The following is a 57671-nucleotide window of genomic DNA, read 5'->3' as shown; positions in this document are numbered from 1 at the left end:
TGCGCACGGGTGAGAAAACCATTCTCGATTACCTGCTGAAGCCGGTCCTGAAAGCTAAAGAAGCATTCCGCGAGCGTTAATAATCATGAAAAATAATAACAAGATGCGCCATGCACAGGCGCGTCATCTCTCTCTGCTTGCCGTTTGTATTGCCGTTGTGATGGCGCCCGCGGTTAACGTGATGGCGGATTCCACCAGTGAGTTGATGATGTTTGCGGAAATGAGCGGCCAGCGTCCTGTCGCTCCTGCGGCAGCGCCGGTGCGAACGCAACGTTTGCAAGGTTCTACGGCGCCTGCATCTGCTCCAACGACACCTGCGGCAAAGGTTGCGCAACCAACGTTCACTGCGCCAGCGCCGCTGTTTGTTGAAAGACAGATACCGGAGGTCGCGATTACTCCGCGGGTTCAGCCGCCAGTTGCGCCAATCGTACCGGCCCCAATAGCAGAAGCGCCGCACCAGCGCGAAGCCGCCGAACGTCCTGCACAGATCAGCGCGAAAACCAGCCAGCATGCTGAAATTCAGGGCGGAGGTTTCCTGACGGAGGATCAGCGTCGCCCTGAACCACAGCCGTTTAACCCGATGCAATCGTCGCGAAATGTGGGTCAGCAGCAGGCTGCAGCAACGAAAACCTATGCTCCAGCTGAAAGCGCTAAGGCAGATTTTAGTTATGTTAGCCCTCCAGCAGCGACTACAGCGGCAGAAACGACTTCACCCGTTACGTTAAGCGGCGGAGTTAATGAAACAGTTGCCGAGAGTGAAATACGGCAAAAGTTTCTCTCAGCTGCGCGTATCACCTGGCGAATCAGCCCGGCGCTGAAGTCCTATATCGCTCAGGGTGATGCGGCTGAAGCCAGCGTAGATGAAGCGAAAGGCCAGCGCTGGCCACAAGTTGATGTAAGCGCCGCTTCGGCAACCAAAGAGTTTGGTGGTGGAACTAAAAATTATGAATACCAGGGGAATATGCCGTCTTTAGGTGTTTCAGTAGCGACTAATCTAATCGACTTTGGCCAAACCAGTCGCACCATTGAAAGTCGCGAAGAGCGCGTTAAGTCAGCCTTACAGTCGGTGCAGGCACAGCGAGAAGATTTGGCGATGCAGGTAAGTAACGCCTTGATTGAGTGGAATAAACAGCAGCACGTCATCGCCATCAGTAAGCAGTATTTGGCGCGTATGGCAGAGCTGACCAAAATGCTCAGCGGTATTGTTCAGTCAGATACTGGACGTCGCAGTGAACTGACGCAGGCAAAAGGGCGCTTACTGCAAGCGCAAAGCTACCTGGAAAATGCCGAGTCTCGCGCGCGGGATGTTGAAATCACTCTGAATCGCCTGATGGGCAACAACCGCGTGACGTTACCAGCCAGCGATAAGTGGGCGCTTTCCTTTGGTGATTTAAACCGCCAACTGACGAGTTTGGATGTCCATCCTCTGATCTTGCGCGCCAGCGCTGAGGAGCGAGCAGCCTTTAAAGAGGCGGAGGCAATCAAAGCTTCTGGCCTGCCAAAGCTCAACTGGACGGTAAGCAAAAACACCCGTGAAGATCAGCTCGGACGCCAACAGGCATGGCAAACCGGCCTGAACGTTAGCTGGGGCTTATTCCGCGGCGGTTCAACCAACGCCCAGGAAATTGCGGCGATTAAACGTGCCGAAGCGAGTCGTCAGCAGGTGCAGGAGCAACGCCGCGATCTGGAAAATCGTGTGCGTGCTGCCAACCAGAATGCACACTCAACAGCGGAACGCGCCGTGCTGTATAAAAACCTGATTGTGGAATCCGATCGGATTCGTAAGGACTTCTTTGATCAGTGGTATCACTTAGGCCGCCGTTCATTGCTGGATGTATTGAGCGCAGAAAGCGATCTGTACAACAACCAGGTCAGTGAAGTCAGCAACCGTTTCGATAGCTATGCCGCCATTATCAGCGGATATGCTAACTCGGGCACGCTAAGTCGTTGGCTAACGACGGGGCGATAACAATTCCATACACCCGCTTCGGCGGGTTTTTTGTTTTAACCCAACGTAAACGAACGGGCTATTTGAGTTGGCAATGCTGCGTAAGTCACTTTAGAATCGCGGCGAATTTTTACCCAAGAGGAGAACGGCATTGGACACAAGTCCCAAACGATTACAGCAGGACCTCGCGGTAAGATAGCCTTCACGCTGTCTTAACTGCGCGTTAAGACGGTGAATTTCCTTCCAGAATCACCCCTTTTCATAAGCACAATGCGGCTGGTTCCCAGCGGTATTCGCACTGTCTGTAATCCATTTATTAATCTTTTGTTCCGCAAACAGAAAGCTGCGGATTGAGGTCTATCATGGATTGGAAAATCTTTTTACTGCGCGTCACCGTCGCGCTGGTTTTGGGTGCGCTGATCGGCAGTGAGCGCCAACTACGTCAACGTATGACCGGATTACGCACCAATGCGCTGGTGAGCACCGGCGCTTGTCTCTTCGTTCTGATGACACAAAGCGTGCCCGGCATCGCTACGGATGCGTCACGCGTTGCGGCTTATGTGGTTTCCGGTATCGGTTTCCTCGGCGGCGGAGTGATCATGCGCGATGGCTTGAACATCCGCGGATTGAATACCGCCGCCACCTTGTGGTGCACCGCCGCCATTGGCGTGCTGTGCAGCATGGGATTGCTGCTGGAGGCGGCCCTCGGCTGCATGGTGATCCTGTGCGCGAATATACTGCTGCGTGAACTGGCTTTGGGTATCAACCGCCAAACCATCGTCTCAGCAGCCGAAGCGATGCAACACTACAAAGTACAAATCATCTGCCTCGCGCAGGATGAGGTTCAGGTTCGCAGCCTAATGCTGCACACGCTGGGCGGCAGCGGATTGCGCCTGCAATCACTGCACAGTGAGGATTTGGATCCGCCGCATCGCATGGAGGTGAATGCTGAAGTGATTGGCAATCCCACTTTAACCGATCAGCTGGAAAGCCTGGTGAGTCGCATCAGTCTGGAAAAGGGCGTAAGTTCGGTGCGGTGGCAGGTGAATGAGTTGGAGCGTGATTGATATTTAGAATCGCTTAGAAAACGTATCGCCATTTGATCGCCACTGTGAATGACAAACAAAAAAGCCACCTTGAAAAAGGTGGCTTAAATGCACGAAATAACTAGGAAAATTTGGTGGCCCCTGCTGGGTTTGAACCAGCGACCAAGCGATTATGAGTCATATGAATAGCTTGTTTCATCATTTTCCATCTTTAATAATATCTACATTTTAAATAATATAAATCAGTAATTTATGTTTGTGTCTTCGTTTCATGTTGTTCCAGGTATTTGCTTTCAGTATCATCCTTACGTCACCTGCTACATCACCCAGAAAACGGTAATAAATTTCTCGTAAGGACTTCCTCTTGGCAGACAATCTAACGGATTCAATGGTGCGCGGTCTTAAAGCTCGCGACTCGGCTTATCAGGTATGGGACAAAAGTGGTGAGCGAGGAGCAGGGCGTCTGGGCGTTAAAGTTGAGCCATCCGGGCAGCGGGTTTTCTACTACCGATACTACTGGGATGCTAAGCGCCACTTCATTCAGCTGGGTCGTTGTCCTGAGATGTCTTTAGCCCAGGCTCGTCAGCTTGCTAAAGGTTATGCCGGTACGCTGAAGGCAGGGAAGAACCCTAAGGTCGAAAAGGCTGAACAGGAAATCGCGCTGGAAAAGCAAAAGCGTGCCGAACAGTTAAAGGGCAGCATCAAGCAGCTTATTCAGGGCTACACCAACAAAATGCGGGAAGATGGAAAGCGGACATGGCAGCAGGTGCTGTACCGCCTTGAGAAGGAAACATATTCCTTTATCGCCAAAGACACCAAAGCTAACGAAGTCACGCCGCTTCATATCAAACAGATTTTGTCTGCCATTATTCAGCGCGGTGCGAGCGTTGAAGCGAACCGAGTGCGCTCTTATCTGATGGCAGCGTTCAACTACGGGCTTAAAGCAGACAACGACCCTGCCAACCACCAGCAGAATGTGATGTTTGGACTTGAGATGAACCCGGTGAGCGTCATCCCTAAGCAGTCGGCTGCAGAGAAAGCGGGAACCAACTGGCTGAAGTTGAATGAGCTGCAACAGTTGATGGGTGACTTTCCCAAAACGCCAAGCGTTGGCAGCACGGTGAACTTGCTGCTTAATTTATGTGTTTACGCTGGTGGTCAGCGCCCGCATGAACTGGCTTCCAGTCGATGGGATGCCGTGAACTGGGAAGAGAAAACACTGTTGATAGTTGCTGACGTCTCAAAGAACAAGCGCGGCCATCTGGTGCCGTTAACTGATTCAGCGGTCTATATTCTGGAAAGGCTGAAGGTGGAAAACGTTAACGATAGTCCGTTTATCTTCCCGCAGCGGCTGGACGCGAGTAAGCATCTACGAACTGACAGCTTTGCTCAAGCCATCATCTATTATCGCGAGCATTTTCCTGACAATCCGGTGTTTGTTGCGAGAGATTTACGGCGGACCTGCAAAACGTTGATGGGCGAAATCGGTGTCTCGAAAGAGCTGCGCGACCGTATTCAAAACCATGCATTACAGGATGTCAGCTCGAAGCATTATGACCGTTATGATTATCTTAGCGAGAAGCGTAAGGCGCTGAAGTTATGGGAAAGGCGGGTGAGCAAGGTTGAGAAAGCCACCAGCAACGTTGTGAGTTTATTTGGCTAACTGGGGCCATTTATTTAAAATTAAGAGTAAGGAAGGATGAGTAATTATAAGGATATCCTGAAAGATATCATAAAATCAATATGTTACATTAGGGTTTGATGTTATTCTAAATGCTTTTTTAGTGGCTATCGCACCTTGATTATAAGAGGTGTGATTGTCATGGCTTTTATATGAGTTAATGGTAGGTAAAGATGTAACTTATCAGGAAATAAAATTTTCAGCAGCTTAATAAATTTTAGCTCGGCCATTATTAATGGCCGAGGTGTGTGCAATTTATTGTAAGATATTAATCTGGATAGCCGTTCATCAAATAATCAATAATTATCTTTAAATCTATAGAATACCTCTATATTAATTATATTAATGTTAAACAATACGGCTATATTTTTTTGCGAAGTGAAAGAATAGCCTGTGCAATTGATCCGCGGGAGGAGAGTAATATGCTGCGAATCGCTTGATCAACTTCTTCACCGCTCCGTTTGTCCAATTTTGCTAGCATTTCAATTGGCAGTAGCGTACCAAGTGTTTCATGTTTAAAATTATACCAATTGACCTTTGCGATGGCCCTCTCTGTCCTCTTAATTATTAAGTTCTCAAGAAGTTGTAAACGTTCTGGATCAATAGTCATATAACCAATCGGCCATGTTAAGGCACTATCATTGTTCGGTTGACCGTGATATTGCACTAATCCAATTACACCCGGAATAAGAAGCATCTCCATTCGATCAAAATTGGCTGCTGAAGATAGTGCAATACCATTGGCGAAGCGACCAGAATGATGTTTACGATTTAAACGACATTCAGCTTCACTATCACCCGAATGCAACATGGAAATTCGAGCAGTTTTATCATCAGCATAATTTTCGAGAATATGACTAAGATCACGATTAAATCGCGAAAGATGACTTCCATTAGCCCCCCAAAATGGCACTTTACTGCTATACCAAAGAGCCTTTGGTGCTAACTTACCATCATAATTCCTTAAAGCATCATGTAGAGTGCTAAAAAAACGTTTAGAGTTATCGGGTAAATAAATAGCCCCTAGCATCCCAATAGTTTGTTGATTACCGTAACCAGTTTTTCTCTGAGCGCGTGCATCTATCCAGCCGGAAAAGTTAAACTTATACCCCTCAGAAAATTGTGCCATCACATGATCGTCAACTAAGCTGCAATATTCTTCGCAGTTAATACCAACATTATCAAGCTGATGTTTACCCAGGAAATCAGCGATATGTGCCTCTAGCTCATTTACAAGAGGTAAGCGAGTGTTCCCTATAACCTCGTAAGAACGAGTATATTTATGAGGTTCACTTCCAGGAACCGAATCGTAACTTACCTCAATTTCTATTGGTAACTGTACCATTTCGTGAGAATTACAACCCATGACTTTGTAAAGCTTAGTCCTTTGACGCTCGTATTCATTATTACGGCTTAGCATAAGATGATGACGATATTGTGAACTAAATGCCTCGGTTACTGCGGTTGTATCACTTCCCACTTTATACTTCGGTAACAGCTCTGGGAGTCCCGAAGTAATGCGGCGAGGTGGCTGCGGCTTACATATAGATAAAGTTAATAAGTCGAATGCTACTTCTTCAGTGCGATCTTGATATTTAATCAAGCTAGGCTTACCGCCATTGCCCGCTGCATGTTTTCTCAGAAACGAACTAGCCTCGATATGGCCATCTGGATTAATTGTAATAAGTCGGTTTTCCAACAAGCTATCTAACAATACCTCACGTTCTCTGTCATTTAAGCCAAAGTAATTTTGCAGTTCGCTCGGATAAAGACGCTCAAAAATCAATAGTAGTCGACAAGCAAATTGCTCTATACCCGGCATTAACTTTTCAGTAGTCCAAGCACAATTAATCTTATAAATGCGAGCAGGTAGTAGTACGGTAATAATATTACCCAATCGTGGTTCTTGCATCATTTTTTATCTCCTGCCAGACTATGGCCGCAAAGAATTTGATAGTCAGGCTTAGAGGTTGCGACCTGCTTACTTATAAATTCATGTACGCTTCCTAAAGCTGAGTCATTATTGTTTTTTGACCACATACGGACAGCACCTAAAATCAATAATCGTTCTTGGGCCCGAGAAATAGCTACGTTGATGCGAGGCGCATCCCTGAGGAAACCTTGTAGCTTATCTGAATTATCGCGTACAAGGCTAAGGATTATGATCTTATTTTCTTGTCCTTGGTATGAATCAACAGTATTTATTTTAATCAAATCACGTAGCTCCGTGGCCCATTCCGCTCGGCTGATAGCGTTTTCGATCTCATCTTTCTGCTGACGATACATTGTAATAATTCCGATCGGATATGGTTGTTCAGTAGTAATGGTCTGCTTGAGGTTGTTAATGCTATTATCATTTGCTAGTTTTTGCAGTGAATCAAGTAATAGTCTAACTTCTCGCTGATTGTAATAACGACCATTACCCATACGCTCTTCGCCCCCTTCAATACTTGAGCTAGAGCTATCAATCCAACTAACAGATTTATTCCAAGGACTGGGTAACTCTGAATACCAATCTGGTGAATTCTTCCTGACTGAATGCAATTTACCAATATCTTTGGCATAAAAGCACTCAGATACCAACTCACCTATTGGTTCGACCATTCTATATTGTGTATCCAACGTAACACCATTAGTCGCTTTGAAAGCTCGTTCAAAGTCAGATTCATAGAAAATCCCGTGTCCAAGTTCCAATTTCTTAGCAGCCAATTTAAGATGCTGCTGATGATAGAAAGGTGGTAATTGCTTATGATCCCCCACTAGCAGTATTCTTTTACCTGATTGAAGAGCTACCATTAATTCGGCCGCCTGTGCTCGGCCAGCCTCATCAACGATGACCCAGTCAAAGGTTGATTCTGCTAATTCCAGCCTGCGGCTACCTACGCCAACTAAGGTGCCACATACCAATTGCTTACTTTTGAGCATAAAGCGATCAAAACCTGCTTCGCCACCATGTAACACATCCATCCATTCTTGACTCATCTCCAACAGCTGAAGAAAACGATCTAAATTTTCTGGATTGTTGTAGCCAGATTGAATAGCTATTCGCTCTGATAATTGTTTTATTAAAGTTTCATCATATTGCAACTTTTCCAACACGTCACAGTCAAATATCGAACTGATTATCGCTTGAGTTCTTTTTTTAAACAGACTGTTTTGTTCTAATAACTCATTAATATGAAACGGGTAATCATTATTGCCGCCTTTAGTCTGCTCGAACTTAGCTTGTTCGCGACGGGATTGGCCTAATGAGACTATCAATGGGTTCAGGGTGCGGTGTAGCTGGCAAATTTGCTTAACTAATGAAGGCGGCATACCTAAACGTTTACCTAAAGAACTCACCCTTAGGTCATACTCTCTATGAAATTTATGTTGGATCTGTCGCTGTAATGCCTTGGTTTCAACGTTTAGCATGCCCTCATCAATCATTAATTCATTACCGATTCGTACTGTGTCAAGCAGCATGCCTTTGCTGTAGCAAAGTTCTCGAGCTTTTATCGCGACATTGTCAACTGCGGCATGAGACTGTCCAACCAGCAAAATATTACTGACCCCACAATGTTTATAGAGATAATGAATAAATTTAGATATAAAGGTGGTTTTGCCTGTTCCAGGAGGGCCCTGTAGAACACCTACAGGTCCTAACTCTACTAGCTGCTGGAAAGCCATAAGCTGTTGTTCATTAAAGGCTTGACCGGGTTGGTCATATAGTTCGCGTAATGCCTCAGCCGTAGGGCGCGGTTGCATTTGTTGCATGTCCGGCTTTTGATGGTAATCAAAATAATGTGGCAGATTGAGTATTTCGGCTTTGTTCTCAATTACTCGCTGTAATGCACGTTGACGCAGTTCTCGGGATGATTTATCGCGAATCGACTCCAGCTGTAATTGACTACCATCAACAATACGTTTGCGGGCCGCGTCGAAGTCAAAACGTATAGCCAACAGGTTTGGTGTAGTCTCATTCAATCGAAGTTCACCTAGCTGTATAGAGTCGCGTTTATCTTTCAAATAAACGATGATTTTGTCATCAAATTCGAAGTTAAGATCCGAGCCAGACTCAGTGGTATATGGATATAGTAAACAGCCACTAAATGATTCCTGATAGTTAGCTGAATCAATATTTACCAGATCTCGCAACTCAACTTCGGTATCAGACAGAGCCTGCCATAGCTCGACAGGACTCGACTCACTGCTATCAAAGTCATTTTCAGCCATCTCTTGGTTAGGATTATCTTTCTCAATTATGGCATCAAACACTGCCTCCAGATTCATCAGTAACTCAATAAAGTCGTTACGCTCTTTAGGTAAGCCGCGTTGTAGCGATAGCGGGGTCTTAATCTTGGCTTGAGAATATTTTCCGGCCTTGATAGTTTGCTCAATTGAAAGATCTGTATGATATTTTATTATGCTAATAGTACGGTCTTTAGGAATAAGACCGACCAGCAACTGTTCACCCAAGCCAGTAATATAGCAACGTAATTCATTAACAAAACGTGGATCCGTCGACCATTTACAATGAAAGTAATATTCTCCATCGTTTTGCTCCAGTAATTTCATTTCCTTTGGCCAGAAGTCACCTCCCCAGTAAACAGGGACAGCTTGCTCGATCAAAGAGTCAGACTCAATAGGTAAGTTCGTCTCAGGTAGTACAGGCGTTTGTAGCGCTTGTAACAATGGATCTAGCGCGATGGGAATACTATCAGCAGATTGCTTAGCGCGTTCAAGTTCAGCCAGCACTGAGGCAGGCATACCTTCGCTAAATAGTTCCTCTACCATACGATAGACAGCAAAGCAGTCTCGGCCAAATGCATCAGTGCTTTCAGGATTAGCTGGCTGGTAATGTTTATCTCCAGTTAGCTCGTCACTGTATTCAAGTAACCCAACCAAAATAAGTGCTGTTTCGTCGCCTGCTTGCACTAATAATTTTTTTGGACAAAGGTCACCATGGGGTAACTGCTTTTCGTGGAAGGAATGGACAGTATTAATTAATTTCTCAGCAATCGCGAAGCGCTGGGCTTGGTCCACTATATTTTCGGTCGTAAACTGTGTCCATGATAAGCCTTCAATATGCTCGCTAACAACATACAAGCCGCCTTGACTTAACAATCCACTAGTATGAACTGCGGGAGTTGGAAGGTTTACATGTTTGAGCTTATCAATACGTTGCTTGAAGGCATGTATCCGGCGATTTATTCCCGGCTGTTGTGGATTTAAGTTAACACCATCCCACAGTTTAACCATAAGCGGTAGCCCGTTTTGGCTACTGCGATAACTAATAGAACCAGTTGCGGCAATAGCTGCCAAAGCCGGATAAATTTCAGCTTGCAGCTCGGGAAGCGGCTGAAATTCCAATAGCATACCAAAGCTGTTCATACCTTCACGGAAGAACTCGCTCTCTCTTAGTTCTTCGTAAATTTGGTTAGCTTCGTCGTGATCATGACTCTGTTCTTTAGTTGCGGAATTGAATTCGTTGAGCATGATGTCGGCCCGAGGAAAGCGTTTCCCAGGCTCAAGATGAAGTGCTTGTTCAAACCAACTATTAAGGATTCCACCAAATGGATCCTGTTGTGGAATTTTCCACTCGGGAACCTGATTGGCGATCAGCAATGACTCACCAGCAAAGCAAATACGATAAGCTACGACGGCTAACATGAATACATCTAAGCGATAGGGTTCAATCGCCTCTTCGTAAGCATCTTCAGGTAATACATAAGGAGCGCTTTGTAGTTTTGAACGCAGTGATTCCAGACTTTCACGCCCTTCCAGCGAAGCAGCACCAAAACCTGTTACGACTATACTTCGCTGATCTCCGGCGTACCATAGATTATGGAGATCAATATCGCAGTGTCCTACGCCAAGACTATGCAATTCTGAAAATGGAGCAAGGAGCGCCCGTACATGATCGATTCGCTGAGATTTGCTCCAGTCGGTAGCTTCACTATCTAATACTTCATCAAGACGTTTAAGACTACGCCGCAACTCATACAATTCACGTGCATCGTCAGTTACTTCTTCTTCGGATAATTCACTGACTGAGCGCAGCATATAATCCTGCATAGTAGAGCTAGCATTACGTACCTGACGGCCTACTCGTGTTTCACGTAGAGCAACTTCTGCCCAGAGTGGCTGCAATGCATTGGTTATGCCTAAAGCATCAAAGTCCCATTGTCGTAGTAAGCCTTGATGTTGAGTATTATCTTTATGAGTCGCGCGAAATTCGCTGTAAATATTATGGGGATGGCTATAGAAAGGTTTTTTGTTAGCAATATATCCATTTTCTTTGAGGGGTAGGGCTTTTACCTTAGGTCCCTCAAAAAATGATTGAATAATTGGTAAGATTTCAGGCGAGTTAGGTCGAGGCTTATCTCCCTCAAATAAATGAGAAAAATTTGTCTCTTGTACAAGCTTTTCGTATTTCTTAGGATTACCAATAACCAAAAACTCATCGCGAGTATGAACATAGCGGCGTTCGCTTAGTGGCAGGTTATCAGGACCTGCATTGCCACATAGCACAACGTGAGCTTCAACATGCAGGAAGTAACCCAATTTTCGGGATAGCTCTTCCTGTAGCAAGTTTCTTAACCGTATTGCATGATCTCTTTTAATTTGATAGGGGCTTTTACCTCGTGGTTTGCCATTCTGCAGCCATTTGCCGCCCTCATATGTAATGACGCCATTCCATTCTTTAAGTTCGATCAATAAAAGCCGATCTGCAGTAATGATCAGAGAATCAATTTCCATTGAACCTTGAGCATCGGTTACTACAAGTCCCGCATAGCCAAACCAGCTATCCGGTAGCTGCTTAACCATCATATCAAACATTCTGGTTTCGCTGCGGTGCAGGCCTGCGCCGCCAACTATCTGATATTTCAAATTTTATCCTTTATCACTAAAAGTGATTTTAGTTGTTAAGCCAAATATACATATTGGTTTTACTTATTATTTATCGTTTATATCTTTTTCGATGAGCTATCTACACAGCGATATAGACTCAGCCTCTGAGATAAAATCAACTAGTTAAGTGCAGAAATCACGCCGAGGAAGGCTAGAGACAGGCCTACAGTTACAAGGAGTTCCGGAACGATGCGCCAGAAGCCTTGCGTAAAGTGAAAGTCATCCAGATTAAAAAACTGGCTCGGACGGACTGCATTACGCACCACAAAAGTGCCATCCTGATCGTCGATTACATGGGTTTCACGATATTCTTTCCAGGCTTCGGCCACCCTTTTTTGTTCTTCCGTCTTATTGGCTTCTGCAATTCTGGCGTCAATGTCAATGTCAGTGACATGCTGGCTGAACTTGATCGTCAGGCGTGTTTGCAATAACGCCATGGATACTACTAAAGGCAGTGCGGCGGCTTTTTACCAACTCCCGCCAGCTGATAACGGCAAAACAAAGCGCGGCGACTAACAGGATAGTCACGTAACCTGGAGCGGCATCATTTTTCAAAACCGAAGCGATAGATAAAATGTCATTACGCACCAGCACACCAGGAAGCAGCAACGAATCCATTTTTTACACCATAAGTAACAAGGAGTAGGGGGGGGTTTCTTTTAAGATTACTCTAATGGATTTCACTTATATTATCTATAGTTACGAATTTACGATGTAACCAAAACTGCGTATGTATTTTAATTCATAAAAATCAAGATTTTGATTAATGGTGTGCTCGATTGAGAGTCTTGGGTTCAGAATAAAACATTAGTTTTTCTGCGTTTTGGCAGTGTTTAATGGATGATTTTCTTAAGGCATTCGTTGCTTACAGCCACGCACACGCGCTGTATGATTTTGCCCATCTCATTCTGTATCTTACGTTTGCCGTTTTGACATGCTGTCGACCATTCGCCTGCTCCCCGTTGATTAACATACCGCGATTTTAGTAATGTCTTCATAAGTCACATGACGACATCCACATGAAGAAGCGATTTTCCGACGAACAGATCATCAGTATTCTCCGCGAGGCAGAAGCCGGGGTTTCGGCCCGGGAACTCTGCCGCATGCATGCCATTTCAGACGCTACCTTCTACACCTGGCGCAAGAAGTTTGGCGGCATGGAAGTCCCTGAAGTGAAGCGGCTCAAGTCACTTGAAGAGGAGAACACCCGCCTCAGGAAGCTGCTCGATGAAGCTATGCTGGATAAGGAGGCGCTTCTGGTGGCTCTGGGTCGAAAGCTCTGACGACAGACCAGAAGCGGGAAGCCGTGGAAGTCATGTGTGAGACAACGGGTCTGTCGTAACGCCGTGCCTGCAGGCTGGCTGCCTTGTCCCTTTCAACCTGCCGTTATGCGGCTCAGCGTCCGGCTGCTGACGCGCAACTGTCTCTGCGTATCACAGAGCTGGCACTTGAACGCCGCCGCTTTGGCAGGCCAGCATTCCGTCATGTAGTGCTTTTATTTTCTGAAAGGGTCAGCGAGACAGCATAGAAACGACAATGTCTGTTTTATCAGGTATTCATTGGTGCGTTTACGTTTTCACTGACATGAGCCTTTTTCTGGCAAGGCGGCGTTCAGATCAAGTACATACCCCATCATAATTAGGCAGATTACACTGCCAGGCTAACTGAATAAGGATATGTTCAAAATGGCTCTACCCGACATAAATCTGTATGAAATTCGCCCGCACCGAAGCAGCCAGGCTGATGCATTCGAAGAGCTCTGCTGCCAGCTGGCAAATGACGAACCGATTGAGGACCGCATTCGCTTCGATCGAAAGGGGCGTGGGGGTGACGCGGGCGTGGAGTGTTTTGCCACGCTGAAAGATGGATCGGAAATAGGGTGGCAGGTCAAATTCTACTCCGATTTTAAGAGCATGATGACCTCACTAAGTAATTCGCTGAAGACCGCTCTAATTAAACATCCGGCGATGACCCGTTTTATCGCCTGCTTCCCATTCGATCTTTCAGACTCACGTAGAGACAACGTCCAGACAGCACTGGCTGAATGGAACAAATGGACGACTAAGCAAACAGAACTTTGCGGTGCGTCAGGTCGAAAGATTTCAATTGAGCGCTGGGACGCTCACGAAATTAAAATCAGGCTCACCGTCAATAATCCCCGAGCAGCAGGTCGTGTGGCATTCTGGTTCGATAATGAAACGCTGACGCCAGAGTGGCTCTCAAACGCTTTTGAGCGCGTTAAATTTAGTCTGGGTGATCGATACAGTCCTGAAAACCATATCAACCAACCCGTCAGGCAATCGATACTTGCCGCGCTCAGAGATCCTTCCGTATTTGAAGAAATACAGAATAATGCCGAAAAGATCGAAGACAAACTGCGTTCAATGCCCGGGTGCGGTGATGGGGACGAAAAAAGTATTATTCACGGCGCCGTCTGTGCGTTACGTCAGGCTGCTTTAAGCAGACCAGAACCTTTTCCTGCCTTGGACCTGAAAAACACGGTCGAAGCAGCCACGGGGGCGGCATTGACGTGGCGAAACCAACTGGAAATCAAGCATTCTGAACAGGACAAGTCTCACCCTGCGTTATCCAAAGCGTCCAATCTTGTCAGTGCACTCTATGCAGCCGCACGGATGATTGGGTCTGAGCGCTGCCAGCACATTAATTCGCGGGCGCTGCTTATTCTGGGAGATGCAGGATCGGGTAAATCACATCTTCTTGCTGACGCATGCGCTCACCAACTCCAATACAACAGACCTGCGCTGATGATCCTTGGGGGTAAGTTAACTGATGCAGAACCATGGGGTGAAATTTTAAAAGAGTTAGATCTGCCAAAGCACCTGCAGGTGAAGCATTTCCTGGGAGCACTCAACGCTGCGGGTGAAACGGCAGGTGTTCGCACCCTCATCGCCGTTGATGCGTTGAACGAAAAAAATGGGCAGTCAATATGGCCAGAACGACTGCCCGGGCTGCTTAAAGATTTGAGTGACTTTCCCTGGATAACTGTTGTGCTTTCCTGCCGCTCCACATATGAGGATGTGGTGATTCCTGCCACGCTTGACGGTAATAAACTACCTCGTGTTTACCTCAAAGGTTTCAGTGATGCAGAGGTCGTGCATTATCTTTCGAAACGGGGGATCAGTGTTCCGGAAACGCCGCGCCAGCTTGAAGAGCTGCAAAATCCACTTTTCCTTCGGCTTGCCAGTGATGCAGTTAATAATGGCGAAAGTGAAACGATCTTACCTGAAACCCTGTCTGGCATATCCGGTACTTTCGCGCTGTACACCGCTGCAGTCACAAAGCGTGTGGAGACGACTCTGAGAGTGGTACCGGCTCGTAAGATCGTGCAAAAAGCCATTGCGCTTCTTGTAAAGGAAATGGCTGATACGGGGCGGGGGCAACTGGGTTATTGTCGTGCGGATGCTTTGATTAGAACCATTCACAATGGCAGTGAAATGGCCAATGATCTCCTGTTCCAGCTGGCAAATGAGGGCATGCTGGCTATTGAGCCAGACACGCACTCGGTCAGCGATGAGGATGAGATTGTTCGCTTCGAGTTCGAGCGTGTTGGTGATCACACGATCACAGCGAACCTGCTGGAAAGAAGTGCTCTTCACGGTATTGGCGAGCTTTGTCAGCACGGTACGCCACTTCATGCTGCCTTGTCAGATGAAGGTTCCTTCATACGAGCAGGTTTACTTGAAGCGCTGGCAGTCCAACTGCCGGAGAAATACAACCTTGAACTGCTGGATCTGCACGGCATTCCCTGCGCAGACATGCTGGCAGTTCCTTTTGAAAAGAGCCTGCTAACACGGCAGCTCTCAGTTTTCAGCGCGCGCACCTGGCAGCTGGTTGAGGAAACAGATGACGATGACCTGCGATATGACACGTTAATCGCGCTTGCGTCTGAGCCAGGCCATGCCTTTAATGTGACTTTTCTTGATGCCGAACTCCGACCGCTCAGCATGCCCGAGCGCGACGCCTGCTGGACTGCGCATCTTGCCTATTTTGAGCGGGCCGATCACCTTGTGAACTGGGCCTGGCGCGCTAATCAATCGCGCATTACACCGGAACGTGCGGAACTGGCCGCTGTTCAGCTTGCATGGTTTCTGACAGCTACGCGGCGTCCACTACGGGATCGCGCAACCAAAGCACTGGTTGCGCTTCTGGCAGACCGGCCTGCACTGGCAAGCGCCGTTTGGGAGCGTTTCAGGGGGCTTGATGACGGCTACGTGACCGAGCGTGTACTTGCCTCTCTCTATGGTGCTGCAATGCAGGGACGCTGGCGACAAGATCAGCTATCAAACACAGCTCTCACCATCCATCGCGACCTTTTCTCTGATCAGCGACTCACACAGAATGCGCTATTGCGGGATCATGCTCTTGGACTGATTGAATACGCGAAACTAAATTCAGCGGCTGATGACCCCGTTCTCATGATTACTCCACAGGTATCGTTTAAAAGCGCCTGGCCCATTGAGTACGTTTCTGAAGACACAATTGACGCTTACACGCGTGAATATGGGGCTGGAAGACGAGGGCATGATGAGATTGTCAATTCCTGTATCGACGGTGACTTTGGCCGATACGTTCTTGATCCTGCGGTGAGAGACTGGAGCCAGGCACCTCTGGGGACTGCCGTTTTGCCTACAGCTCTCGACTTGCAAGAGGAGTGGTTTGAGCAGTTCAAATTGTCAGCTTCACCGGAAATGCTTGAGGCATACGAGGCGTTAGTTAAGGCGCTCAGTCACAAGGGATCCAAAAGCAGTGCTTTTTCTACTGAAGAGCGTGCGCGCATCAATGAGGCAAAATTGCATTTCCGTACTTTCGTGGGTGATTTGGCCTATGAAGAATGGCGTGCCAAAGCAGAGAACTGGCGTGCTGACGGTATGTATCAACGTATCGCAGGAAGCAGTGCCGCTGAATTCAATCTTGGATGGGCGCGGCGCTGGGTCGTTATGCGCGCACACGAACTGGGCTGGAGTAGCGAACTTCACGGCCGCTTCGACGCTAGGATAAGAGGAAGCCGCAATGAGCATATGCTTGAACGCATCGGCAAAAAATATCAGTGGCTTGCGCTCTACGAACTGGTAGCACGCATGAGTGACAATCTGGCACGGTTGCCCTCATGGGATGACGATGATGCGACCCTGCGTAACCTGGACCCTTCATTACTGGTTGAACACACGTCTGAAGTGGTATTGCGAAACTACCAGGGAGAGGCATTCTGGACGGGTCATCCGCCATCCCTGCCAGCCTCGACGCCTGCCGAGGCGATTGCCTGGTTACATTCGGATGAAGATTTTCTCGATGGGATTGATGTCCTCGCGGTCACTTCCCCCGAGGACGAGCGTGCCTGGCTTGTTCTCAGTGGTTTTGAAAGCTGGAGCGAATCCGTTCAGGAAATAAGAACCGAAAGCTGGAGGCGGGTAGGGTGCATCGTTATTCCTGCTGAGGATCTCGTCACGGCGCTCAATATCATGTCCGCAAATCACTTTACTTCTGATTCAGATCTCCCTGCAGCAGAAGGGGGAGGCTATCGCGTACACTTAGGGGAATACCCCAGACACAGACTTACTGCCGGTTATACCGACTGGATTGACGAATGGCAGCCACACGGATTTCACCGACGATCTGAAAAGGCGATATCAGTATTGCCCACCACAGCGGAATATTCCGCAGAGGCAGGAGGCTATGATGGTTCTGTCACCGATAACATCAATATCTCTATGCCCGCATCCTGGATAATGGATGAGATGAAAATCCGGCTTAAGGATGGCAGATCTATCCTTTTCCAGGACAGCAGTCATAACGTGATGTTCTGGGATCCTGCAGTCACTCATGCAGGGCGCAGCGCAGGTCTTATTGACAGAGAAGCCTTTCTTGAATTGCTTCATGAGCAAGAACTGGTTGTCGTATGGGCGGTGGCTGGGGAGAAAAATGCTTACAGTGAAGGCTATGGCAATGGCTTCGGTGGCCGGGTGACCTATACCCGCCTTTATCACTCCTGCGGAGAAGAGATACGAGAGATGCCGCGTTTTCAGAGCTTTGATGAACCCAGCGAGGAGCAACTAAAAGAATTCATGGGTGACGATCGGGGTATTGAAGATTAAAACGGGATGGCTGGGAGGCAGCATCCGAGGAACACCCCGTTTCCTCAGACGCTGGCCGGGAACTCAGTCCGCCTTCCTCTCAATAGAACCTTATCAATAGATAAGCCTGATGGTGACCGAAAAAAGTTGGCAGCCTGGCCGTCAGCGCTGCCGCTTCAACTTACCCTAGGCCCGCCACGTTAAGTATTGCTGGTATCAAACATGCCTGGCAGCATAACAGCGAATACTGATTCAGGATTTTGCCTCCCCATTCGTTCTCTTCATCCGGGATACACCGTCCGACTCAATATGATGAAGTGGAAAATTACAAGGTCAACATACCGACAATATTAACTGAGCGTTGTATCTAATACTGAGGGCAGGTCAGCACAGACACGTGCAAAGCCGGGCATTTCATCATCAAGCGCCTGTAGTGCTAACTGCCGCTGATTTCCAGTGCTGTTCACTAAGTTAAAACACAAGATGTGTCTCTTCCTCACACCAGTCAACACTTGCTTGTTTTATATACAAAAGCTGATGGTAGGGTTTTCAAATCCTGATCATTGCGTTGTTTACCGTTTGACGGTTTTGATCATTATCCAGTGATCAGGATTCATGATCATATTATTGAGCTACTGGCTTGCCATAATCACATCCAGGGTTTAATCAACATTGGGTCAAAAAGTCTTTTGGGAAAGTTGAACAGATACTGTCGGGCGGTAGTAACATTTAAACCATAAAAATCTGCATATTCTCTGACGTTACAATCCCTCAGCCACGCATCACTGTAATAGTTATCAAAATGCTGAGCCCAGATTTCACTCATTGGCTGTCGCGACAACTGACGATACGCTGTGCGTTGGTGGAGCTGATGCTCAGAAACGTATTCCTGAACCGTGAGTCGCTGTTGCTGGTGGAACTGCCGACGATGATAAACCCAGAACAGCACACGAATTGCCGCGCCACCGCATTTATGCAAATTGTCATACATCACACGTTGAGGGAGCTTACGTGCTTGTGCATATTGCTGCTGCGTTATGCCATTCATAATCGCTTCACGACGATAATTTTGTTTGTGGTAAGCCCACTGGATGCGCCACGTATCGCTCCAGAAGTTGTAGTCCTTGTAATGCACGTCGCACTCTATGGCAGGCAGCAGGAAACGCTCAAACAACTCATCCAGCGTTGCAGGCAGAGCATGCAGATGCCGCTTTCTTTGCAGCCGCTGTTCATCAGTCAGCGGCACAATTTCATAACCGGTTAGCCAGTCAATTCCGCCTGCATAAGTCTTCATCTTACGATTAAGAGAGTAGGGCATCGCAATTTTTGCATTGTACTCCTCTTTTATCTTTTCCATTTTTACCAGTCTTAATAGGCGCTTATAGCCAGCGTGCTAAAAGCCACGGATTAATTAAATTAGCCGGGTAGTTACACAAATAGCGGCTGCAGTAGACGGATTTAGGTAATACCAGCGGCAATACTGTGAAACGCTGATATTGCATGGCCAGTAATAGCGGTAGTAGCGCTCTAAGTGACGTTGCCAGTGAGGTTTCAGTTTAGTGCCAGCCACGACGCTATTATCGTCAGGCAGGCGACCTTTAAGCATGCTAAAACGCTGCAGCGCTCGTCTGAGCGCCTTCATTGGCAGTGAGGCAGCCTTATCCAATTGTTGGCTATCTGACAAAGTTAGTGCCGTAGGCTTACCAGCAGAGTGCTCTACGGGAGTGAAAAGCGAATCCAGCTTTCCGGGAATAGGGCAATGCGCTTGTGCCCGATCAAAATCAGCAATTTGCGTACGTAATTGCGCAGTTTTAGTATGTTTGTCTTTTTTCAAATACGGATAATGCCGAGCTCCGGAACGCGCAATGTCTTTAGCAATTCCTTCCTTAGAGTGCCGCTTAGCAAAGTAACTCACCCGCAGTAACAATGCGGTCATAGCCTCAGTGTCGTTCTTTCGAATTAAGTAGTAACCATGCTTTGGAAACCAGACCGTTCCGCCCGTTGCTATTTTCCAGCAGCTCTCCACCAGCTTGTTAATTTTAAGAGGATGACGCACGCAGTTACCATCCACCATCAGTAAGTAATGATAATGCTGAGCTGGAGCCTTATTCTGTTCTCTGACCCAAAACACTCGGGCAAAGCTTTTGGAATATAACTTTCTGAATGCAGGAATCATCAACTGATGAAAGCGGGTAATAACGCGGTTATCAGCCGTGTATTGAGGCAGATGAAAATCATAACGGATTGCCAGAAAGCGAGAGCAACTGGCATAAGTTCTATCAACTGCCTTGAACAAAGAATTCATGATCTTCACATCCTGCTGACTCTCTTCAGGCATGACTGGCCAGAGAACATCGTCATACAGAAACTCGCCTTTAGCCCGGATATCCGGATAAACCGTACCGCGCGTAATATTATTAATTACCGGTTCCTGATTGGTTGAATCCAGACTGCCAGTTTTACTGTTTATCATAGGGTTACAGCTGTATCAGAATCACAGATTGATAACGATTTGATACGCTCATTGTTTCAAATGGTTGCATCAGCACATAAAAAGAAAGGCTGGAAATTCCAGCCCTGCTTAGAGGTTTAGCAGCAGTTATCGAGCCACTGTTCATATTGCGTGACTGTCCAGCCCATAGTTCTGCCTGCACGCTTTTTTGGCGCAGGAAAACCCACCGATAAAGGGTGGTTCGGCTGCAATTCAGGAGGTCAAGCATCTCACAAATACGGATCAGACGTTGAGGGCCCGGAAGGTGGCTGACAGTCGTTGATAAAGAATTGATGTGTTTCATGTTTAATCTCTCGGTAGCGAATCAATATGAAACGTATCTTAAAAACCGAGAGGGTTTATGTCGTGGATACCTTAGAAAGATACCTTGCTGACCTTTGCTATCCTACTGACTAAGAAGATTTATTTTTTCTTGTTTTTTGCATCTGTCTCTTTTCAGTCCGCAACTGATGAAGATCAGTCACGTCGCGTTCAAGCAGGCTAATGGCTTCCCGAAGATTTTTCAGGCATTGCTCTTCACTCATTGGAAAACATTTTTCCGCTGGCCAGAATAGCGAGATCTTTCTTTCGACCAATCTCAAAAGTTCCGGTGCTTTTGGCAGTAGATCCTTTGAAGAGGTGAGCCTGTTTTTATCGTACAAACTGGCTATGACAGCAATGAGAAACTCTTCCCGTTTAGCTGCATAGGTTTCGGCTTTCTCTATAGGGGCAGCCAGACGTTTTTCCAGCGCCTCAATTTTTTCTTTTAGTGCCACGTTTTCAGCTTTCAAATCCAGTGTATCTTGTTCAAACATCGGTGCTTCTGGCCTTGCAGTATCAAGCGGAACTCCAAGCGCGTCAGCAATTTCTGTCCGCAGAAAACCACAATCAGCCAGCTTATCAGTATTCATGACCTCATCACTTAACGCCCGCAGTGCCGCCTCGGCATTAGGATAATAGTCAGGAGCACCAATGTTTGGCGCGCCATGTTTATCCAGGAGCTGGTATGGGGCAACGGGTGGAGTGTCATACCAGCTTTCATATCTAAACCAATAAAGCGAAGGTTGATGCTCTGAACGTCGATACTTTTTCAGCGCTAAAAGGCACAGGGCGTTGTAGCTCTGATCTGGATAACGCTGTTTGAGCTGTTCAAATAGAGTCTTAACACTGATGAAGCGTTCTGTATCGGACCGGCGCGCGAGTTGCTCATTACGCAATTGCTGAATGGAATCGTCGAAACTCATAACTTGTTTTTGACCTGCAATCCTGGGATGGTTCAGATAAGACTGTATTGATGATTGAATCAAAGGGCTGTAAGGCTTTTCGAAAACAGGAAATCAGGTTTCTGGCAACCTGCCAGCCAGACATTTAAACCCACACTACTTACGTCACCCAGCCATTCTCTTACGTCACCCACTACATCACCTGAATCGCATCCAAAGAAAAAGGAGTCAGACGATTTCTCATCTAACTCCTTGTTTTATTTGGTGGCCCCTGCTGGGTTTGAACCAGCGACCAAGCGATTATGAGTCGCCTGCTCTAACCACTGAGCTAAGGGGCCAGCGGAGCGGGGATTATAGAGTATCTTGTTAGGGTGATCCAGAGTTCGCCATTTGGATGGTGAAAATTACAGCAATAGCTGACTCATTGATCTCAAAAGAAAATTCTATCGTCCCACGCTCTATCGCTTATTAAGCGCCCAATCATCATTGGTTTTTGAGACCAGGCTCATTCGAAAGTTTGCTGATACTACAAATAGCGTGATGCAGGCTTGTTAAGCGAGATAAAGGGCAATATGGCGATGCGTGCCTCTTCATAACTCTGCCAAAGTTGCACATCTTCAACGGATGGGATGGTCACCAACTCGCCGGCATCAAGTCCACGTAGCGCAGCCGAGACTAAATCATCCACTTCCATCAGCATCTCAGCGGGAAGTTCGTTAATGGATTTTCCTGCGCGCTCGAAAATCTCAGTGCGCGTTAAGCCTGGCAACACCGCCTGCATACGCACACCGCTTTCGGCTAATTCACGATGCAAATTACGGGTCAGGGAAAGCACATACGCTTTGCTGGCGTTGTACGCGCCATTCGCCGATTCGCTCACTAGCGCTAGCACTGAAGCAATATTCACTATCGTACCATTGCGACGTGCACGAAACGCCTGCGCAGCAGTGTGGGCCAGCTGTGTCAGCGCCACGATATTTAACGTCAGCATTGTTTGAATTTTCGCGATGTCACCGTCGATGAATTCACCTTCAACCGTCATGCCCGCATTGTTTACCAACAGAGTAATCGCTTTATTTTGCTGGATTTCGTGATCGACTCTTTGCAAATCATCATGGTTGGTGAGATCGGCCGCTAACACGCTGACTTCAACGCCATGTGATTCACGCAAAGATTGCGCCAACAGATGGAGCCTGGCTGCATCGCGCGCCACCAGAATCAAGTTTGTGCCGCGTGCTGCCAGCTGTTTTGCATAGGTCGCGCCAATTCCGCTTGATGCGCCGGTGATCAAAGCCAAGTGTTGTGACATGGTGTATTCCTCTAAATGATGGTTATCATATTTACGCGGTTTAATATGACGACCATAATATTTGTCGTCAAGCTAGAATATGATGGTTGTAATAATTACACTGATTGCTATCAACGATATCGGAGTCAATGAAGATGGAAAAGCTGAGCCATAAAGCGCGTACGCGACAGCGCATTCTGGATGAAGCCTCTGTGGTAATGCGCGAGAACGGCACTGAAAGCATCGGTGTCGCGGCGCTGATGAAGCGCGTGGGCTTAACGCACGGCGGCTTTTATGCCCACTTCGCCTCGCGCGAAGATTTAGTGCAAGCGGTGATCGCTGAGATGTTTGCCGATTCGGCGCGCCGCTTTGCGGATATCACCTCAATTAACGATCCCGCTGAACGACTAAGTCAGTTAATCGATAGCTATTTATCCGAGCATCATTGCAACACGCCGGGTGAAGGCTGTCCGCTGCCTGCGCTGGTGAGTGAAATGGCACATTTACCGGTTGAGGCGCGCGCACTATTTTCCCAGCGGCGAGAAGCCATGCGGCAGCGCCTGGCGTTGACGCTACATGAACTTAACCATCCGCATGCGGATGACGCCGCGACCACCATGTTGGCTGAAATGGTTGGCGCGGTGGCAATGGCACGTGCTTGTCCGGACGACGAGGAAGCACGTACGATGCTGGCGAGCAGTCGTCGGTCGGTAAAACAACGCGCCGGACTGGAGATGGCATGAGCGAGCACGATATCCGCGACATTATTGCGCCTGATTTACAGGTGCTGTTTTGTGGCATCAATCCGGGCAAATCGTCGGCGCACACCGGATTTCACTTTGCGCATCCCGGTAATCGCTTTTGGAAGGTGATTTATCAGGCCGGCTTTACGCGCGAGTTACTTAAGCCCGAGCAGGAGCAGCGGCTGCTGGAAACTGGCTGTGGCATCACCATGCTGGTGGAGCGTCCAACGGTGCAGGCTAACGAGTTGGACGGCGATGAATTACGCGACGGTGGTTCACGCCTGCAGCAAAAAATTCTGCACTATCAGCCGCGTGCGTTGGCGGTGTTGGGCAAGGATGCTTTTCAGAAAGCGTTTCGTCAGCGCAAAGTTGAGTGGGGCGAGCAGCCGCAAACGCTGGGTGAAACGCGTTTGTGGGTGCTGCCTAATCCAAGCGGGTTAAATCGTGCGACGCTGGAAGAGATGGCCGCATCCTATCGCCAACTGCATGATTGGCTGCAGAACAACGCGTGAAAGAGCTATTCTTCAGGCAATAAAAAACCCCGGCAAGCCAGGGTTTTTTCGTCTCGACAACGATTAATCGTCGAGGAAGCTACGCAGTACTTCTGAGCGGCTTGGGTGACGCAGTTTACGCAGCGCCTTGGCTTCGATCTGACGAATACGCTCACGCGTTACATCAAACTGTTTGCCAACCTCTTCCAGCGTGTGGTCGGTGTTCATATCGATACCGAAACGCATACGCAGCACTTTCGCTTCGCGCGCGGTCAGGCCAGCCAACACGTCGTGAGTCGCTGAGCGCAGGCTTTCTGAGGTTGCGGAATCCAGCGGCAGCTCCAGCGTGGTGTCTTCGATAAAATCGCCCAGATGCGAATCTTCATCATCACCAATCGGCGTCTCCATAGAGATCGGCTCTTTAGCGATTTTCAGCACTTTGCGGATCTTATCTTCAGGCATCAGCATACGTTCTGCGAGCTCTTCCGGCGTCGGTTCGCGACCCATTTCCTGCAGCATCTGACGCGAAATACGGTTGAGTTTGTTGATGGTCTCAATCATATGCACCGGAATACGGATGGTGCGCGCCTGGTCAGCGATAGAGCGGGTGATAGCCTGACGGATCCACCATGTAGCGTAAGTTGAGAACTTATAACCACGACGATATTCAAACTTATCAACGGCTTTCATCAGACCGATGTTGCCTTCCTGAATCAAATCGAGGAACTGCAGACCACGGTTGGTGTATTTCTTGGCGATAGAGATAACCAGACGTAAGTTTGCTTCAACCATCTCTTTCTTCGCACGGCGCGCTTTCGCTTCGCCGATAGACATGCGACGGTTAATGTCCTTCACCTGCTCGATGGTCAAGCCGGTTTCTTCTTCGATCTGCTGCAGTTTGTACAGCGAACGATTCACATCATCTTCAACTTCCAGCAGCTTCTCAGACCATGGCTTGTTCATTGCCAGCGCGGCTTTGAACCAGCTTGGGTTGGTTTCGTTGCCGGTGAACAGCGTGATGAAGTTTTTCTTCGGCATCTTGCACAGTTCAATACACAGCTTCATGATCAGGCGCTCTTGCGTACGCACGCGCTCCATCATTTCACGCATATTGTTTACCAGGTAGTCGAACTGCTTCGGTACCAGGCGGAACTGCTTGAACACTTCAGAGAGATTCTGGATTTCGGCTACGGCGTCAGCATGGCTGCGACCTTTCGCTTTGATGACGGTACGCGTGGTTTCATACTGCGTACGCAGGTCGCCAAACTTCTCGCGAGCCAGTTCTGGATCGATAGAATTATCGTCGTCAGAGCTGTCGTCATCCTCTTCATCTTCTTCTTCATCGTCGTTACGATCTTCCTGAGATAACTCAGAACCCACGTGCGTGGCGGTCGGCGCGATATCTTCTTCCGCGTTAGGATCGATGAAGCCGATGATCAAGTCAGACAGGCGATAGTCGCCCGCTTCAACGCGATCATACTGATCGAGTAGATAGGTGATCGCTTCCGGATATTCGGCTACAGAGCATTGGACCTGGTTGATACCGTCTTCGATGCGCTTAGCGATGTCAATTTCGCCTTCGCGCGTCAGCAGTTCAACGGTACCCATTTCGCGCATGTACATGCGCACCGGGTCGGTGGTGCGGCCAATTTCAGATTCAACACTGGATAAAACCTGAGCGGCGGCTTCTGCGGCATCTTCGTCAGTATCGGAGCTGTTTTCATTCAGTATCAGATCATCAGCATCAGGCGCTTCTTCAACAACCTGAATACCCATGTCATTAATCATCTGGATGATGTCTTCGATCTGATCGGAGTCGACGATATCTTCCGGCAGATGGTCATTGACCTCAGCATAGGTCAAATAGCCTTGCTCCTTACCACGGGTGACAAGTAGCTTAAGCTGTGACTGCGGGTTTTGCTCCATAAGACGGTATCCACACTTCTGTTAATTAGATTGGTGTCGGTCGGCGCGAGCCAACTATAACAGTGAAGGCGTTGTGTTTTTGCCGCTGCCTACATCGCGGCCAGGGCTGAAGCCCATCTATAATCGGCACTTAAGCCGCTTGTGTTCTTTCCGAGGCTAACTTACTTGCCATTTTCAGTGCTGGCAGTGCTCGCAATCCTCACGTACTTCAGTACGCTCCGGTTGCTGTGCGCTGGCAGCACTGAAACTGGCTGCGACGTTGACGCCTCTAAATTTGTGCTGTGTGTTTCCGGCTTCGCTTATCGCGTCTATCATTCCGGAAATCACTGAACCAGAATGCTGTTTTTAACGTACTTGCAGTTCTGATCCCGTTAAAATCTTATTTTTTCGCTAATGCCTGGCTTAAAGCCCAGAATTCACGGCGTTCGACGGCGCTTAGGCCTTCAGTTCGCTCGCGTGCGATCAGCGCTTCAAGGCGCTGTTCGAGTGCGGAATCGTAAATGCTCGCCAGTGAATCCTGGAACACTTCTTCCGCCTCTTCATCCACTATCATGTGGTTCCAGGTGGCCAGTGTTTCAAGGGGCTGGCTAAAATTTGTTCCGCGATATAACTCTAGTAGCTGTCCGGTGGTCAGGCCAGGATTCTCTGTACAACGGCTGACTAACTCCACAAATAGCGGTAAACCCGCCATTTTTGACTGCTCTAGTCCATCCAGTGTAGGCACGATGGAGGCAAATTGCGGATTCTGCACTAATAACGCGATCAATACGCGCATGGTGGTGCGCTTCAACGGTGGGGCAGTTGGCAGCACTCCGCTTTCTGCCAGCTTCGGCATCAGCTTGTCTAACTGGTTATCGTCAAGAATCCCGAGTTTATTACCCAAGGTTTGACGCATATAAATGCGCAGCGTTTCACCGGGAATTTGACTAATCAGCGGTAACGCCAAGGTCGCCAGCTTGGTCTTGCCATCGCGTGTACTCAAATCCACTTGCGGCATCAGGCTGTCGAACAAAAATGTGGAGAGCGGTGTCGCCTGCTCCATCCGCGCTTCAAAGGCTGCTTTGCCCTCTTTGCGTACCAGCGTGTCCGGATCCTCGCCATCGGGCAAAAACATAAAGCGTAGCTGACGACCATCATTCATGTAAGGCAATGCGGTTTCGAGCGTACGCCATGCTGCTTCACGTCCGGCGCGGTCACCGTCGTAACAGCAAATCACGGTATCCGTTGAGCGATAAAGCAGCTGAACGTGTTCAGCGGTGGTCGAAGTGCCCAACGAAGCTACGGCATAATCGATGCCAAACTGCGCCAGCGCCACCACGTCCATATAACCTTCGACAACCAGCAAACGCGTGGGTTGCGGATGATTTTTCTGCGCTTCATAAAGTCCGTATAACTGGCGGCCTTTATGGAAAATCGGTGTTTCCGGTGAGTTCAGATACTTCGGCGTATCGTTGCCCAGCACGCGGCCACCAAAACCAATCACGCGGCCACGCTTATCGCGAATAGGGAACATCACACGATCGCGGAAGCGATCGTAGGTGCGGCCTGAGTCATTACTGACCAACATGCCCGCTTCCATCAGTGATTCGCGATCGTCTTTCTGCTGCCCAAAGCGCTTCAGAGCATTATCCCAACCCGCAGGCGCATAGCCGATAGCGAAGTGATCGATCACTTCCTGACTAAGACCGCGCGTGGCGAGATAGTTCTGTGCAGATTGCGCTTGTGGATTACGCAGGCTCTGTTGATAGAAGCCGTTCAGGCCATCCAGCAACTGATAAAGACTTTGACGTTGATGGCGCTCCATCTGGCTAGGACCGTTGCCCGCTTCATACGGCACTTCTAAGCCATGAAGCGTGGCGAGCTCTTCAACGCTCTCAACAAATTCCAGACGATCGTGATTCATCAGGAAGTCGATGGCGTTGCCTTTGGCGCCACAGCCGAAGCAGTAATAGAACTGCTTCTCACCGCTTACGGTGAAAGAGGGGGTTTTCTCGTTATGAAAAGGACAGCACGCGTGATAGTTCTTACCCTGCTTTTTCAGCTTAACGCGGGCATCGATAATATCCACGATGTCCGTGCGGGCAAGTAAGTCGTTGATAAATATGCGTGGAATTCGTCCAGCCATAAGCCCCGATTTTTCAGCTCATAAACGACAACAAGCCGCGCTTCCTTTCGGAAAGCACGGCCTTTTACTTGACTCTGTCTGCGTTTATCACGCGGCGGAAGCAAGCTTCCGCAAGAAATTAGTACAGACGAGTGCGGCGTGCGTTTTCGCGAGCCAGTTTCTTGGCATGACGCTTAACTGCAGATGCTTTAGCGCGCTTACGCTCAGTGGTAGGCTTCTCGTAGAACTCACGGCTACGAACTTCTGCCAAAACACCTGCTTTCTCGCATGAACGCTTAAAGCGACGCAGTGCTACGTCGAACGGCTCGTTTTCACGTACTTTAATTACCGGCATGTAACTCTTACCTCGATAAAATTCGGTTTTTGCTGCTGACTGCGGCGCCAGCACATTTCAAAATGGTGCAGCATTTTACTCCAGCCGCGGCCGACTTGTAAAGCACCATGTATAATTTAGAACCAACAGGGGCATATGCCATCGCGGCTGCCGGTTTTTTCAGGCCGTGGAGTATAGCGCACTCTTTGTGCGACAGAAAAACACTTTTTCAGGGGCAAAGTCTCTGGCGTGAGAATTGCCTGTGTTACACTGCGCGCCGCACGAAGAGGGTGATAAAAGCTATGCGAGTTCTGGGTATTGAAACGTCCTGCGATGAAACCGGCATCGCGATTTACGACGATGCGTCCGGTCTGCTGGCAAATCAACTATATAGCCAGGTGAAACTGCATGCCGATTACGGCGGCGTGGTGCCGGAACTGGCATCGCGTGACCACGTCCGTAAAACCGTGCCGCTGATTCAGGCGGCACTGAAAGAAGCGGGCCTTGAGCCACAACAGATTGACGGCGTCGCCTACACCGCCGGGCCCGGATTGGTGGGCGCGCTGCTGGTTGGCGCCACCATTGGCCGAGCGTTGGCATTCGCCTGGAATGTGCCGGCGGTGCCGGTGCATCATATGGAAGGGCATCTTCTGGCGCCGATGCTGGAAGAGAATCCGCCGGAATTCCCGTTTGTCGCGCTGCTGGTTTCCGGCGGGCATACGCAATTGATCAGCGTGACCGGCATTGGTGAATACACCTTATTGGGCGAATCGATTGACGATGCGGCTGGCGAAGCGTTCGATAAAACCGCCAAGCTGCTGGGGCTGGATTATCCCGGCGGACCGATGCTGTCGCGTATGGCGCAGCAAGGCACGCCAAACCGTTTCCGCTTCCCGCGGCCAATGACAGATCGTCCGGGGCTGGATTTCAGCTTCTCCGGCCTGAAAACCTTTGCGGCGAATACCATTCGCGAGCATCAGGGCGACGAGCAAGCTCGCGCGGATATTGCTCGCGCATTTGAAGATGCGGTGGTTGATACCTTAATGATTAAGTGCAAACGCGCGCTTGAGCAAACTGGCTTTAAACGTTTGGTGATTGCGGGTGGCGTCAGCGCCAACCGAACGTTGCGTGAGCGCATGGCCGAGATGATGCAAAAGCGTGGCGGCGAGGTGTTTTACGCACGCCCTGAGTTTTGCACCGATAACGGCGCGATGATTGCTTACGCGGGCATGGTGCGCCTCAAAGGCGGCACCAGCGGTGGACTCAGCGTCAGCGTGCGGCCGCGCTGGCCGCTGGCAGAATTGCCCGCCATATAAAAAAACCGGCCTTGCGCCGGTTTTTTTATTTCTTCTTATTCCGTTTCCAGATCTTATTTTCCTGGCCGCGCCACAGGCGCTGGATGTTGTCGTGGTGCCGCAACAGAATCAAACACGAGAGCATCGAAACGGGGAAAGTGAATTGCGGTTTGAACCACCACACGTAAAAGGGTGCGATCAGCGCGCTGACAATCGCGCCAAGTGATGAATAGCCGCTTAGCAGCACCGTCAGCAGCCAGGTGCCGGTCATCAATCCCGTCAAATCCCAGCCAATCGGTGCAATCGCACCAAAGGCCGTCGCCACGCCTTTACCGCCGCGAAAACGAAAGAACACCGGATAGATGTGGCCCAGACAGGCGGCAATCGCCGTGAGGCCAAGATAGAGAGGGGCAACGTGCAGCAGATAAGCGATCCACACCGGCAGCATGCCTTTTGCCACGTCGAAAATCAGCACCGCCGCAGCGGCGGTTTTACCACCAATGCGCAAAACGTTGGTCGCGCCAGGATTGCCTGAGCCTTGCGAGCGCGGATCGGGTAAACCAGCCAGTTTACAGACCAATATCGCACTGGAAATCGAGCCGCAAAGATACGCGAAAATAATCATACCAAGCGCGATAGCACTCATAGCGTCGTACCGTTCCTTTTGGGTCGTTTTGTTCTCGATAAGCGTGGATAATACGCATAATCCGCCGGAAGTGGTATCCGGCTTAGCCAAAAACAGAGACTGACATCATGGATATCGTATTTATCGAGCAGCTTACCGTGTTCACAACTATTGGCGTTTACGACTGGGAACAGGGCATGCAGCAGAAGCTGGTGCTCGATGTCGAAATGGCGTGGGACAACCGTCACGCCGCCGCCAGCGACGATGTGAATGATTGTCTGAGCTACGCCGATGTCACGGAAGTGATCCTCAATCATCTGCAAGGCCAGCGTTTTGCCCTGGTCGAAAGGGTAGCAGAAGAAATCGCCGATCTGTTGATGAATCGTTTCAAAACCCCTGGAGTACGCATAAAGGTAGGCAAACCGGGCGCTGTAGCCCAGGCGGCCAGCGTTGGCGTGCGTATTGAGCGCGGGACTATTCCGAAATAAATCTTCCGTGATTGCCATCACAATGAAACCAAACCAAATTATGGTGTGTCTCACTTGAGACCGTTGCGCTAACCAGCAGGAAGTGACCGAATTTCTTAAGGTTTCCTTCAGCGTGACGCAGGCATAATTTCAGGCGGTAGCCCTTTGCGACCGCCTTTTTACTGTTTAAAACGGATAGAGGAAATATTTTGATGGCAGACATTCACCAGCTTTGGGTAGCTGCAATCCTGGGGGTTGTAGAAGGCCTCACGGAATTCCTGCCGGTCTCTTCCACGGGCCACATGATTATTGTTGGCCATCTGTTGGGTTTTGAAGGCCAGACCGCTGAAACCTTCGAAGTGGTGATTCAGCTCGGTTCGATTCTGGCTGTGGTCGTGATGTTCTGGCGCCGCCTGTTTGGTTTGATCGGCATTCACTTCGGTGAGGTCAAACATGAAGGCGTGGGTACGGGCAAATTAACCCTGATTCATATTCTGTTGGGTATGGTGCCAGCGGTGGTGATTGGTTTGCTGCTGCACGACCAAATCAAAACGCTGTTTAACCCGATCAACGTGATGTATGCGCTGGTGGTCGGCGGTGTGCTGCTGCTGGTGGCGGAATACTTCAAGCCGAAGCAGCCGAAAGCGGTTGGCGTTGACGATATCACCTACCGTCAGGCATTTATGATTGGCTGCTTCCAGTGTCTGGCGCTGTGGCCGGGCTTCTCGCGCTCAGGTGCGACGATTTCTGGCGGTATGCTGATGGGCGTGAGCCGTTATGCGGCGTCAGAGTTCTCGTTCATTCTGGCGGTACCGATGATGATTGGCGCCACCGGACTGGATCTCTACAAGAGCCTCGGCTTCCTGACGATGCAGGATTTCCCAATGTTTGCCGTCGGTTTTGTAACGGCTTTCGTCGTGGCGCTGCTGGCGATCAAGGTGTTCCTTGAGCTGATCAAGCGTATCTCGTTCGTCTCTTTCGCTATCTACCGCTTCATTGTTGCGGCCGTGGTTTACGCCATCTTTATGTAAGTTGCCCCGCGCGGCTGGTTACACTGGCCGCGCGTTAATCAATTGCGCCTGCAGCACCGCCACACGCCGACGCGTCAACTCTTCCCGCACTTCCGCCCCTTTAAAACCTGCTGCCACCACATCTTTGGTTGGCACCGCTTGCGCCAGCGCAAACGCCTGACGCAAATAGTCGCCTTGTGGATAAGTCATGCTTTCCAGACCCGCACGCCCGCGCGCATCCGCTTCGCTGGTCAGCGCCATCTTCTCCACGCGATCGGGCTTGCGCCAGGCATCAATTCGATCAAAAAGCGCGATTAACGCGTCAGCTGGCTGGCGCTCAATGGTGTGCACCACGTCATGGAATTCGGTCACCACTAACGCCAAATCACGCACCTGATTCGGCACGCGCAGGCGCTGGCACAGCGCTTCAACAATCGGCACGCCCGCGAGGCCATGACCATGATGGCTCGGCCATTTTTCTGCTGGCGTCAGCGCCTTACCGACATCGTGGAACAGCGTAGCGAAACGCACATCAAGCTGATCCGAGAGCGCAGCGGACATCGCCAGCGTCATCAGCGCATGGATGCCGGTATCAATCTCGGGATGCCATTTGATCGGGGCCGGAATGCCATAAAGATTATCGATTTCCGAGAACAGCACCTGCAGCGCGCCGCAATCACGTAATACCTGGAAATAGACCTGTGGATTACGCGTCAACAACGCTTTTTCCGTCTCTTTCCACACCCGTTCTGCGGTGAGATGCGCCAGTTCGCCGCTGACCGCCATTTCGCGCATCAGCGCCTGGGTTTCATCAGCAATCCGGAAATTCAGATGGGCAAAGCGGGCGGCGAAACGCGCCACGCGCAGTACACGCAGCGGATCTTCGTTAAAGGCGCTGGAAACATGGCGCAGCTGGCGTTTCGCCAGGTCGCGCTGACCGCCATATGGATCAATCAGCTCGCCGCTGTCGCTTTGAGCGATGGCATTGATGGTGAGATCGCGGCGCTGCAAATCTTGCTCAAGCGTGACATCCGGCGCGAACTGCGTCACAAAGCCGGTGTAACCGTTGCCGCTTTTGCGTTCCGTACGCGCCAGCGCATACTCTTCACGGCTTCGCGGATGCAAAAAAACCGGAAAATCCCGGCCAACCTGCTGATAACCTTCCGCCAGCATCGCATCTGGCGTCGCGCCTACAACAACCCAATCTCTATCTTTTACCGGCAAACGCAGTAAGGCATCGCGCACTGCGCCACCGACCAGAAACGTCTTCACTCAACCACTCCAGAGGCAGATCAAAAATTGCGTGCTGAACACGCTTGTTACTTTATTGTTGCATACTTTGGCTAAATATCGGGCACGCCAAAAAGGGCATCTTACGATCCCCTTAAATAAAAGAACAAATCTGCGTGGCGCGTTAGTTCATCCAGCGATCGTTTTTCTTACGACGCGGCACCATATGCGGCAGCAACAGACCCAACAGCAGACCAACGCCCAGCACGCCGCCGCCATACATAAACCACTGCATGATGATGGTGCGCTGCTTGTCATCCAGCTGCACATTGGCGGCGCTGACTTTCTTCTGCGCGACAATCAGCTCATTTTTCAGCTTCTGATTTTCCGCTTTCAGGCCATCAATGGTGCCGTCGCTGTTGGCGACTTTGTTCTGCATCTCAGAAGTGCGCTGATTCCAGCTGTTGTCAATATTCGCTAGCTTGGCCGTCAGATCTTTAACCTGCTGCTCCAGTTGCGGTACGCGGGTACGCAGGCTAGGACTGGCGCTCAGTTGCGACAGTGGAATCCAGTTAGTTTTGCCTTCTGCATCACGAATCTGACCATATTGAGAGTCGTTATTGGTCTGCAGCAAGGTCACTTCCTCTCCGGCGTTCAGCTTACCGATCAGGCGATATTGATCGCCCGGACCGCTGCGCACCCAAGTGGATAATTCATCGGAGATGTAGCGTTTTTCGTCAGCAGCATGAGCAGGTGTGATGGCGCTGAAAGCCAGCAAAGAAAGGGCAGCAAGTGTGATTTTTTTCATTCGATGTCGTTTTTTCTTAATGGCGTAAAATTACCGGCACAGTCTGGAGACGCTTCTCAAAAATCTGAATGAGAACTATCCTGGTCTCAATCCGGTGCGAAAAGGGTCGTAAAAGCACAAGAAAGCGGAGACAGCGGGCTTCCGGTGCATTACTCTTCGCCAGATTAAACTCGTAAGTGCCAGCAGCGTATTGAATAAAAAATTATGACCATCGAAATCGAATTAAAGTTCATTGCTACACCGCAAGCCGCCGAAAAACTGGCGGAAAAGCTTGCCGCGTGGCCACATCAGCACTTCGCCGCGCGCGAGCTGACCAATATCTATTATGAAACCGACGACAACCAACTGCGTCGCTGGGACATGGGCCTGCGCATTCGTGGCGTTGACCAACGCTATGAAATGACGCTGAAAGCGGCCGGTAAAACCGTTGGCGGTCTGCATCAGCGTCCGGAATACAATGTTGATCTCACGGAGCCGCAGCTGGATATCGCGCGCCTGCCAGCCGAGATTTGGCCGCAGGGCACCGATATTGCTGCACTGCAATCGCGCCTACAGCCGCTGTTCAGCACTCATTTCCAGCGCGAAGCCTGGTTGGTGCAATTTGGCGACAGCGAAATTGAAGTGGCGTTTGACCGCGGCGAAGTCGCTGCCGGTGAATTCAGCGAACCGCTTTATGAAGTCGAGCTGGAGCTTAAAAGTGGTCAACGCGATGACATGCTGAAGTTCGCTGAAGCGCTGGTTACGATGGGCGGCTTACGTCTCGGCAGCCTGAGCAAAGCCGCGCGCGGCTATCAGCTGGCGCAGGGTAACTTACCGCGCCCCATCCGTACGTTGCCATTGCAGAAAATCGCCGCGAAAGCGTCGGTTGAGCAGGGCATGATCAACGCAATGACTGCGGCACTGAATCATTGGCAATATCACGAAGAAGTGTGGCTGCGTGGTAATAAAGATGCCAAAGCAGCGGTAATTGATGCGCTGGAAACGCTGCGTCAGGCGTTCTCACTGTTTGGTGCGTTGGTGCCACGCAAAGCCAGCAGCGATCTGCGCCAGAAATTAACCCGTCAGGAAGAGTTGCTGGCCGATGATGAGAACAATGCTGAAGCTACCTGCTTTTCGTTAACTTCGGTTGAGGCTCAGTTAGCACTTACTCACTGGCTGGTCGAGTCGCAGTGGCAAAAATGGCTCGACGACAAGAGCAAAAGCAAGCTGCAGGGATCGTTCAAGCGCTTCAGCGATATTATGCTAAGTCGTATTGCCGCCGATCTCAGAGAAACATTCGTTGATGTTCAACTGTTTAATGAGTTCCAGGATAAAGCGACGCGCCTGAATCGCCAGCTGTTGGCGGTGAACCTGCTGGCGGGTGCTTATCCGGCCGAAGAGGTGAATGTTTGGCTGGACGGTTGGCTGGAGTTACAGCATGCGATTCGAGAGAAGCAGGAACGTGGCTTAATGCATCTGGTTAACCTGGCCGTGCGCCCCGCACCTTTCTGGCTCAATAGCGGAATCAAACGCTAACGAAAAATCCAATCAGGGAGAGAAGATGTTGTTACCGTTACCGGCGCTCATGCAGGCGCAGTTGGCTAATGTGGCAGAGCGACTTAATTTGCCATCCTCAGCGTTCACGCCAGAACAGGCGGGCGCGCTGACCTTTAGTGACTTTATCCTCGATAACCTGCAGCAGCATCCCGAATGGTGGCAGCATCTGCAACAGCAAGCGCCTGCGCCAGATGAGTGGCAGCACTATGCCCGCTGGCTGAATGACGTGCTGCACTCAGTTGAAAATGAAACCTCCCTGATGCGTGAACTGCGTTTGTTCCGTCGTCATATGCTGGTGCGCATCGCCTGGATGCAGGCGCTGCAACATGCCACTACCGAACAAAGTTTGCAGCAACTCAGCACGCTGGCGGAAATCCTCATCGCTGCCGCGCGCGACTGGGTTTGGCAGGATTGCAGCCGCGACTTTGGTACGCCATGCAATGAAGCGGGTGAAGCCCAGCCGATGCTGATTCTCGGCATGGGTAAACTCGGCGGCTGTGAACTCAACTTCTCTTCTGATATCGATCTGATTTTTGCCTGGCCGGAAAACGGCGTAACCCAAGGTGGACGGCGCGAGCTCGACAATGCGCAATTCTTCACGCGCATGGGGCAGCGGCTGATCAAAGTGCTCGATCAACCAACGGTGGATGGATTTGTCTATCGCGTGGACATGCGCCTGCGTCCGTTTGGTGATAGCGGTCCGCTGGTGCTGAGTTTCGCGGCACTGGAAGATTATTATCAGGAGCAGGGCCGCGACTGGGAACGCTATGCAATGGTCAAAGCCCGGCTGATGGGCGACGATCACGGCCACTGGAGCCAGGAATTGCAGCAAATGCTGCGGCCGTTCGTCTATCGCCGCTATATCGATTTCAGCGTGATTCAATCGCTGCGTAACATGAAGGGCATGATTGCGCGCGAGGTGCGTCGACGCGGCTTGAAAGACAACATTAAGCTCGGCGCCGGCGGCATTCGTGAAACGGAATTCATTGTGCAGGTGTTCCAGCTGATTCGCGGCGGACGTGAGCGCTCACTACAACTGCGCTCCTTGCTCCCTACGCTCAAAGCGATTGGTCAGCTGGCTTTGTTAAGTCAGAAACAGGTCGATCATCTACGTGAAGCCTATTTGTTCCTGCGTCGGCTGGAAAACCTGCTGCAAAGCATTAATGACGAGCAAACGCAAACGCTGCCAGAGAACGAGCTCGACCGCCAGCGCTTAGCCTGGGCGATGGGCGCGGCAGACTGGACCGCGCTGATGGCGCAGCTTGAGCTGCAAATGGCCGGTGTGCGCGCCATCTTTGACGAGCTGATTGGCGACGATGCACCGGATGTCGACGATCAGCCGCAGTTGGCTGAGTTTGCCGGGCTGTGGCAGGACGCGCTGGAAGAGAGCGATCTCATCCCGGTGGTACCGCAATTGGACGATGCGCAGCGTCACGCGCTTTACAACGCGTTGAACAACTTCCGCCAGGATGTGAGCCGCCGTACTATTGGTCCGCGTGGTCGTCTGGCGCTCGACCAGTTGATGCCGCGTCTGCTCTGTGAAGTTTGTCCGCGCGAAGATGCCGATGTGCTGCTGAATCGTCTGACGCCGTTGTTGCTGGGCGTGCTGACGCGCAGCACTTATCTGGAATTACTCACCGAATATCATGGCGCGCTGCGTCATCTGATTCGTCTGTGTGCCGCGTCACCAATGGTTGCCAGCCAATTGGCGCGCTATCCGCTGCTGCTGGATGAGTTACTCGATCCCGCAACGCTGTATCAACCTACCGCAACCGACGCTTACCGCGACGAACTGCGCCAATATCTGCTGCGTATTCCCACCGATGACGAAGAGCAGCAGTTGGAAGCATTGCGCCAGTTTAAACAGGCGCAGCATCTGCGCATCGCCGCTGCCGATATTGCTGAAACGCTACCCGTAATGAAAGTGAGCGATCACTTAACCTGGCTGGCAGAAGCGATTATTGAATCCGTGGTGCAGCAAGCCTGGCAGATGATGGTGCAGCGATATGGTCGTCCATCGCATTTGACTAGCGACAATGAGCGCGGTTTTGCGGTTGTCGGTTATGGCAAGCTGGGTGGTTGGGAGCTGGGTTACAGCTCTGATCTTGATTTGGTGTTCCTGCATGATTGTCCGGATGATGCGGAAACCGATGGCGAGCGCGTCATTGATGGTCGCCAGTTCTATCTGCGCCTGGCGCAGCGTGTAATGCATCTGTTTAGCACGCGCACGTCGTCCGGCATTTTGTATGAAGTGGATGCGCGTCTGCGTCCTTCTGGCGCGGCGGGTATGCTGGTCAGTACTTTTTCCGCTTTCAACGAATACCAGCGCAGCGAAGCATGGACCTGGGAACATCAGGCGCTGGTGCGCGCGCGCATCGTGTTTGGCGAACCTGCGCTCTGTGAACGCTTTGATGAAATCCGCCGTAACGTTCTTTGCCTGCCGCGAGACGTTGAGACGTTGCAAAAAGAAGTGCGTGAAATGCGCGAAAAAATGCGGGCGCATCTCAGCAACAAACAGAAAGGTCGCTGGGAAATTAAGACCGATGAGGGCGGTATCACCGACATTGAATTCATCGCGCAATACCTTGTCCTAAGCTACGCGGCCGATCAGCCAGCGTTGACGCGTTGGTCGGATAATGTCCGCATTTTCGAATTGATGGCGCGTCATGGCATTATGCCGGATGAAGAGGCGCAGGCTTTGACGCATGCGTACGTCACGCTGCGTGATGCACTGCACCATCTGGCATTGCAGGAATTACCGGGCCATGTGGCGCCTGAAGCCTTTGTCGCTGAACGTGCGGTGGTCAACAACAGTTGGCAGCGTTGGTTAAGCGGTACTGAATCTGACAGCGCGGAACAGTGAGCCTGATGGCTTATGTGGTAATATCCCGCGCATTATTTTGACCGTGTTGGAGTCTCTGAATGAAAGTAACACTGCCCACTTTTGGCAAGGCCACTGTGCTGGTCGTCGGCGATGTGATGTTAGATCGCTATTGGTATGGCCCAACCAGCCGTATTTCCCCGGAAGCGCCGGTGCCGGTGGTGAAAGTGGATACCATTGAAGAGCGTCCAGGCGGCGCGGCAAACGTCGCCATGAACATTGCTGCGCTCGGTGCAGCATCACGGCTGATTGGCTTGACCGGCGCCGATGATGCCGCGCGCGTGTTGAGCGAAACCCTGCAAAAGGTCAACGTCGACTGTGATTTTGTGGCGGTACAAAGCCATCCAACCATCACCAAATTGCGCGTGCTTTCGCGCAATCAGCAGCTGATTCGCCTCGATTTCGAAGAGGGTTTTGAGGAGATTGATCCGCAGCCGATTCACGATCGTATGCGTCAATCGCTGACGCAAGCGGGTGCGCTGGTGCTGTCTGACTACGCCAAAGGCGCGCTGAACAGCGTGCAGACCATGATTCAATTAGCGCGTGAAGCTAATGTGCCGGTGTTGATTGATCCTAAAGGCACTGATTTTGAACGTTATCGCGGTGCAACGCTGCTGACGCCGAATTTGTCTGAATTCGAAGCGGTTGTGGGTAAATGCAAAAGCGTGGAAGAGATTGTCAGTCGTGGCATGCAGTTAATCGCTGATTATGAGCTTTCCGCGCTGCTGGTAACCCGTTCTGAAAACGGAATGACGCTGCTGCAGCCGGGCAAAGCGCCGCTGCATCTGCCTACGCAGGCGCAGGAAGTGTATGACGTGACCGGTGCGGGCGATACAGTGATTGGCGTGCTAGCCGCAGTGCTGGCGGCTGGCGACAGCCTGGAAGAAGCCTGTTTCCTGGCGAATGCTGCGGCTGGCGTCGTCGTCGGGAAGCTCGGTACTTCCACTGTCAGCACTGTTGAGCTGGAAAATGCCATTCACGCCCGTCCGGAAACGGGATTTGGTGTGATGACCGAAGCGGAGCTGAAAGCCGCTGTTGCGCTGGCGCGTCAGCGTGGTGAGAAAGTGGTAATGACCAACGGCGTGTTTGACATCCTGCACGCTGGCCATGTTTCTTATCTGGCGAATGCGCGCAAGCTGGGCGATCGCCTGATTGTGGCCGTTAATAGTGATGCCTCGACGAAGCGTCTGAAAGGCGAAACGCGTCCGGTCAATCCGCAAGAAAACCGTATGATTGTGCTGGGTGCGCTGGAAGCGGTGGATTGGGTGGTGCTGTTTGAAGAGGATACGCCACAGCGTCTGATTGCGGGAGTGCTGCCAGATCTGCTGGTAAAAGGCGGCGACTACAAGCCGGAAGATATCGCGGGTAGCAAAGAAGTGTGGGCAAACGGTGGTGACGTGCGCGTATTAAACTTCGAAGATGGCATCTCAACCAGCAACATCATCAAAACGATTCGCAGTCATTAAGTGTGAATGGGCGGGAGGAAAACTCCCGCCCATTAGCTTACTGCGGAGTATCAATTTTCCCAGCGGGATCTGGCGTGATGATCGCCGGCGCGGGTGCTGCTGGACTTTCACTTTCTAACTTCGCCAGGCGCTGTTCCAGCGCAGCTAATTTCTCGCGCGTGCGCAGCAGAACCTGCGTCTGCACATCAAACTCTTCACGATTAACCAGGTCCATGCGCGTCAACTGCGCCTGCAATACCTGACGGATTTTCTTTTCGACATCATCGCCAAAATCGCGAATCCCTTTCGGCATCGCTTCATGTACCTGGCGAGCCAGTTGTTCAATTTTTTTCGTGTCGATCATGATTATTTCCTGGTTACGGTGGCCGATAGCTGCGCGTGTTCGGACTCAATAGCTATTAAGTGTAATGCCTGAAACGAAAAGGTTAAACCTGAAATCCGCAACGCAGGAAATGCAAAAGCATTTGCACTTTTGTCGATTGCCCGACCAGATGATTGGCGTTATAGTTTGTTCGCTTATTCTCAGGGCGGGGCGAAATTCCCCACCGGCGGTAAATCAGCTCTTGCTGAAAGCCCGCGAGCGCTCTCACAGTAATGTGAGAGGTCAGCAGATCCGGTGTAATTCCGGAGCCGACGGTTAGAGTCCGGATGGGAGAGGGTAACGACATCAGCCGGGCTTTGCCCGCTTCACGTTTTTGCCATGTGTTTTGTACGCACTCCTAAGCACGCCCTGGTTCTGGTAACTCATATTTTATAAGGTTTTTTTACCATGAATCAGACGCTTCTTTCTGAATTTGGCACGCCTGAACAGCGTGTAGAGCGCGCCATTGATGCGCTGCGCAACGGCCGCGGTGTAATGGTGCTCGACGATGAAAATCGTGAAAACGAAGGTGACATGATCTTCCCGGCAGAAACCATGACCGTTGAACAGATGGCATTAACCATCCGTCACGGCAGCGGTATTGTGTGCCTCTGCATCACTGAAGAGCGCCGTCAGCAGCTTGAGCTGCCAATGATGGTGGAAACTAACACCAGCGCTTACGGCACCGGTTTCACGGTGACAATTGAAGCTGCAAGCGGTGTGACCACCGGCGTTTCTGCTGCCGACCGCATCACCACGATTCGCGCTGCGGTGGCTGATGGCGCGAAGCCTTCAGACCTTAACCGTCCGGGCCATGTGTTTCCGCTGCGTGCGCGTGAAGGCGGCGTTCTGTCGCGTGGTGGACACACCGAAGCGACTATCGATCTGGTGACGCTGGCAGGATTCAAACCTGCGGGCGTATTATGCGAATTGACCAATGATGATGGCAGCATGGCGCACGCGCCAGAAGCGATCGTGTTTGCTAAGCAACATGATATGCCGGTCGTCACCATTGAAGATTTGGTGGCGTATCGCCGTCAGCGGGAAACGCGTCACGCCAGTTAACTGAATTAATACAGAAGAAAGAGGCCGGATAGATATCTATCTGGCCTCTTTTTTTTGTTTTAACGATTGGCATAAAACACGTGATTGCCAATTACTACTGTACGCTGAAAGGTATGACGCCAGGCCGGTTTAGCATGATGTGCATGGAAAAAGGTCGCGCCTTTCGTTACGTCCTGTAATTCCCCTTCAACAATCTTCTGTGCCAGCTTTCTGGCGCGTTGCCAGCTTTTATCTTCATGTGGTGGATAACGATAAGGATGCTTTTTGAGAGACGTCCAGGAGAACTGCTTAGGTGCATACACCACAGGACAGATCTCTTTGACATCCCAATTGGCACGGTTCATGGTCACCGTACCAACGGCTATTTGTCCTTTAATCGGTTCGCCTCGCGCTTCATGGTAGATATTCATCGCCAGGCACAATATTGCTCCCTGTATTAACATAAATTCCAACTCATCTTTCTAAAACCGAGGGGAGTTTAAGAAGTAGATTGATTGGATGTAACAAGACTGGTCTCGCTCGGTCTTAGGTGCGGGCTATATCACTGATATCTAAAAGGCTCGCGTGCAATATTAAGACCTAACCTGTGTCGAATTTATCCGCCCTATATCATTCAAATTCTCTGACAGAGACCATCATACTTATCAGCGTTAATCCCCCAGCGAAAGCGCGTATCGTAGCGGTTAACAAAGCGACACTTCGTCAAAGGATTAATCATGAGCACTACACGCATGCCTGCGCTGTTCCTTGGTCACGGCAGCCCGATGAACGTACTGGAAGATAATCGTTATACCCAAACCTGGCAGCAATTGGGTGCAACCTTGCCGCGTCCACGTGCGATTCTCGCGGTTTCGGCGCACTGGTACACACGCGGCACGGCGGTGACGGCGATGAATAATCCGCGCACAATCCATGATTTTGGTGGTTTCCCGCAGGCGCTATTTGATGTGCGCTATCCCGCGCCGGGATCGCCAGAACTGGCTCAGCAAGTGATGAATTTACTGGCTCCGATCGCCGTTCATGCCGATCAGGAGTGGGGTTTTGATCATGGTTCCTGGGGGGTGCTGGCAAAAATGTATCCCGATGCCGACATCCCAGTGGTGCAACTGAGTATCGACGGCACTAAACCTGCTGAATGGCACTACGCATTGGGGCAAAAGCTGGCGTCATTACGAGATGAGGGTGTGATGATCGTGGCCAGCGGTAACGTTGTGCACAATCTGCGTATGCTGCGCTGGCAAGGCGCAGAAACCGTGTATCCTTGGGCGGAGAGCTTTAATCAGTTTGTCCGTGAGAATCTGGATTTCCACGGTGAGGCAGCAGATCACCCATTGGTAAACTTTATGCAGCATCCGGATGCACAGCTTTCGAACCCAACGCCTGAACACTATCTACCGCTGCTCTATATTCTTGGCGCGCGTGCCGCTGATGAAGCGATCAGTATTCCTGTGGAAGGGATGGAGATGGGCGCGATCAGCATGATGTCAGTGCAGATTGGCTAATGCGCAAGGCCGCCCGAAGAGTGCGGGCGGCACAGCCTTTACTCAACAAAGGTATGCGGATAGAAGCGCGACAGATCCTGCGTGATCAAGGCACGATCTTCGCGTAAGCCGATGCCCGCAGGTTGATCGTCAATCAGCCAGCTACCGATCAAGGTATAGCTATCACCGAATTTCGGTAGCTGATAGAACTGCTGGATAATCATGCCTTCTTCGCCATACGGACCATCGGCGCAGGCGATCTCCTGACCGTTTTCAATGATACGAATATTGGCACCTTCGCGTGAAAACAGCGGTTTCACCACGTACTTATCCAGCTGCGGCGCGTTCTTATCATCGGCAAAATAAGCGGGCAGCAAGTTGGGATGATTAGGAAACATTTCCCACAGCAGCGGTAACAGCGCTTTATTGGAAATGATGCTTTTCCAGGCCGGCTCCAGCCAACGCACGCCCGCATCCGCCAGCTTGGTAGAAAACACTTCGCGCAGCATGAATTCCCACGGATAGAGCTTAAACAGATTGCTGATGACCTGATCGTTTACGTCGGTAAACTGGCCTCTTTCACCCAATCCAATCTCGTCAATATAGAGAAATTCGCTCGGCAATCCGGCTTCAGTGGCGCAGTCCTGCAGATATTGCACCGTGGCGCGATCTTCCTCGGTATCACGGCAGCAGGAGAAGTGCAGCCAGTTGAAACCGAACAGCTGATGCAGCGTGGCGAAGCGCTCAATCAGCTTCTCTTGCAGGCTGTTGAACTGGTCGCTGCCCTGCGGCAGATTGCCCGCTTTGACCTGGTCTTCTAGCCAAATCCACTGAAAGAAGGCGGCTTCATACAGCGAGGTTGGTGTATCCGCGTTGTTTTCCAGCAGCTTAGCGTCACCTTTGCCATCCCATGCCAGATCGAGGCGCGAATAGAGCGAAGGCTGGCGCAACTTCCAGGAATCACGCACAAAGTCCCAGGTGTGCTTAGGAATACAGAAACGGGTGAGCAGCTCGTCACTGTTCACCACTTTTTCCACCGCCTGCAAACACATCTGGTGCAATTCGGCGGTGGTATCCTCAAGCTGTTCAACCTGCGCTAGCGTGAATTGGTAGTACGCATCTTCACACCAGTAAGGTTCGCCATACATGGTGTGAAACTGGAAACCATATTCCGCGGCTTTTTCACGCCAGTCTGGACGTTCGGGGATTGCAATACGTTGCATGCTGCGGCTTAGCCTCCCAGCGAGCGGCTGCCGGTGCCAGAAGCACTGCTGCGCTGCATGGTGTTTTGTTTTGCCACGCTGTCACCAAAGCCGCCACGCGTAATGGTGGAAGTGGTCGCGGGTTTCGGCGCCATTGCTGTTTTCGGCACGTTGATGGTGCGGCCCGATGTGGCATTACCGTAGTTTTTACCCGCAGCATCAACAAATTTACCGTTTGCCGGGCTGTTCGGATTTTTTGGCGAGAACAGGGGCTGCTGGGCAAACCCTGCACCGCCGCTCATCATACGTCCCATCATGTAACCGGCCATCAACGGCATCCAGAAGCTACCGCTTTGCTGAGCTTCAGCATTGTTTGCGGTGGTGCCCACACCCGCTTGTGCAGGCGTTTGCTGGCATTGGTTTTCACCAAACTCAGCCACACAATCTTCGCGTGTAGCGTATTTTGGCGCGGTACGTTCGGCTTCTTTCTGTGCGTTGTTATACGCAGTGGTACATTGCGCGCTCTGGCCTGGATTGGCTTTGGCGCAATCATCCGCGTTTTGATAGAGCGACACCGTTTCGTCACTCTGCTCGCAGCCTGCCAGCATAAACACTGCGCTAACGGCAAAGGCGACTGGCGTTAAGTGGCGTGCCTGCCAGCTTTTACGAAAAGCGGCATGGCGAATATTTTTCGTCCGTTTCATTATTTTCATCCTGTGCCCAAAGGTGGGGTAAGGATAGGGGATGAGCGGTGGAAAATGAAGCGCGAAGCCAGATGGGGAAAGGATCTTTACGTAGCTATACGATTGAATGCGAAAGGGGCCGCATACGGCCCCCTGGGGAATTAATTACCGAATGGATTTCCGCTGCTGCGTGCGGCAGCTGGACGGGCTTGTGCGGCGGCTGAAGGCGATGAAGCTTTCGGACCGTTATCCACACGCGCGGCCTGCTGGTTATTCTCCGGCGCCACCACTTCAGGTGTCGTGGTGATCTCTTTGCCCAGCGTGCTGTTCAGCTGCTGCAGATCCTGTTCGTTCAGCGTACCCAGCGCATATTTGATATTCAGCTGGTTGATCAGATAGCTATAACGCGCATCAGAAAGCTGCTGTTTAGCATTGAACAGCGTGGTGGTCGCATCCAGCACATCAACGATGGTACGCGTACCGACCTGATACCCGGCTTCCATCGCATCCAGTGAACTTTGTGCAGAGACAACGGCCTGCTTATAAGCATCAATGCTGCTGATAGAGGCATTCACGTTATTGAATGATGAACGTACCGTCTGAACCGCACTACGATGTGCGCCTTCCAGCTGTTCGCTGGCCGCGACATAGTTGTACTGCGCTTGTTTCACCTGCGAGGTGACCGAGCCGCCGCTGTAAAGTGGCATGGTGAAGCTCAAGCCAACCTGGTTAGAACCTGTGATGGAATCGGTGCTGCCAGCGCTCTGATTGGCGCGACTGCCGCCATATTTGCTATTCGACATACCGGTTGAGGCGGTCAAATCCAGCGTTGGCATGTGGCCGGTTTCGGCTGAACGAATCTGTTCACGCGCCAGATCCTGGCTCAGACGCGCAGACAGCAAGGTCAGGTTGCGGCTTTCCGCTTCTTTCAGCAGGCTGGCCACAGCATCTGGACGCGCGGTTTTGAAACGATCGATATTCAATGAAGCCAGCGACAGATAATCCATGCCGGTAATCTGACGCAGCGATTCCACCGCATTATCGAGGTTGTTACGTGCGGTCACTTCGTTAGCCAGCACGGTGTCATACTGTGCACGGGCGTTTTGCACGTCAGTAATCGCGACCAAACCCACGTTAAAGCGCTGAGTGGTTTGATCCAGTTCGCGATAGATAGATTGTTTCTGTGCTTCGGTGTAAGAAAGCGTGTCGATTGCCTTTAACACGTTAAAATAGGCAGTCGCCGTGTTAAGAATCAGGTCTTGCTGAGCAACCTGATAGGTAACATCTTGAATACCAGCCTGTTTTTCCTGCAGCGACAGCGCACGCCATTTCGACATATCGAAAATAGTTTGAGTTAATTGCAGAGAGGCGCTGGTCGTGTTGGAATGAAGTCCGCTGCTGTCACGGTAGCCATTGTTATAAGTGTAATCTGCGCCCAAGCCTAACTGCGGCAATAAAGGACTACGCGCTTCATTGATTTTCTCAAATGCAGCGTCGCGGTTAGCGGCTGAAGATCGCAGATCGGGGTTGCTAAGGCGCGCCTGCTGATAGACCTGCAACAGGTTTTCTGCCTGGCTGGCAAGGCTGAATCCGCCCAGAGTCAGCCCAATAAAAAGTGGGAGCAGTTTTTTCATTTGCATTCCTTTTGTTGCAGCAAAATGCACTGGTAGTGCTGCAGGTAAGCCAAAAAAATAATCGCCGATTCTACAGAGGCGGCGTCAGAGATAAGTTGGCTGAACGTGCCTTCTTCCCCTAATTTACGTAAATAATTCAAAAAGAACCACTCGGACGGAGCGGTAGACTTGGCTTTTCTTTGCTCCATCCCAATCTGCATAAGGAATCAGACGATGGCGAGTGAAAAAAAATCCCCTGTGACTTTCACAAAAAACGATGTAGAAATTATTGCACGCGAAACGCGTTACGATGGTTTTTTTTCCATCGTCAGCTACCGTTTCCGCCACCGTCGTTTTAATGGCGAAATGAGTGGTGAAGTGGTGCGCGAAGTTTTTGAGCGCGGACACGCCGCCGTGCTGCTACCCTATGATCCCTTGCGTGATGAAGTGGTACTGATCGAACAGATCCGCATACCCGCTTTCGATTCCAGCCCAACGCCCTGGCTGCTGGAAATGGTGGCTGGCATCATCGAACCTGGCGAAACACCAGAAGATGTCGCACGACGTGAGGCGGTAGAAGAGGCGGGCCTTAAGGTTGGCCGCGTCAAACCGATAGTGAATTACTTAGCCAGCCCCGGCGGAACGTCTGAACGTTTATCGGTGCTGGTGGGCGAAGTGGATGCCAGCCTGGCAGAGGGAAATCACGGGCTGGAGGAAGAGAATGAGGATATTCTTGTCCATGTGGTGAGCCGCGAACAGGCTTATCGCTGGGTGGAAGAGGGGATTATTGATAACGCGGCATCTGTCATCGCCTTGCAATGGCTGGCGTTGCACCATGAAAAACTACGACAAGAGTGGAAGCTAAAATGAAACAGCGCTATACCCCTGACTTTCCCGAAATGATGCGTCTGTGCGAAACCAATTTCGCCCAGCTGCGTCGCCTGCTGCCGCGCAATGACGAGGCAGGCGCATCGGTGATTTATCAGGTGAATGGCGCCAGCTATCAGCTCACCATCGAAGAATCGACGCGTTACACCACGCTGGTGGAAGTGCGTCAGGTGGCACCCGCGGTGAGCTACTGGAGCCTGCCTTCTATGTCGGTGCGGCTCTACCATGATGCGATGGTCGCTGAAGTGTGTTCCACTAAACAGATCTACCGATTTAAAGCGCGCTATGATTATCCTAATAAAAAACTGCATCAGCGCGATGAAAAACATCAGATTAACCAGTTCCTTGCGGATTGGCTGCGTTACTGCTTAGCGCACGGCGCTGTGGCAGTACCGGTTTGCTGATAGCGTAAAAAACGCAACGATGGCGTGGAGATTAAGGAAACGCTTTGGATAGCCTGCTAACTCTTCCTGCGCAAGATGGGTCTGATATCAGGATTTTACAAATCACGGATACCCATCTTTTCGCCGGAAAACATCAATCGCTGCTTGGGGTAAATACCTGGTCGAGTTTTGATGCGGTACTGGATGCTATTGAAGTACAACAGCGTCAGTATGATCTGATTATCGCCACTGGCGATCTCGCTCAGGATCACACCGTCGAAGCTTACCAACACTTTGTAGCAGGCATTAATCGTCTGCCAAAACCTTGCGTCTGGCTGCCGGGGAATCACGATTTTCAGCCGGCAATGGTGGATACGCTGGCCGACGCGGGCATCAAATCTGACAAGCACGTTCTTTTGGGCGATCACTGGCAACTGGTGCTGCTCGATAGCCAGGTATTTGGTGTGCCACACGGCATGTTGAGTGAATATCAGCTGGAGTGGCTACACACCGCACTTAGCAAGTACCCAGAACGCCACACTTTGGTACTTCTGCATCATCACCCGCTGGCTTCCGGATGTACCTGGTTAGATCAGCACAGCTTGCGCAATCCGCATCAGCTGGAAGCGGTACTGCAGCACTTCCCGCGCGCACGTAATCTGGTATGCGGCCATATTCATCAGGAGCTCGATCTCGACTGGCATGGTCGCCGCGTGATGGCTTCACCATCAACCTGCGTCCAGTTCAAACCGCATTGTACTAACTTCACCATTGATACGCTGGCGCCGGGCTGGCGTTGGTTTACCTTGCAGCCCGACGGCACGCTGCAGACCGAAGTGAACCGCCTGCAAAGTGACATGTTCCGCCCCGATCTTGATTCCGAGGGCTACTAAGCAATGGCGGCGCTGATTTATCTGCATGGCTTCAACAGTTCCCCGCAATCGGCGAAAGCCACGCAGTTGCAGCAGTGGCTCAACGAACAGCATTCGCATATCAATGTGATGGTGCCACAACTACCGACGTTTCCGTCTGAAGCCGCCAGCATGCTGGAAGATCTGGTGATGCAATATGCCGGTGAACCGCTGGGATTGGTGGGATCGTCGCTGGGCGGCTATTTTGCTACCTGGCTGTCGCAGTGTTTTATGTTGCCAGCGGTGGTGGTTAATCCCGCCGTACGGCCGTTTGAGCTGCTGGTGGATTACCTCGGCGAAAACCGTAATCCCTACACCGGCCAGCAATATGTGTTAGAGTCTCGCCACATTTACGATCTGAAAGTAATGCAGATTGACCCTCTTGAAGCGCCCGATTTACTCTGGCTGCTGCAACAAACCGGCGATGAAATACTCGATTATCGCCAGGCGCTGGAGTATTACAGCGCATGCCGCCAGACGGTTGAAGAGGGCGGCAATCATGCCTATATCGGATTCGAACGCCATTTCGCACAGATCGTTGATTTTCTGGGATTAAACGCCCAGTGACCTTGCGAAGTGGGGCCATTTTCCTATTGCTAATCAGACATTTACGATGAGCCAATCAAGCTATAATGCCGATGCCATTGAGGTCCTGACCGGCCTTGAACCGGTGCGTCGTCGTCCGGGGATGTACACCGATACCACGCGCCCGAACCACCTGGGCCAGGAGGTGATCGATAACAGCGTCGATGAGGCGCTGGCCGGTCACGCTAAACGCGTGGAAGTCATTCTTCATGCCGACCAGTCGCTGGAAGTTATTGATGATGGTCGTGGCATGCCAGTGGATATCCATCCGGAAGAAGGCGTGCCAGCGGTTGAGCTGATTCTTTGTCGCCTGCATGCGGGCGGCAAATTCTCCAACAAAAACTATCAGTTCTCAGGCGGCTTGCACGGCGTCGGGATCTCGGTGGTTAACGCCTTGTCGAAGCGCGTGGAAGTTACCGTGCGACGTAACGGCGAAATCTACCAGATTGCCTTCGAAAATGGCGACAAGGTGCAGGATCTTACGGTTACGGGCACCGTCGGTAAACGCAATACCGGTACCAGCGTGCACTTCTGGCCAGATGAAAGCTTCTTTGATAGCCCGCGTTTCTCGGTTTCTCGTTTATCACATCTGTTAAAAGCCAAAGCCGTGCTGTGTCCGGGCGTTGAAATTGTTTTTAAAGACAAGGTCAACGACACCGAACAAACCTGGATGTATCAGGATGGCCTAACCGATTACCTGTGTGAAGCGGTTGACGGCTTACCCACGCTGCCGGAAAAACCCTTTGTAGGCAGTTTTGCAGGCGATGTGGAAGCAGTGGATTGGGCGCTGCTGTGGCTGCCGGAAGGCGGAGAGCTGCTAACAGAAAGCTACGTTAACCTGATCCCAACCATGCAAGGCGGCACGCACGTCAACGGTTTGCGTCAGGGCTTGCTGGATGCCATGCGCGAGTTTTGCGAATACCGCAATATTCTGCCGCGCGGCGTGAAGCTGTCGGCAGAAGATATCTGGGATCGCTGTGCGTATGTGCTGTCGGTGAAGATGCAGGATCCACAGTTTGCCGGTCAGACTAAAGAGCGCCTGTCGTCGCGTCAGTGTGCGGCATTCGTCTCCGCGGTGGTCAAAGATGCCTTCAGCCTGTGGCTGAATCAAAACGTGCAGGCGGCTGAAATGCTGGCCGAGCTGGCAATCTCCAGCGCGCAGCGCCGCATGCGCGCCGCGAAGAAAGTGGTGCGTAAAAAACTCACCAGCGGCCCGGCGCTGCCGGGCAAACTGGCTGACTGCACCGCACAAGATTTGAACAAAACCGAACTATTCCTCGTCGAAGGGGATTCTGCGGGCGGTTCCGCCAAGCAAGCGCGCGATCGTGATTATCAGGCGATCATGCCTCTGAAAGGTAAGATCCTCAATACCTGGGAAGTCTCTTCGGACGAAGTGTTGGCCTCACAGGAAGTGCATGATATTTCAGTGGCGATCGGTATCGATCCTGATAGCGAAGATCTGAGCCAGCTGCGTTACGGCAAAATCTGTATCCTCGCGGATGCGGATTCCGATGGTCTGCACATTGCCACGCTGCTGTGCGCGCTGTTTGTGAAGCATTTCCGTACGTTGGTGCAACACGGCCATGTGTATGTGGCGATGCCGCCGCTTTATCGCATCGATCTCGGCAAAGAAGTCTACTATGCCCTGGATGAAGACGAGAAAGAGGGCGTGCTGGAGCAGTTGAAGCGCAAGAAAGGTAAGCCGAATGTGCAGCGTTTTAAGGGCTTGGGTGAAATGAACCCGCTGCAGCTGCGCGAAACCACGCTTGATCCGAATACGCGTCGCCTGGTGCAATTGACGATCAGTGATGAGGATGTCGATCAAACCCTACGCGTGATGGACATGCTGCTGGCGAAGAAACGCTCGGAAGACCGCCGCAACTGGCTGCAAGAAAAAGGCGATTTAGCCGACCTCGAAGTGTAAAAAAACAGGGACGCCGCGGCGTCCCTGTTTTATTGCTGCTGTAATGCCTGCTTAACCCGCGTAATAACCATGCTCCACGCTTCATCCTGACCGCGCCCAAACAATCTCATTTGCGGATACCACGGCGATTCATCGCGATTTTCCAACCAGCGCCAGTCTCGCGCCCAGGCGGGAAGTAATACCCAGCAAGGTATCCCCATCGCCCCTGCTAAGTGGATTACCGACGTATCTACACCAATCACCAAATCCAGTTGTGAAATGACCGCGGCGGTATCCTGATAATCAGTGAATTGGGCACCAAGCGGCTGTATGTGTGGGAAGTCAGCGATTTCCTCTTCACCTGCACCTTTTTGCAAGCTAATCCAGTTGATATCAGGCAGGTCAAATAAAGGTGCAAACTGTGAAAGGTGCGCAAGCGATCGTTGGCTATCATTCTTATGCCCGCTGGCGCCTTTCCATACGATACCAATTTTTTTCCCGTTCCCCTTAATCGGCCACCTCGCCTGTTGTTCTGCAGAGCTAAACAGATAGGGATGATGCGCGCTAAAGGGCTGTGTTGAGTTGAGGAAGTGCTGCGGTAAATCCAGTAGAGAGCACCAGTAATCTGCCGGTGGCAACGTGTGTTGTACATCTTCCCGTGTCAGATAATTATCGAGGTACGGCAGCGTAACCATTAACGATTTTAAGGACTTGCTACCCAGCATGATCACTTTTACCGCATGCTTTTCAGTTTTAACGCGTGTGAGATAACGACAAAACTGAATTTCGTCCCCCATGCCTTGCTCGGTCCTTACCAACAGCGTTTTGCCGCGCAGATCCTCTCCTTGCCAGTAGCGAATAGGGAGTTTCGGTAAGGTAAAGAAGCGATCGGGATTATCGGACGCATAACGCGCCTGATAGTTAGACCAGCCAGCAGCGAAGTTGCCTTGTTGTAGCTGAACCATGCCGAGCGAATTTCGGCAACGTTGATCGGCGTCACGCACTTGTAGCACTTGCTGCATCTGACTTTCTGCTTCTTGTAGCTGGCCCATGTGCGCTAGCAACGTACTTATGCCATAGCGGGCTTCGGTATAATCTGGCTGGCTTTGCAGCGCCAATCGATACTGATCTAAAGCAAGGTGATAGCGCTGCTGTTTATGCAGCAAAATAGCGTAGTTATTGTGACAGGCGGCATAGCCCATATGTGATTGCAGCGCAGCCTGATAACAGGCTTCCGCCTCGCTCCAGCACCCGGCGTCATAATGGGTTAGGCCAAGACCGTTGAGTAATCCCGCATCTTTTGGCGCAAGTTTTAGCGCCCGCTGATAATAGCGCTGCGCCGTATCCAGATCGCCGTTGCGCCGTGCAAGCCGTGCGGCTTCATGAAGGAACCAGCCATCGTAGGGAGCAAGCGTCAGGTGTGCCCGAATCTTACGCCAGGCTTCTTCCTGTCGCCCTTGCTTCAGCAACTGGGTTACCGCTTGTTGCTGACGTAAATCGTTAGCCACCCGAGGTTTATGGCGCATTGTGATATCCTGCCGCTAATAAAGTGGCGTAATTTAAGCCAAAAGTGCCAGAAACCGCGCTAAGACAGGTCTCGATCTTTAAGGATGGGAATTTGAAAATAACACTGGAAGAGTTACGTGCCTGGGTTGCGGTGGTGGATACCGGATCAATCACATCAGCCGCGGAGCAGTTAGATCAAACCAGCTCTGGCGTAAGCCGTGCGCTTAGCCGGCTGGAAGGTAAGCTGCAAACCACCTTAATGCATCGCACCACGCGTCGCCTGGCATTGACCGAAGAGGGGCTGATTTTTCTCGATCATGCGCGGCAGATTCTGGCGTCGGTTGAACAGGCGGAAGAACTGATCGCGCAGCGCCGGGACATTCCTTCTGGACGCTTACGCGTCAATGCCAATACGCCTTTTACCCTGCACGTCATTGTGCCGCTGGTGGCGGAGTTTCGTCAGCGCTACCCGCTGATTCAGCTGGAATTAAACACCGACGATATTGTGATCGATCTGCTGGAGCAGCAAACGGACATCGCCATTCGCATCGGTGAGCTGCGCGATTCGACGCTGCGTGCGCGTGTGCTCGGAAGCAGCGCTATACGCCTGTTAGCCAGCCCAGATTATCTTGAAAAGTTTGGTGTACCGGAAAACGTTGATGCACTGGCGAACCATCAGCTGTTGGGGTTCAGTCAGCTTGATGTACACAACGTCTGGCCGGTTTGGCAGCGCGAAGGCGAGTTCCTGCGTATCAAACCTACGCTGTCCGCCTCCAGTGGTGAAACATTGCGTCAACTGGCTTTAGCTGGGCAAGGTATCGTACGTTTATCCGATTTTGTCAGCCGTGAAGATCGCGAGAGTGGGCGTTTGGTACAGGTTTTGGCAACGGAAACCCGTGAACAGCGTTTACCCATCCACGCGGTCTATTATCGCAATCAATCCCTTACCTCGCGCATTACCTGTTTTCTGAGTTTTTTACGCGAAAAAATTCAGGAAAATCATCTGTTATAGTCTTGTTCCTGCTCGATTATTTACCCTTCATCTTCATATCTTTATTCATAAAAACGCTTTAATTCATATAGTTAATTAACTAATAACTTTTCTGTCAATGTTGGGAAATTTTTTCTTTCCTAACGGGACGTTTCTTATGTCTCGGAAATCTCTCTTTCCCGATTATGTCGCTCACTTTGAGCCCGCACAGGTGGGTTAAGCCAGGGAGATTGTTGCGCTTGTACGCAATCGCACAATCAAAATCTAATGTACGGAAGGGATTAAACATGAACGTTTCGCCCGTGAGTGTTGCGGTTATTGATAAAAAAACAATAACGAAAGCGGAAGCATTGCGTGTAGGTAAAGACGGTAAAGCTGCAAAAGTTCAGGCTATTACCAACGGCAAATATTTGCTGACCCAGGGTAATGACGGCGTTGCACCAGAAAACATTACCGTTAAGCGTGTCGGGAAAGATTTGCTGGTGATGCTGGAAGGATCCGACGCCAGCGAACCAGATCTGATTATCGAAGACTTTTTTGCTAAATCAGGTGCTTTAGTTGGTAAAGCTGAAGATGGCGCCATGCATGAATACGTCGCTACCGATGGTGATGCCGATCACGATGCTGCCGCATTGGCTGATGGCGAAACCACCGCATTAGCGCTTGGAGAGAGCACGGTTGATACCGATTCTGGTTTCATGCTGGCCTCAGGATTTGAATGGTCCCCGGCGTTGATCGCTTTAGGCGGATTGGCGGCTATCGCTGCGGCCGCCGGCCTGGGCTACGTGGCAGCCAAAGAGCAGTATCAGGATAAAAACGCTCACGAAAACGGCAGCAGCGATCAAAATGGTGGGGACAACGGGAAGGGCGGTGATGGCGGCGGTGATGGCGGCGGTAAAGGTGGCGGCGACAGCGGCGGCGGCAATGTAAACGTCCCGGTAGTTAACGGCCTGTATGACGACGTGGGCAGCATTACCGGATTGATCGCGAAAGGCGGCCGTACCGACGACACCACGCCGACACTGAACGGCACGGGCACCAAAGGGAATGTCATTGAAATTTGGGATGGCAGCACAAAAATTGGTGAAACCACGGTTGGTGAAAACGGCACATGGTCCTTTACACCTGGTAAAGCATTGGGCGCCGGTAGCCACAGCATCACCACACGTGAACGCAATGAAAGTGGCGTAGTAGGCGATTCAAGCGAGGCCTGGAGCTTCGTTATCGATCTGACCGCCCCTGCCAAGGGCACCATTGGTAGCATGGTGGACGACAGCGTGAATCCGCCGAAAGAGATCGTTAAAGATGGCATCACCAAAGACAACACGCCGACGCTGGCGGGTAAAGCCGAAGCGGGCGCTACCGTTGAAATCTGGAAAGATGGCCAGTTGCTGGGCACTGCCAAAGTAGACAGCGAGGGTAACTGGACCTACACCAGCCCGACGCTGGCAGAGGGTAAACATGATTTCAGCATCGTCGTCGTGGATGAAGTCGGGAATAAATCGCTACCTTCCGAAGCCTGGATTATCGAGGTTGATACCGTAGCACCAGAAAATAAAGGCATTGGTGCCATCGCTGATGATGAAGGTAAGTTGATTGAAAATGGTGGCGAAACGCAAGACAGCACGCCAACCTTCTCTGGCATCGGTGAAAAAGGCGACATCATTAAAATCATTGATAACGGCCAGGTTATTGGCAGCACCGTTGTAGACGACGAAGGAAAGTGGCAATTCACCCCAGAAAAAGCCATTGGTAATGGCGATCACGAATTCCAGATTATTGAAATGGATCCAGCAGGTAATGAATCTGCGCCTTCAGAAAAAGTCATTATCGAAATTAACGATCCGAATAACCCTATTGATCCCGGCAAGGAAGTGATTCCGAATCCCGATGTACCGGTAACTGGCGCGGTTGACGACGTGTATCGTGATGAAATGTTGGATAACGGCGAAAAGTATTTCATCGGGAAACAGCCTATTGCTAACGGCGATGCGGTGAATGATTCAACGATTTTTGTGGGTGGCTCCGGCAACGCGGGCGATATTGTTTATATCTGGCTCAGTGGAAGCAATAACCATTATTACCTCTCCTCTGTCGTAGATGAGAACGGGAAGTGGAGTATCTCCACGCCAGAGTTATCTGATGATGTTTACAAGATTGAAGCGGCATTTAAAAATGCTGAGGGCGTAGTAACAGCCAAAACTGAAGCATTTGAAGTTGAGATCGACACGCTTCCACCAGAACCCATCGATCCGGGCGATCTCTTCCCAGATTTACTTAGCCATGTTGAATTATCTGAGCTGCTCTCGGCAAACGGTGACACGTTATTCAATGAAGCGCAGGAAGAATCTGCATTACTCAATAATATTGATGAAAGCATTTTGAGTAATATGATTTTTGATGCGGATATTAAGAGTTCTGCAGTGGACGGCGTAATGTCTCTCGATATTACAGCTTTGAAGGATTTAGATATTCATTATTTATCTGAATAATTATCACATCATTGCGATTAATAGAATAAAAACAGGCGTCGTCCGGCGCCTGTTTTCTGGAGTTATAATGAAACTTAAAAAATATGCTATTGCCACGGTGCTTGCGTCATTGTCCATCAGCGCAACTATCCAAGCGCAATCTAATTTTGGCAAAGCCTGGCAATCCATGCCTGCAGCGGCCTCAGAGCAAACCCGCATCGTTTATTATCGAGCTACAGACGATAATAATAATAAAGCAGCACACATCTATGTTGATGGCGAATTCCAAACGGCATTATTAACCGGTGGCTACACGGTGTTTTGCCTGAAACCGGGTGTACATTCATTGGGGAGCTATATCGATGATGCGCCGGGTTATCAGGGCAAGCAGCAACAGCCATGGCGCGATAATCTGGCGGCGGGCAAAACCTATTATATTATTGCCAGCCTTGACGGTTCTGGCCGTCCTCTGGTGATGGATAGCGAACAGGCACAGCAGCAATTAGTAGGAACACGTCAGCAAACTCACTTGCTTTCCCGCGCGTCAGCGGTGGTGCCGTGCCAGCCTGGAACTACACAGTCTTATGATAATTATGAGTTTTCATCGGATTTGTTGTTTAATTTTGGTAGTGCGAGCAGTGCCGATATCTCCGCTCAGGGTCACAGCGCCATTCAACAATTTGCGACCTTGTTGAAAAGCAAAAATAAAGCCGAACAGCGCATTATAGTCACCGGCTTTACCGATCCGATTGGGGAGGAGGAAAGCAACATCAAGTTAGGCCAACGCCGCGCGGATGCAATCAAGAAATTATTGGTTAATAACGGGCTCGCGAGCGAGCATATTCATTCGCAAAGTATGGGTGAAAGTCAGGTCACGGCGCAGTGCACCGGCTCGCTGAAGCAGCAAAAAGCATGCTATCAAGGCGAACGTCGTGTAATTATCAGTGTGGAGAATAAATAGTTTTATCACTTTCTGAAAATTAACCAATGGTCTGATTTTTTAAAATTTAGACCATTTTTTTCGGCCGCCGGTTTCTATTAGTGATTTCGTTAAAAGACCATTAATTAAGACATGTCCTGTGTTGGTTATTTCACTAACTGGTCGAGAATACTTGCGTTCCGGGAGGGAACCGGAACACGAATCTAAATATTAAAGGAATATTATCATGGCAAATAACAGCATTAACGCATTAAAAAAAGTGGACATTAAAACTATCACCGATAGTCAGTTTGGTTGGATAGGTCAAACGGTCGATCCTAAAGACGCCGGTGGTTATGTTGAAATTCTTATTGATGGTGTGATTTACAAAGCACCTATTGATGAAAACGCTAATTGGTCTTTCACACCGCCAGCGGGCTGGGACGAAGGCTCACATACCGTGCAGTTGATCACCGTCGATAAAGCAGGTAACCGCGCACCACCATTGTCCTTTATTGTAAATCTGGATACCCAAGCCCCAGAAGCGCCGGAAATCTGGCGTGTGGTGGACAACACTGGCAGCAATAAAGGCAATTTGAATCCGGGCGAAATCACCGATGAACATAAGCCTGTCATTTCAGGCGTAGCGGAGCCGGGCGCGATTGTTTACCTGTATGACAACGGCGGAAAAGATCCGATTGCGTCAGTCAAAGCCAATAGCATGGGTGCATGGACAATTACTCCAGAATTGGCTGATGGCGAACATAGCCTGACCGTAGTGGCTAAAGATGCGGGTAAACACGAAAGCCCAGCCTCTGCGCCTTTCGTGGTCGTGGTTGAAGCGGGCGCGGTGGTGAAAGCCGAAGGCCCAACTTCAGAGTTACAGCAATCTGAAGAGTCAGTAATTGGCACGCATGATTTCGGCACATTTAAAAATGCCAATGAGGCCTATACAAGTAAAAGTTATATTGAGCAAGCGGGAACAATTAAGGACAAAAACGCCGAAATTCAAATCACGTTAAATAACGAAGTTTATATCATTCGTTCTGATTCAGAGGGTAAATATCATTTCAAATCTGAAGAGCTGCCAGATGGTATTTATTACTATCAGACGCGCGTTCGCGACAACG

Annotated in this window: 46 protein-coding genes, 1 tRNA gene, 1 pseudogene and 1 riboswitch (2 of these 49 cut by a window edge); of the genes and pseudogenes, 25 read left to right on the top strand and 23 right to left on the bottom strand. The window is 50.6% G+C overall.

Going from position 1 to position 57671, the window contains the following annotated elements; all coding sequences use genetic code 11:
- From K5Y33_RS18930 to K5Y33_RS18915, 4 genes are all read left to right on the top strand, one after another.
- On the top strand, positions 1-80 hold the 3' end of the coding sequence (locus tag K5Y33_RS18930) for an HlyD family type I secretion periplasmic adaptor subunit (protein WP_137386563.1). Its footprint begins 1162 nt before the window's first position; only the last 80 of its 1242 coding nucleotides appear in the window; the start codon falls outside the window, past its left edge; its stop codon occupies positions 78-80.
- 5 nt (positions 81-85) lie between these two features.
- Entirely contained in the window at positions 86-1969 is a 1884-nt protein-coding gene (locus K5Y33_RS18925; protein ID WP_222234903.1) for a TolC family protein, read from the top strand.
- A 341-nt stretch (positions 1970-2310) separates the two neighbouring features.
- Positions 2311-3015 carry an MgtC/SapB family protein gene (locus K5Y33_RS18920; RefSeq protein WP_110867369.1) on the top strand — a complete coding sequence of 235 codons (705 nt, stop codon included), beginning with the start codon at positions 2311-2313 and terminating at the stop codon, positions 3013-3015.
- Between the two features lie 343 nt (positions 3016-3358).
- Positions 3359-4657, top strand: coding sequence for a site-specific integrase (locus tag K5Y33_RS18915; protein ID WP_222234902.1), 1299 nt, complete (start codon positions 3359-3361; stop codon positions 4655-4657).
- A 379-nt stretch (positions 4658-5036) separates the two neighbouring features.
- On the opposite strand, the gene K5Y33_RS18910 is transcribed toward K5Y33_RS18915, so the two are convergent.
- The 4 genes from K5Y33_RS18910 to K5Y33_RS23745 all read right to left on the bottom strand — a co-directional run bounded on the left by K5Y33_RS18910 (position 5037) and on the right by K5Y33_RS23745 (position 12187).
- Positions 5037-6590 carry a hypothetical protein gene (locus K5Y33_RS18910; RefSeq protein WP_255610371.1) on the bottom strand — a complete coding sequence of 518 codons (1554 nt, stop codon included), beginning with the start codon at positions 6588-6590 and terminating at the stop codon, positions 5037-5039.
- On the bottom strand, positions 6587-11548 hold the full coding sequence (locus tag K5Y33_RS18905) for an AAA domain-containing protein (protein ID WP_222234901.1): 4962 nt from the start codon (positions 11546-11548) through the stop codon (positions 6587-6589). The genes K5Y33_RS18910 and K5Y33_RS18905 overlap by 4 nt, the downstream gene beginning before the upstream one ends.
- Positions 11549-11688: 140 nt before the next feature.
- Positions 11689-12006, bottom strand: coding sequence for a hypothetical protein (locus K5Y33_RS23750; RefSeq protein WP_255610370.1), 318 nt, complete (start codon positions 12004-12006; stop codon positions 11689-11691).
- Positions 11954-12187, bottom strand: coding sequence for a hypothetical protein (locus K5Y33_RS23745; RefSeq protein ID WP_255610369.1), 234 nt, complete (start codon positions 12185-12187; stop codon positions 11954-11956). Before K5Y33_RS23745 ends, K5Y33_RS23750 begins: the two co-directional genes overlap by 53 nt.
- A 401-nt stretch (positions 12188-12588) precedes the next feature.
- Between K5Y33_RS23745 and K5Y33_RS18895 the strand changes: the two are divergent.
- Together K5Y33_RS18895 and K5Y33_RS18890 are read left to right on the top strand one after the other, a co-directional pair.
- A pseudogene (locus K5Y33_RS18895) lies at positions 12589-13037 on the top strand (transposase); the annotation flags it as partial.
- Positions 13038-13254: 217 nt separating this feature from the next.
- A complete protein-coding gene (locus K5Y33_RS18890) occupies positions 13255-17682 on the top strand; it encodes a hypothetical protein (RefSeq protein WP_222234900.1) in 4428 nt (1475 codons plus the stop codon).
- 628 nt (positions 17683-18310) lie between these two features.
- Here the strand turns inward: K5Y33_RS18890 and K5Y33_RS18885 are convergent.
- The 6 genes from K5Y33_RS18885 to K5Y33_RS18860 all read right to left on the bottom strand — a co-directional run bounded on the left by K5Y33_RS18885 (position 18311) and on the right by K5Y33_RS18860 (position 22684).
- A complete protein-coding gene (locus K5Y33_RS18885) occupies positions 18311-19018 on the bottom strand; it encodes a hypothetical protein (protein ID WP_222234899.1) in 708 nt (235 codons plus the stop codon).
- A 54-nt stretch (positions 19019-19072) separates the two neighbouring features.
- Positions 19073-20134 carry an inovirus-type Gp2 protein gene (locus tag K5Y33_RS18880; protein ID WP_222234898.1) on the bottom strand — a complete coding sequence of 354 codons (1062 nt, stop codon included), beginning with the start codon at positions 20132-20134 and terminating at the stop codon, positions 19073-19075.
- A gap of 4 nt (positions 20135-20138) precedes the next feature.
- The gene (locus K5Y33_RS23740) at positions 20139-20456 is read right to left on the bottom strand and encodes an AlpA family transcriptional regulator (RefSeq protein ID WP_255610368.1); all 318 of its coding nucleotides are present in this window, start codon (positions 20454-20456) and stop codon (positions 20139-20141) included.
- Positions 20457-20565: 109 nt separating this feature from the next.
- Positions 20566-21396, bottom strand: a complete 831-nt coding sequence (locus K5Y33_RS18870; protein ID WP_222234896.1) for a hypothetical protein — start codon at positions 21394-21396, stop codon at positions 20566-20568.
- Positions 21397-21637: 241 nt separating this feature from the next.
- Positions 21638-21713: transfer RNA gene (locus K5Y33_RS18865), tRNA-Ile, on the bottom strand.
- A gap of 188 nt (positions 21714-21901) precedes the next feature.
- On the bottom strand, positions 21902-22684 hold the full coding sequence (locus tag K5Y33_RS18860) for an SDR family oxidoreductase (protein ID WP_222234894.1): 783 nt from the start codon (positions 22682-22684) through the stop codon (positions 21902-21904).
- A gap of 134 nt (positions 22685-22818) precedes the next feature.
- Between K5Y33_RS18860 and K5Y33_RS18855 the strand changes: the two genes are divergently transcribed.
- Together K5Y33_RS18855 and mug are read left to right on the top strand one after the other, a co-directional pair.
- Positions 22819-23406, top strand: coding sequence for a TetR/AcrR family transcriptional regulator (locus tag K5Y33_RS18855; RefSeq protein WP_222234945.1), 588 nt, complete (start codon positions 22819-22821; stop codon positions 23404-23406).
- On the top strand, positions 23403-23918 hold the full coding sequence (gene mug / locus K5Y33_RS18850) for a G/U mismatch-specific DNA glycosylase (protein WP_101762980.1): 516 nt from the start codon (positions 23403-23405) through the stop codon (positions 23916-23918). Before K5Y33_RS18855 ends, mug begins: the two co-directional genes overlap by 4 nt.
- Before the next feature lie 63 nt (positions 23919-23981).
- Here mug and rpoD read toward each other — a convergent pair whose 3' ends face one another.
- The 3 genes from rpoD to rpsU all read right to left on the bottom strand — a co-directional run bounded on the left by rpoD (position 23982) and on the right by rpsU (position 28282).
- Entirely contained in the window at positions 23982-25823 is a 1842-nt protein-coding gene (gene rpoD, locus K5Y33_RS18845) for an RNA polymerase sigma factor RpoD (RefSeq protein ID WP_064738465.1), read from the bottom strand.
- A gap of 379 nt (positions 25824-26202) precedes the next feature.
- Positions 26203-27948 carry a DNA primase gene (gene dnaG, locus K5Y33_RS18840; RefSeq protein ID WP_110867319.1) on the bottom strand — a complete coding sequence of 582 codons (1746 nt, stop codon included), beginning with the start codon at positions 27946-27948 and terminating at the stop codon, positions 26203-26205.
- Between the two features lie 118 nt (positions 27949-28066).
- Entirely contained in the window at positions 28067-28282 is a 216-nt protein-coding gene (rpsU, locus tag K5Y33_RS18835) for a 30S ribosomal protein S21 (RefSeq protein ID WP_008103436.1), read from the bottom strand.
- A 281-nt stretch (positions 28283-28563) separates the two neighbouring features.
- Here rpsU and tsaD point away from each other — a divergent pair, with 281 nt between their 5' ends.
- The gene (gene tsaD / locus K5Y33_RS18830) at positions 28564-29577 is read left to right on the top strand and encodes a tRNA (adenosine(37)-N6)-threonylcarbamoyltransferase complex transferase subunit TsaD (protein ID WP_101762982.1); all 1014 of its coding nucleotides are present in this window, start codon (positions 28564-28566) and stop codon (positions 29575-29577) included.
- 25 nt (positions 29578-29602) lie between these two features.
- Here tsaD and plsY read toward each other — a convergent pair whose 3' ends face one another.
- A complete protein-coding gene (gene plsY, locus K5Y33_RS18825) occupies positions 29603-30202 on the bottom strand; it encodes a glycerol-3-phosphate 1-O-acyltransferase PlsY (RefSeq protein WP_222234893.1) in 600 nt (199 codons plus the stop codon).
- A gap of 107 nt (positions 30203-30309) precedes the next feature.
- Between plsY and folB the strand changes: the two genes are divergently transcribed.
- Together folB and bacA are read left to right on the top strand one after the other, a co-directional pair.
- Positions 30310-30669: a bifunctional dihydroneopterin aldolase/7,8-dihydroneopterin epimerase gene (folB, locus tag K5Y33_RS18820; protein WP_101762984.1), complete on the top strand. Its 360-nt coding sequence runs from the start codon at positions 30310-30312 to the stop codon at positions 30667-30669.
- Between the two features lie 191 nt (positions 30670-30860).
- Positions 30861-31679, top strand: a complete 819-nt coding sequence (gene bacA, locus K5Y33_RS18815; RefSeq protein ID WP_101762986.1) for an undecaprenyl-diphosphate phosphatase — start codon at positions 30861-30863, stop codon at positions 31677-31679.
- Between the two features lie 18 nt (positions 31680-31697).
- Here the strand turns inward: bacA and K5Y33_RS18810 are convergent, their stop codons facing one another.
- Both K5Y33_RS18810 and K5Y33_RS18805 read right to left on the bottom strand, forming a co-directional pair.
- Entirely contained in the window at positions 31698-32930 is a 1233-nt protein-coding gene (locus tag K5Y33_RS18810) for a multifunctional CCA addition/repair protein (RefSeq protein WP_222234891.1), read from the bottom strand.
- Between the two features lie 142 nt (positions 32931-33072).
- The gene (locus K5Y33_RS18805) at positions 33073-33696 is read right to left on the bottom strand and encodes a TIGR04211 family SH3 domain-containing protein (RefSeq protein WP_101762988.1); all 624 of its coding nucleotides are present in this window, start codon (positions 33694-33696) and stop codon (positions 33073-33075) included.
- 204 nt (positions 33697-33900) lie between these two features.
- On the opposite strand from K5Y33_RS18805, the gene K5Y33_RS18800 reads away from it, so the two are divergent.
- Genes K5Y33_RS18800 through hldE form a run of 3 tightly spaced genes read left to right on the top strand, consistent with a single transcriptional unit; the run spans position 33901 to position 39579 of the window.
- Positions 33901-35211: an inorganic triphosphatase gene (locus K5Y33_RS18800; protein WP_110867315.1), complete on the top strand. Its 1311-nt coding sequence runs from the start codon at positions 33901-33903 to the stop codon at positions 35209-35211.
- Positions 35212-35236: 25 nt separating this feature from the next.
- Complete coding sequence (gene glnE, locus K5Y33_RS18795; protein ID WP_222234889.1) at positions 35237-38095, top strand: bifunctional [glutamate--ammonia ligase]-adenylyl-L-tyrosine phosphorylase/[glutamate--ammonia-ligase] adenylyltransferase; 2859 nt, start codon at positions 35237-35239, stop codon at positions 38093-38095.
- Positions 38096-38154: 59 nt separating this feature from the next.
- The gene (hldE, locus tag K5Y33_RS18790) at positions 38155-39579 is read left to right on the top strand and encodes a bifunctional D-glycero-beta-D-manno-heptose-7-phosphate kinase/D-glycero-beta-D-manno-heptose 1-phosphate adenylyltransferase HldE (protein WP_101762991.1); all 1425 of its coding nucleotides are present in this window, start codon (positions 38155-38157) and stop codon (positions 39577-39579) included.
- Positions 39580-39616: 37 nt separating this feature from the next.
- On the opposite strand, the gene K5Y33_RS18785 is transcribed toward hldE, so the two are convergent.
- Positions 39617-39922, bottom strand: a complete 306-nt coding sequence (locus K5Y33_RS18785) for an accessory factor UbiK family protein (RefSeq protein WP_008103418.1) — start codon at positions 39920-39922, stop codon at positions 39617-39619.
- A 171-nt stretch (positions 39923-40093) separates the two neighbouring features.
- A riboswitch (FMN riboswitch) is annotated at positions 40094-40243 on the top strand.
- Between the two features lie 105 nt (positions 40244-40348).
- On the opposite strand from K5Y33_RS18785, the gene ribB reads away from it, so the two are divergent.
- A complete protein-coding gene (gene ribB, locus K5Y33_RS18780) occupies positions 40349-41005 on the top strand; it encodes a 3,4-dihydroxy-2-butanone-4-phosphate synthase (RefSeq protein WP_008103416.1) in 657 nt (218 codons plus the stop codon).
- A 59-nt stretch (positions 41006-41064) separates the two neighbouring features.
- Here ribB and K5Y33_RS18775 read toward each other — a convergent pair whose 3' ends face one another.
- Entirely contained in the window at positions 41065-41448 is a 384-nt protein-coding gene (locus K5Y33_RS18775; RefSeq protein WP_110867311.1) for a cell wall hydrolase, read from the bottom strand.
- Between the two features lie 273 nt (positions 41449-41721).
- On the opposite strand from K5Y33_RS18775, the gene ygiD reads away from it, so the two are divergent.
- Positions 41722-42507, top strand: coding sequence for a 4,5-DOPA dioxygenase extradiol (gene ygiD, locus K5Y33_RS18770; RefSeq protein WP_222234887.1), 786 nt, complete (start codon positions 41722-41724; stop codon positions 42505-42507).
- A 38-nt stretch (positions 42508-42545) separates the two neighbouring features.
- Here ygiD and K5Y33_RS18765 read toward each other — a convergent pair whose 3' ends face one another.
- The 4 genes from K5Y33_RS18765 to K5Y33_RS18750 form a co-directional block, all read right to left on the bottom strand.
- Positions 42546-43709 carry a glutathionylspermidine synthase family protein gene (locus K5Y33_RS18765; RefSeq protein WP_222234885.1) on the bottom strand — a complete coding sequence of 388 codons (1164 nt, stop codon included), beginning with the start codon at positions 43707-43709 and terminating at the stop codon, positions 42546-42548.
- 8 nt (positions 43710-43717) lie between these two features.
- On the bottom strand, positions 43718-44392 hold the full coding sequence (locus K5Y33_RS18760) for a DUF1190 family protein (protein ID WP_061720467.1): 675 nt from the start codon (positions 44390-44392) through the stop codon (positions 43718-43720).
- Positions 44393-44532: 140 nt separating this feature from the next.
- Positions 44533-46005 carry an outer membrane channel protein TolC gene (gene tolC, locus K5Y33_RS18755; RefSeq protein ID WP_192236273.1) on the bottom strand — a complete coding sequence of 491 codons (1473 nt, stop codon included), beginning with the start codon at positions 46003-46005 and terminating at the stop codon, positions 44533-44535.
- On the bottom strand, positions 46002-46193 hold the full coding sequence (locus K5Y33_RS18750) for a hypothetical protein (RefSeq protein ID WP_225614418.1): 192 nt from the start codon (positions 46191-46193) through the stop codon (positions 46002-46004). Before K5Y33_RS18750 ends, tolC begins: the two co-directional genes overlap by 4 nt.
- A gap of 25 nt (positions 46194-46218) precedes the next feature.
- Between K5Y33_RS18750 and nudF the strand changes: the two genes are divergently transcribed.
- The 5 genes from nudF to parE are packed head-to-tail and all read left to right on the top strand — an operon-like array spanning position 46219 to position 50675.
- Positions 46219-46854 (top strand): ADP-ribose diphosphatase, encoded by a 636-nt coding sequence (nudF, locus tag K5Y33_RS18745; RefSeq protein WP_101762996.1) that lies wholly within the window; start codon positions 46219-46221, stop codon positions 46852-46854.
- The gene (locus tag K5Y33_RS18740; protein WP_008103400.1) at positions 46851-47276 is read left to right on the top strand and encodes a DUF1249 family protein; all 426 of its coding nucleotides are present in this window, start codon (positions 46851-46853) and stop codon (positions 47274-47276) included. The genes nudF and K5Y33_RS18740 overlap by 4 nt, the downstream gene beginning before the upstream one ends.
- A 44-nt stretch (positions 47277-47320) precedes the next feature.
- Complete coding sequence (gene cpdA, locus K5Y33_RS18735; RefSeq protein WP_101762997.1) at positions 47321-48148, top strand: 3',5'-cyclic-AMP phosphodiesterase; 828 nt, start codon at positions 47321-47323, stop codon at positions 48146-48148.
- 3 nt (positions 48149-48151) lie between these two features.
- Positions 48152-48733 carry an esterase YqiA gene (gene yqiA, locus K5Y33_RS18730; RefSeq protein WP_222234883.1) on the top strand — a complete coding sequence of 194 codons (582 nt, stop codon included), beginning with the start codon at positions 48152-48154 and terminating at the stop codon, positions 48731-48733.
- 46 nt (positions 48734-48779) lie between these two features.
- On the top strand, positions 48780-50675 hold the full coding sequence (gene parE / locus K5Y33_RS18725; RefSeq protein ID WP_110867305.1) for a DNA topoisomerase IV subunit B: 1896 nt from the start codon (positions 48780-48782) through the stop codon (positions 50673-50675).
- Positions 50676-50704: 29 nt separating this feature from the next.
- Here the strand turns inward: parE and K5Y33_RS18720 are convergent, their stop codons facing one another.
- Positions 50705-52180: a tetratricopeptide repeat protein gene (locus K5Y33_RS18720; RefSeq protein WP_222234881.1), complete on the bottom strand. Its 1476-nt coding sequence runs from the start codon at positions 52178-52180 to the stop codon at positions 50705-50707.
- A 92-nt stretch (positions 52181-52272) separates the two neighbouring features.
- Between K5Y33_RS18720 and K5Y33_RS18715 the strand changes: the two genes are divergently transcribed.
- The 4 genes from K5Y33_RS18715 to K5Y33_RS18700 all read left to right on the top strand — a co-directional run.
- Positions 52273-53172, top strand: coding sequence for a LysR substrate-binding domain-containing protein (locus tag K5Y33_RS18715; RefSeq protein ID WP_101763001.1), 900 nt, complete (start codon positions 52273-52275; stop codon positions 53170-53172).
- Positions 53173-53438: 266 nt separating this feature from the next.
- Positions 53439-55643 (top strand): Ig-like domain-containing protein, encoded by a 2205-nt coding sequence (locus tag K5Y33_RS18710; protein WP_222234879.1) that lies wholly within the window; start codon positions 53439-53441, stop codon positions 55641-55643.
- A gap of 67 nt (positions 55644-55710) precedes the next feature.
- Positions 55711-56583, top strand: a complete 873-nt coding sequence (locus K5Y33_RS18705) for an OmpA family protein (RefSeq protein ID WP_110867302.1) — start codon at positions 55711-55713, stop codon at positions 56581-56583.
- A 205-nt stretch (positions 56584-56788) separates the two neighbouring features.
- On the top strand, positions 56789-57671 hold the 5' end (the start) of the coding sequence (locus K5Y33_RS18700; RefSeq protein WP_222234877.1) for an Ig-like domain-containing protein. The gene runs 2249 nt beyond the window's last position; the window shows 883 of its 3132 coding nt (coding positions 1-883); its start codon is at positions 56789-56791; its stop codon lies beyond the right edge, outside the window.

It is taken from the genome of Pantoea sp. DY-17 (assembly GCF_019795975.1).
In the GTDB taxonomy this organism is placed as follows: Bacteria; Pseudomonadota; Gammaproteobacteria; order Enterobacterales; family Enterobacteriaceae; genus Pantoea; species Pantoea leporis.
The sequence above is the reverse complement of the archived record's forward strand: the minus strand, read 5'-3'. Positions and strand labels throughout refer to the sequence as shown.

Coding starts and splice junctions, on each gene's coding strand:
- K5Y33_RS18765 (WP_222234885.1), bottom strand. CDS start 43,709: ATGCAACGTATTGCAATCCCCGAACGTCCAGACTGGCGTGAAAAAGCC.
- K5Y33_RS18705 (WP_110867302.1), top strand. CDS start 55,711: ATGAAACTTAAAAAATATGCTATTGCCACGGTGCTTGCGTCATTGTCC.
- K5Y33_RS18910 (WP_255610371.1), bottom strand. CDS start 6,590: ATGATGCAAGAACCACGATTGGGTAATATTATTACCGTACTACTACCT.
- nudF (WP_101762996.1), top strand. CDS start 46,219: ATGGCGAGTGAAAAAAAATCCCCTGTGACTTTCACAAAAAACGATGTA.
- K5Y33_RS18720 (WP_222234881.1), bottom strand. CDS start 52,180: ATGCGCCATAAACCTCGGGTGGCTAACGATTTACGTCAGCAACAAGCG.
- K5Y33_RS23745 (WP_255610369.1), bottom strand. CDS start 12,187: ATGGATTCGTTGCTGCTTCCTGGTGTGCTGGTGCGTAATGACATTTTA.
- glnE (WP_222234889.1), top strand. CDS start 35,237: ATGTTGTTACCGTTACCGGCGCTCATGCAGGCGCAGTTGGCTAATGTG.
- tsaD (WP_101762982.1), top strand. CDS start 28,564: ATGCGAGTTCTGGGTATTGAAACGTCCTGCGATGAAACCGGCATCGCG.
- K5Y33_RS18800 (WP_110867315.1), top strand. CDS start 33,901: ATGACCATCGAAATCGAATTAAAGTTCATTGCTACACCGCAAGCCGCC.
- tolC (WP_192236273.1), bottom strand. CDS start 46,005: ATGAAAAAACTGCTCCCACTTTTTATTGGGCTGACTCTGGGCGGATTC.
- K5Y33_RS18890 (WP_222234900.1), top strand. CDS start 13,255: ATGGCTCTACCCGACATAAATCTGTATGAAATTCGCCCGCACCGAAGC.
- rpsU (WP_008103436.1), bottom strand. CDS start 28,282: ATGCCGGTAATTAAAGTACGTGAAAACGAGCCGTTCGACGTAGCACTG.
- folB (WP_101762984.1), top strand. CDS start 30,310: ATGGATATCGTATTTATCGAGCAGCTTACCGTGTTCACAACTATTGGC.
- K5Y33_RS18880 (WP_222234898.1), bottom strand. CDS start 20,134: ATGATAAACAGTAAAACTGGCAGTCTGGATTCAACCAATCAGGAACCG.
- K5Y33_RS18775 (WP_110867311.1), bottom strand. CDS start 41,448: ATGTTAATACAGGGAGCAATATTGTGCCTGGCGATGAATATCTACCAT.
- K5Y33_RS18760 (WP_061720467.1), bottom strand. CDS start 44,392: ATGAAACGGACGAAAAATATTCGCCATGCCGCTTTTCGTAAAAGCTGG.
- K5Y33_RS18870 (WP_222234896.1), bottom strand. CDS start 21,396: ATGAGTTTCGACGATTCCATTCAGCAATTGCGTAATGAGCAACTCGCG.
- bacA (WP_101762986.1), top strand. CDS start 30,861: ATGGCAGACATTCACCAGCTTTGGGTAGCTGCAATCCTGGGGGTTGTA.
- plsY (WP_222234893.1), bottom strand. CDS start 30,202: ATGAGTGCTATCGCGCTTGGTATGATTATTTTCGCGTATCTTTGCGGC.
- dnaG (WP_110867319.1), bottom strand. CDS start 27,948: ATGGCTGGACGAATTCCACGCATATTTATCAACGACTTACTTGCCCGC.
- K5Y33_RS18920 (WP_110867369.1), top strand. CDS start 2,311: ATGGATTGGAAAATCTTTTTACTGCGCGTCACCGTCGCGCTGGTTTTG.
- K5Y33_RS23740 (WP_255610368.1), bottom strand. CDS start 20,456: ATGAAACACATCAATTCTTTATCAACGACTGTCAGCCACCTTCCGGGC.
- ygiD (WP_222234887.1), top strand. CDS start 41,722: ATGAGCACTACACGCATGCCTGCGCTGTTCCTTGGTCACGGCAGCCCG.
- K5Y33_RS18855 (WP_222234945.1), top strand. CDS start 22,819: ATGGAAAAGCTGAGCCATAAAGCGCGTACGCGACAGCGCATTCTGGAT.
- ribB (WP_008103416.1), top strand. CDS start 40,349: ATGAATCAGACGCTTCTTTCTGAATTTGGCACGCCTGAACAGCGTGTA.
- K5Y33_RS18885 (WP_222234899.1), bottom strand. CDS start 19,018: ATGGAAAAGATAAAAGAGGAGTACAATGCAAAAATTGCGATGCCCTAC.
- hldE (WP_101762991.1), top strand. CDS start 38,155: ATGAAAGTAACACTGCCCACTTTTGGCAAGGCCACTGTGCTGGTCGTC.
- K5Y33_RS18860 (WP_222234894.1), bottom strand. CDS start 22,684: ATGTCACAACACTTGGCTTTGATCACCGGCGCATCAAGCGGAATTGGC.
- K5Y33_RS23750 (WP_255610370.1), bottom strand. CDS start 12,006: ATGGCGTTATTGCAAACACGCCTGACGATCAAGTTCAGCCAGCATGTC.
- rpoD (WP_064738465.1), bottom strand. CDS start 25,823: ATGGAGCAAAACCCGCAGTCACAGCTTAAGCTACTTGTCACCCGTGGT.
- yqiA (WP_222234883.1), top strand. CDS start 48,152: ATGGCGGCGCTGATTTATCTGCATGGCTTCAACAGTTCCCCGCAATCG.
- K5Y33_RS18925 (WP_222234903.1), top strand. CDS start 86: ATGAAAAATAATAACAAGATGCGCCATGCACAGGCGCGTCATCTCTCT.
- K5Y33_RS18740 (WP_008103400.1), top strand. CDS start 46,851: ATGAAACAGCGCTATACCCCTGACTTTCCCGAAATGATGCGTCTGTGC.
- K5Y33_RS18750 (WP_225614418.1), bottom strand. CDS start 46,193: ATGGAGCAAAGAAAAGCCAAGTCTACCGCTCCGTCCGAGTGGTTCTTT.
- K5Y33_RS18785 (WP_008103418.1), bottom strand. CDS start 39,922: ATGATCGACACGAAAAAAATTGAACAACTGGCTCGCCAGGTACATGAA.
- mug (WP_101762980.1), top strand. CDS start 23,403: ATGAGCGAGCACGATATCCGCGACATTATTGCGCCTGATTTACAGGTG.
- K5Y33_RS18710 (WP_222234879.1), top strand. CDS start 53,439: ATGAACGTTTCGCCCGTGAGTGTTGCGGTTATTGATAAAAAAACAATA.
- parE (WP_110867305.1), top strand. CDS start 48,780: ATGAGCCAATCAAGCTATAATGCCGATGCCATTGAGGTCCTGACCGGC.
- K5Y33_RS18805 (WP_101762988.1), bottom strand. CDS start 33,696: ATGAAAAAAATCACACTTGCTGCCCTTTCTTTGCTGGCTTTCAGCGCC.